The sequence below is a fragment of the Cupriavidus consociatus genome, assembly GCF_017814975.1.
GTDB classification, from domain to species: domain Bacteria; phylum Pseudomonadota; class Gammaproteobacteria; order Burkholderiales; family Burkholderiaceae; genus Cupriavidus; species Cupriavidus consociatus.
Window position 1 is genome coordinate 1 of the sequence record NZ_JAGIQA010000015.1, and the last position, 57671, is coordinate 57671.

General features: G+C 63.2%; 45 protein-coding genes and 8 pseudogenes (1 of these 53 running past the window's edge). 32 read left to right on the forward strand and 21 right to left on the reverse strand.

Annotated elements, in window-relative coordinates; translation table 11 throughout:
- Together J8I82_RS20490 and J8I82_RS20495 are read right to left on the reverse strand one after the other, a co-directional pair.
- Window positions 1–353, reverse strand: a 353-nt coding sequence (locus tag J8I82_RS20490; protein ID WP_209760601.1) for a zinc ribbon domain-containing protein, incomplete at its 3' end; no start/stop codon positions are given.
- 490 nt (window positions 354–843) lie between these two features.
- Window positions 844–1686, reverse strand: coding sequence for a universal stress protein (locus J8I82_RS20495; RefSeq protein WP_209760603.1), 843 nt, complete (start codon window positions 1684–1686; stop codon window positions 844–846).
- 149 nt (window positions 1687–1835) lie between these two features.
- Between J8I82_RS20495 and J8I82_RS39090 the strand changes: the two genes are divergently transcribed.
- Together J8I82_RS39090 and J8I82_RS20500 are read left to right on the forward strand one after the other, a co-directional pair.
- Window positions 1836–1961, forward strand: coding sequence for a hypothetical protein (locus J8I82_RS39090; RefSeq protein WP_280907693.1), 126 nt, complete (start codon window positions 1836–1838; stop codon window positions 1959–1961).
- A gap of 31 nt (window positions 1962–1992) precedes the next feature.
- Window positions 1993–2994, forward strand: a complete 1002-nt coding sequence (locus J8I82_RS20500) for a zinc-dependent alcohol dehydrogenase family protein (protein ID WP_209760605.1) — start codon at window positions 1993–1995, stop codon at window positions 2992–2994.
- A gap of 57 nt (window positions 2995–3051) precedes the next feature.
- On the opposite strand, the gene J8I82_RS20505 is transcribed toward J8I82_RS20500, so the two are convergent.
- Complete coding sequence (locus J8I82_RS20505) at window positions 3052–3990, reverse strand: LysR family transcriptional regulator (RefSeq protein WP_209760607.1); 939 nt, start codon at window positions 3988–3990, stop codon at window positions 3052–3054.
- A 157-nt stretch (window positions 3991–4147) separates the two neighbouring features.
- Between J8I82_RS20505 and J8I82_RS20510 the strand changes: the two genes are divergently transcribed.
- Window positions 4148–5152, forward strand: coding sequence for a tripartite tricarboxylate transporter substrate binding protein (locus J8I82_RS20510; protein WP_209760610.1), 1005 nt, complete (start codon window positions 4148–4150; stop codon window positions 5150–5152).
- Window positions 5153–5164: 12 nt separating this feature from the next.
- Window positions 5165–6247 carry a maleylacetate reductase gene (locus J8I82_RS20515; RefSeq protein WP_209760612.1) on the forward strand — a complete coding sequence of 361 codons (1083 nt, stop codon included), beginning with the start codon at window positions 5165–5167 and terminating at the stop codon, window positions 6245–6247.
- A 534-nt stretch (window positions 6248–6781) separates the two neighbouring features.
- Here the strand turns inward: J8I82_RS20515 and J8I82_RS20520 are convergent.
- Window positions 6782–7452 (reverse strand): annotated as a pseudogene (locus tag J8I82_RS20520) (AMP-binding enzyme); the annotation flags it as partial.
- On the opposite strand from J8I82_RS20520, the pseudogene J8I82_RS20525 reads away from it, so the two are divergent.
- Window positions 7437–7790 (forward strand): annotated as a pseudogene (locus J8I82_RS20525) (MFS transporter); the annotation flags it as partial. The pseudogenes J8I82_RS20520 and J8I82_RS20525 sit on opposite strands and share 16 nt — an antisense overlap.
- A gap of 18 nt (window positions 7791–7808) precedes the next feature.
- The gene (locus tag J8I82_RS20530) at window positions 7809–8510 is read left to right on the forward strand and encodes an SDR family NAD(P)-dependent oxidoreductase (RefSeq protein WP_245179943.1); all 702 of its coding nucleotides are present in this window, start codon (window positions 7809–7811) and stop codon (window positions 8508–8510) included.
- Here the strand turns inward: J8I82_RS20530 and J8I82_RS38385 are convergent.
- Window positions 8440–9311: pseudogene (locus J8I82_RS38385) on the reverse strand (LysR family transcriptional regulator). The gene J8I82_RS20530 and the pseudogene J8I82_RS38385 overlap by 71 nt on opposite strands.
- Before the next feature lie 125 nt (window positions 9312–9436).
- Here J8I82_RS38385 and argH point away from each other — a divergent pair.
- Both argH and J8I82_RS20545 read left to right on the forward strand, forming a co-directional pair.
- Window positions 9437–10942 (forward strand): argininosuccinate lyase, encoded by a 1506-nt coding sequence (gene argH, locus J8I82_RS20540; RefSeq protein WP_209760614.1) that lies wholly within the window; start codon window positions 9437–9439, stop codon window positions 10940–10942.
- A 62-nt stretch (window positions 10943–11004) separates the two neighbouring features.
- Window positions 11005–11973, forward strand: a pseudogene (locus tag J8I82_RS20545) (Bug family tripartite tricarboxylate transporter substrate binding protein).
- Between the two features lie 265 nt (window positions 11974–12238).
- On the opposite strand, the gene J8I82_RS38395 reads toward J8I82_RS20545, so the two are convergent.
- On the reverse strand, window positions 12239–12529 hold the full coding sequence (locus J8I82_RS38395; protein WP_245179945.1) for a LysR substrate-binding domain-containing protein: 291 nt from the start codon (window positions 12527–12529) through the stop codon (window positions 12239–12241).
- Window positions 12530–12995: 466 nt separating this feature from the next.
- On the opposite strand from J8I82_RS38395, the gene J8I82_RS20555 reads away from it, so the two are divergent.
- Window positions 12996–14846: a site-specific integrase gene (locus J8I82_RS20555; protein ID WP_209760617.1), complete on the forward strand. Its 1851-nt coding sequence runs from the start codon at window positions 12996–12998 to the stop codon at window positions 14844–14846.
- A 2332-nt stretch (window positions 14847–17178) separates the two neighbouring features.
- Here the strand turns inward: J8I82_RS20555 and J8I82_RS20560 are convergent.
- Window positions 17179–18150 carry a ParB/RepB/Spo0J family partition protein gene (locus J8I82_RS20560; RefSeq protein ID WP_209760619.1) on the reverse strand — a complete coding sequence of 324 codons (972 nt, stop codon included), beginning with the start codon at window positions 18148–18150 and terminating at the stop codon, window positions 17179–17181.
- Window positions 18147–19358 carry a ParA family protein gene (locus tag J8I82_RS20565; protein WP_029049096.1) on the reverse strand — a complete coding sequence of 404 codons (1212 nt, stop codon included), beginning with the start codon at window positions 19356–19358 and terminating at the stop codon, window positions 18147–18149. Before J8I82_RS20565 ends, J8I82_RS20560 begins: the two co-directional genes overlap by 4 nt.
- A gap of 1165 nt (window positions 19359–20523) precedes the next feature.
- Here J8I82_RS20565 and J8I82_RS20570 point away from each other — a divergent pair.
- The 3 genes and pseudogenes from J8I82_RS20570 to J8I82_RS20575 all read left to right on the forward strand — a co-directional run.
- Window positions 20524–21924 (forward strand): replication initiation protein, encoded by a 1401-nt coding sequence (locus J8I82_RS20570; protein ID WP_209760621.1) that lies wholly within the window; start codon window positions 20524–20526, stop codon window positions 21922–21924.
- A gap of 475 nt (window positions 21925–22399) precedes the next feature.
- Window positions 22400–22525: pseudogene (locus J8I82_RS39635) on the forward strand (DUF932 domain-containing protein); the annotation flags it as partial.
- Window positions 22526–22559: 34 nt separating this feature from the next.
- Window positions 22560–23328, forward strand: a pseudogene (locus J8I82_RS20575) (acetyltransferase domain-containing protein); the annotation flags it as partial.
- Window positions 23329–23672: 344 nt separating this feature from the next.
- Here the strand turns inward: J8I82_RS20575 and J8I82_RS20580 are convergent.
- The 7 genes from J8I82_RS20580 to J8I82_RS20610 form a co-directional block, all read right to left on the reverse strand.
- Entirely contained in the window at window positions 23673–24842 is a 1170-nt protein-coding gene (locus J8I82_RS20580) for an iron-containing alcohol dehydrogenase (protein WP_245179946.1), read from the reverse strand.
- A gap of 23 nt (window positions 24843–24865) precedes the next feature.
- The gene (locus tag J8I82_RS20585; protein ID WP_209760623.1) at window positions 24866–26497 is read right to left on the reverse strand and encodes an acetate--CoA ligase; all 1632 of its coding nucleotides are present in this window, start codon (window positions 26495–26497) and stop codon (window positions 24866–24868) included.
- 62 nt (window positions 26498–26559) lie between these two features.
- Window positions 26560–27738 (reverse strand): CaiB/BaiF CoA transferase family protein, encoded by a 1179-nt coding sequence (locus tag J8I82_RS20590; RefSeq protein WP_209760625.1) that lies wholly within the window; start codon window positions 27736–27738, stop codon window positions 26560–26562.
- A 19-nt stretch (window positions 27739–27757) separates the two neighbouring features.
- The gene (locus J8I82_RS20595) at window positions 27758–28531 is read right to left on the reverse strand and encodes an SDR family NAD(P)-dependent oxidoreductase (RefSeq protein WP_209760627.1); all 774 of its coding nucleotides are present in this window, start codon (window positions 28529–28531) and stop codon (window positions 27758–27760) included.
- On the reverse strand, window positions 28531–29703 hold the full coding sequence (locus J8I82_RS20600; protein ID WP_209760630.1) for an acyl-CoA dehydrogenase family protein: 1173 nt from the start codon (window positions 29701–29703) through the stop codon (window positions 28531–28533). The genes J8I82_RS20595 and J8I82_RS20600 overlap by 1 nt, the downstream gene beginning before the upstream one ends.
- Window positions 29704–29740: 37 nt before the next feature.
- Entirely contained in the window at window positions 29741–30850 is a 1110-nt protein-coding gene (locus J8I82_RS20605) for a phosphotransferase family protein (protein ID WP_209760632.1), read from the reverse strand.
- Window positions 30851–30853: 3 nt separating this feature from the next.
- The gene (locus tag J8I82_RS20610; protein WP_209760634.1) at window positions 30854–32089 is read right to left on the reverse strand and encodes an ABC transporter substrate-binding protein; all 1236 of its coding nucleotides are present in this window, start codon (window positions 32087–32089) and stop codon (window positions 30854–30856) included.
- A 199-nt stretch (window positions 32090–32288) separates the two neighbouring features.
- Between J8I82_RS20610 and J8I82_RS20615 the strand changes: the two genes are divergently transcribed.
- Window positions 32289–33047: a FadR/GntR family transcriptional regulator gene (locus J8I82_RS20615; protein ID WP_209760636.1), complete on the forward strand. Its 759-nt coding sequence runs from the start codon at window positions 32289–32291 to the stop codon at window positions 33045–33047.
- A gap of 12 nt (window positions 33048–33059) precedes the next feature.
- Here the strand turns inward: J8I82_RS20615 and J8I82_RS20620 are convergent, their stop codons facing one another.
- Window positions 33060–33965, reverse strand: a complete 906-nt coding sequence (locus tag J8I82_RS20620; protein WP_209760638.1) for a LysR family transcriptional regulator — start codon at window positions 33963–33965, stop codon at window positions 33060–33062.
- A 179-nt stretch (window positions 33966–34144) separates the two neighbouring features.
- Here J8I82_RS20620 and J8I82_RS20625 point away from each other — a divergent pair, with 179 nt between their 5' ends.
- The 8 genes from J8I82_RS20625 (at window position 34145) to J8I82_RS20660 (ending at window position 42374) form a co-directional block, all read left to right on the forward strand.
- A complete protein-coding gene (locus J8I82_RS20625; protein WP_431831566.1) occupies window positions 34145–34678 on the forward strand; it encodes a 2,4'-dihydroxyacetophenone dioxygenase family protein in 534 nt (177 codons plus the stop codon).
- A gap of 133 nt (window positions 34679–34811) precedes the next feature.
- Window positions 34812–36125, forward strand: a complete 1314-nt coding sequence (locus J8I82_RS20630; protein ID WP_245179947.1) for an MFS transporter — start codon at window positions 34812–34814, stop codon at window positions 36123–36125.
- A gap of 109 nt (window positions 36126–36234) precedes the next feature.
- Window positions 36235–37053: an alpha/beta fold hydrolase gene (locus J8I82_RS20635; RefSeq protein ID WP_209760642.1), complete on the forward strand. Its 819-nt coding sequence runs from the start codon at window positions 36235–36237 to the stop codon at window positions 37051–37053.
- Window positions 37054–37813: 760 nt separating this feature from the next.
- The gene (locus tag J8I82_RS20640; RefSeq protein ID WP_209760644.1) at window positions 37814–38572 is read left to right on the forward strand and encodes an SDR family NAD(P)-dependent oxidoreductase; all 759 of its coding nucleotides are present in this window, start codon (window positions 37814–37816) and stop codon (window positions 38570–38572) included.
- A 70-nt stretch (window positions 38573–38642) separates the two neighbouring features.
- Window positions 38643–39767 carry an aromatic ring-hydroxylating oxygenase subunit alpha gene (locus tag J8I82_RS20645; protein WP_209760646.1) on the forward strand — a complete coding sequence of 375 codons (1125 nt, stop codon included), beginning with the start codon at window positions 38643–38645 and terminating at the stop codon, window positions 39765–39767.
- Window positions 39768–39816: 49 nt separating this feature from the next.
- Window positions 39817–40779 (forward strand): PDR/VanB family oxidoreductase, encoded by a 963-nt coding sequence (locus J8I82_RS20650; RefSeq protein WP_209760648.1) that lies wholly within the window; start codon window positions 39817–39819, stop codon window positions 40777–40779.
- A gap of 38 nt (window positions 40780–40817) precedes the next feature.
- On the forward strand, window positions 40818–41642 hold the full coding sequence (locus J8I82_RS20655; protein WP_209760650.1) for an alpha/beta fold hydrolase: 825 nt from the start codon (window positions 40818–40820) through the stop codon (window positions 41640–41642).
- 186 nt (window positions 41643–41828) lie between these two features.
- Window positions 41829–42374, forward strand: coding sequence for a MarR family winged helix-turn-helix transcriptional regulator (locus J8I82_RS20660; protein WP_209760935.1), 546 nt, complete (start codon window positions 41829–41831; stop codon window positions 42372–42374).
- Between the two features lie 141 nt (window positions 42375–42515).
- Here the strand turns inward: J8I82_RS20660 and J8I82_RS20665 are convergent, their stop codons facing one another.
- Window positions 42516–43205, reverse strand: coding sequence for a DUF2848 domain-containing protein (locus J8I82_RS20665; RefSeq protein WP_209760652.1), 690 nt, complete (start codon window positions 43203–43205; stop codon window positions 42516–42518).
- Window positions 43206–43286: 81 nt separating this feature from the next.
- Window positions 43287–43667, reverse strand: a complete 381-nt coding sequence (locus J8I82_RS20670) for a cupin domain-containing protein (protein WP_209760654.1) — start codon at window positions 43665–43667, stop codon at window positions 43287–43289.
- Window positions 43668–44130: 463 nt separating this feature from the next.
- Here J8I82_RS20670 and J8I82_RS20675 point away from each other — a divergent pair, with 463 nt between their 5' ends.
- The 4 genes from J8I82_RS20675 to J8I82_RS20690 all read left to right on the forward strand — a co-directional run bounded on the left by J8I82_RS20675 (window position 44131) and on the right by J8I82_RS20690 (window position 49365).
- Window positions 44131–44664 carry a flavin reductase family protein gene (locus J8I82_RS20675; RefSeq protein ID WP_209760656.1) on the forward strand — a complete coding sequence of 178 codons (534 nt, stop codon included), beginning with the start codon at window positions 44131–44133 and terminating at the stop codon, window positions 44662–44664.
- A 37-nt stretch (window positions 44665–44701) separates the two neighbouring features.
- Entirely contained in the window at window positions 44702–46186 is a 1485-nt protein-coding gene (locus tag J8I82_RS20680) for a 4-hydroxyphenylacetate 3-hydroxylase family protein (protein WP_209760657.1), read from the forward strand.
- A gap of 25 nt (window positions 46187–46211) precedes the next feature.
- Window positions 46212–47555: an amidase gene (locus J8I82_RS20685; RefSeq protein ID WP_209760659.1), complete on the forward strand. Its 1344-nt coding sequence runs from the start codon at window positions 46212–46214 to the stop codon at window positions 47553–47555.
- A 433-nt stretch (window positions 47556–47988) separates the two neighbouring features.
- Window positions 47989–49365, forward strand: a complete 1377-nt coding sequence (locus tag J8I82_RS20690; RefSeq protein WP_209760661.1) for an MFS transporter — start codon at window positions 47989–47991, stop codon at window positions 49363–49365.
- Window positions 49366–49402: 37 nt separating this feature from the next.
- Here J8I82_RS20690 and J8I82_RS20695 read toward each other — a convergent pair whose 3' ends face one another.
- A complete protein-coding gene (locus J8I82_RS20695; RefSeq protein WP_209760663.1) occupies window positions 49403–49948 on the reverse strand; it encodes a MarR family winged helix-turn-helix transcriptional regulator in 546 nt (181 codons plus the stop codon).
- Between the two features lie 399 nt (window positions 49949–50347).
- Between J8I82_RS20695 and J8I82_RS20700 the strand changes: the two are divergent.
- A pseudogene (locus J8I82_RS20700) lies at window positions 50348–50530 on the forward strand (IS110 family transposase); the annotation flags it as partial.
- A gap of 34 nt (window positions 50531–50564) precedes the next feature.
- On the opposite strand, the gene J8I82_RS20705 reads toward J8I82_RS20700, so the two are convergent.
- A complete protein-coding gene (locus tag J8I82_RS20705) occupies window positions 50565–51287 on the reverse strand; it encodes a LysR substrate-binding domain-containing protein (RefSeq protein ID WP_431831569.1) in 723 nt (240 codons plus the stop codon).
- A gap of 39 nt (window positions 51288–51326) precedes the next feature.
- Window positions 51327–51500, reverse strand: a pseudogene (locus J8I82_RS39640) (LysR family transcriptional regulator); the annotation flags it as partial.
- Between the two features lie 137 nt (window positions 51501–51637).
- Between J8I82_RS39640 and J8I82_RS20710 the strand changes: the two are divergent.
- The 6 genes in view from J8I82_RS20710 to J8I82_RS20735 are tightly spaced (at most 58 nt apart) and all read left to right on the forward strand, a layout consistent with a single transcriptional unit that may run on beyond the window.
- Window positions 51638–52681, forward strand: a complete 1044-nt coding sequence (locus tag J8I82_RS20710) for a transporter substrate-binding domain-containing protein (protein ID WP_209760668.1) — start codon at window positions 51638–51640, stop codon at window positions 52679–52681.
- Between the two features lie 29 nt (window positions 52682–52710).
- Window positions 52711–53895: an ABC transporter permease subunit gene (locus J8I82_RS20715; RefSeq protein WP_209760671.1), complete on the forward strand. Its 1185-nt coding sequence runs from the start codon at window positions 52711–52713 to the stop codon at window positions 53893–53895.
- A 34-nt stretch (window positions 53896–53929) separates the two neighbouring features.
- Window positions 53930–55048 carry an amino acid ABC transporter permease gene (locus tag J8I82_RS39375; RefSeq protein WP_209760673.1) on the forward strand — a complete coding sequence of 373 codons (1119 nt, stop codon included), beginning with the start codon at window positions 53930–53932 and terminating at the stop codon, window positions 55046–55048.
- 1 nt (window position 55049) lies between these two features.
- Complete coding sequence (locus J8I82_RS20725) at window positions 55050–55808, forward strand: amino acid ABC transporter ATP-binding protein (RefSeq protein ID WP_245179950.1); 759 nt, start codon at window positions 55050–55052, stop codon at window positions 55806–55808.
- Between the two features lie 58 nt (window positions 55809–55866).
- Complete coding sequence (glyA, locus tag J8I82_RS20730; RefSeq protein ID WP_209760676.1) at window positions 55867–57183, forward strand: serine hydroxymethyltransferase; 1317 nt, start codon at window positions 55867–55869, stop codon at window positions 57181–57183.
- Between the two features lie 12 nt (window positions 57184–57195).
- A protein-coding gene (locus tag J8I82_RS20735; protein WP_209760678.1) for an L-serine ammonia-lyase crosses the window boundary here: on the forward strand, window positions 57196–57671 show its 5' portion. 907 nt of this gene lie beyond the right edge of the window; only the first 476 of its 1383 coding nucleotides appear in the window; the start codon lies at window positions 57196–57198; the stop codon falls past the right edge of the window.

The following is a 57671-nucleotide window of genomic DNA, read 5'->3' on the forward strand; positions in this document are numbered from 1 at the left end:
TCCTGGATCAACGCGGTGGAGCCGGCCATGTCGGCGAACAGCGCCGTGATGGTCTTGCGCTCGCCGGCCGCGTCCGCGCCCTTGGCTTCCATCGCGGCGCGCTCCGCCCGGATGCGCTCGGCCAGATGGGGCGGTGTGTAGAGAACCGGGGCCGGGACGGGCGGCGCCGGCGGCGGAATCTGCCGAGGCGCTGCCACCGTATCGGTCAACACCGCACCGCATGCACCGCAAAACCTGGCGGTAGCGCCAGACTCGTGGCCGCATTGCGGACAAAGCTGCGCAAGCCTTTGCCCACACGCCTCGCAGAACCTGGCGCCCGCAGGGTTCTCAAACTGGCAGTGGGTGCAGCGCATCTCTCCCTCGGACTGTCTGTTGGTCCCTACGCACTCATTCAAGGTCCAATCGATACCGGTGGCAAGGCCGTCACGGCCCCGGGGTTGCCGCCCACGTCGCATCAGCAACCGGGGGCAACGCGCGGCGACGGGGCCGTCACGCCGTCGCCCTCGGCATAGCGTAGCGAGACACCAGGCGCGCAGAAATGGGTACGCCGTCGCGATGCGACAAGGAAGTGCCGTTTTCAAGTCGTTAAAGTGAACAATCCGCGACCAGGCTGCTGCGCGCTGGTTACGTCACGCGGAGGAAATGGTGGGACGACGCGCACCTGCAAGCCAAAACGCCACCGCTCCACGCTGCGCCGTCATCATTCCCACTCAGACTTCGCGTGCCTCTACGGCGCTTTGACGGCTAAGCCGTAGTGCTGAGAAGCCGTTAGAGGCTAGCTCTGGAAACGGCTCGGTTATGTGGGCGACCCAGCGCTTCTGGCCGTGGGGGGGACGGCACGCTTCAGTGCGACATAAATATCGGAAGCGCTGACTGGCGCAGCAACGCACGCGTAGTTCCACCCAGCATTAGCTCCCTCAGCCGGGAACGGCCATAGCCACCGGCGATCAACAGGTCGGCCTGCATCCTGCCCGCAAGTTGCAACAAAACGTGGTCGGGGTCGCCCTCCCCGACAAGAAGATTGGCGTGAATGCCATGGCTGGCGAGCCACGCTGTCAACCGGTGCGCGCTTTCACGGTAGGCCTCACCCTCAATGGCAGCGCCATACTTGTCCGTGCTGACAATCAAAACGGACACAGCGCCGGCAAGTGCAAGCCATGGCAGTGCGTCAGCTACCGCCCGCGCGGCTTCCCGGCCGCCGTTCCATGCGATCGCGACTCGGCCACCGAAGTGCGGGCCGGATACGCCCGGGACCAGCAAAATGGGCCGCCCCGCATTGAGCATCGCATACTCGGCCACCCCCGCCAGCAAGGCCGGCACATCCGCATCCCCCGATGGCGGGCCGGGTAGGATGATGTCGGCGAAACGTCCCTCCTCGGCCAGGGCCCAGCCCGACTCACCGTCGACAACGACATGCCGGGTCGGTATGGCCGGCGACACCTGCCCGGTCAGCGTGTCGAGTGCTTCCTTGTGACGGACAACCAGGTTATGCAAATGACTCGCGGCAAGCGCGGCGTACTTCCCGGCTTCGTCGCCTGCACCGCGAAACGGTTCGAGGTGTGTTCCGGTTGCAGTTAGCCCGACCACTTTGCCGTCGAACTTTTCGGCAATCCGTGCCGCCGTTTCAATGCGTGCCGACCGGGCAGCATCTTCACTGAGGTCGACGAGAATGGTCTTGAAGTCCATGACGTGATTTTGGGGAATTGGCTGGCCGATACTGCCAGTCTAGGCGGCGGAACCACTCGGCAGTTGATCTGGATCACCCAGTACCTACACTTGGAACATCTTGACTCCGCCGGCACACAAAGGTGTGCAGGAGTACCTGGAATGCTGACATGACCGTTTTTGGAACCCATGGCCGGCGCGGTGTCACGCGAGTGCCGATGGGCAGCATGTCAGGAGGCGCCCTCGCGCAGACTACCAAGCTGGCGCTGTTGGGCCGCAGCGAGATCGAAAGCTGACCCCCGCTCGAGTCCCGACAAGGAGCGTGTCATGCCGCAGACCATGCGAGCATTGGTCTTCGAGGGCGCGGGGCGGCCTCTGCGCTTACTCCACGTACCGGTACCCGAACCGGGGCCGGGCAAGGTGCGCATTGCAGTTGCCGCTTGCGGCGTGTGCCGCACCGACCTCCATATCGTCGATGGCGATCTGCGCTACCCCAAGCCGGCCCTCATTCCGGGGCATGAGGTCGTTGGTACGGTCGAATCGTGCGGAAGCGGTGTCACTGCGATCAAGCAGGGCGACCGAGTTGGCGTACCATGGCTTGGCCATACTTGCGGCCAGTGCAGCTTCTGCCTCCGACAGCACGAGAATCTGTGCGACGCGCCGCAGTTTACCGGCTATACCCGCGATGGCGGCTATGCAGAGTACCTGGTCGCCGACAGTCGCTACTGCTTCAGCATTCCCGATGGCTATGGCAATGAGCATGCTGCACCACTGCTCTGTGCCGGCCTGATTGGCTACCGCACGCTACGTATGGCGGGCGACGCGCGCCGCATCGGCATCTATGGATTCGGCGCGGCGGCCCACCTGGTGACGCAGATCGCCGCGTCGCAGGGGCGGGAGATCTATGCTTTCACGCGCGCAGGAGACACGGGAGCCCAGGAACTGGCCCGCCGCACAGGTGCATGCTGGGCCGGTAGCAGCGACGCTGACGCACCGGAACTGCTGGATGCGGCGCTGATCTTCGCCCCCGTCGGTGCGCTGGTGCCGCGTGCGCTGGGAGCGGTAGGAAAGGGCGGTATCGTAGTGTGCGGCGGCATCCATATGAGCGACATCCCCGTCATGCCTTACTCGCTTCTATGGGAAGAGCGGCGCCTATGCTCCGTGGCCAACCTCACGCGTGCTGACGGCGACGCCCTCATGGAGATTGCAGCCCGCACGCCGCTGCAGATCCATACCACCGCCTACCCCATCGAACAGGCCAATGTGGCACTGGCGGACATGCGCGAGGGCAGACTGACCGGCGCCGCCGTCCTGATGATCCATGCCTGAGGTGGCCGAATTCCTTCAAGGTTTGGGATATCGCGCAAGCCGGCCCCCGGCCGCGTCTTACGCCAGCACGGCTTCCCCTGCCATCGCCTGTTGCCAGGTCGGCGGGCTGCCCATGCTGGATGTCAGGTGGGTGCAGAAGGCCTTCACTTTCGCGCTGGCATGCTGGGTGGCGCGCAGCAGGTAGATGCCGCCAGGCGCCTGCGGCAGCAGGCCGTCAAGCGTCAGCTCCACCAGCCTGCCCGCGCCGATATCCGGCCCGACCGACCAGTCGGGCATCAGCGCAATGCCGAGGCCCTGCAGCACCGACAGCCGCCGCGCATCGCAGTCGTCACACTCGAGCGCAAACGTCGCCTCGGCGGCGTGCGCAGGCGTCAGCAGCTCACGCCAGCCGCGCATGCTGGTGCTGTGGCCACGGTCGATCAGGCGATGCCTGCCGATCTCGTCGGCATGCGCCGGACGCCCATGCACGGCCAGATAGCCGGGCGTCGCGCAGATGATGTAGCGCTGGCTGGCGATGCAGCGGGCAACCAGCGAGCTGTCGGCCTGCTGGCCAACGCGGATCACGACATCGAACCGTTCGACCACGGGATCGACGATGCGCTCGGTCAGCGCCAGCTCCACCGTCAGCCGCGGATACTGGGCGTACAGCGCGCCCAGGTGCGGCACCACGTGCCGCCGGCCGAACGCGGGCAGGCATGCGACCCGGATCAGCCCGCTGACGCCCTGCTCCAGCGCCGTCACGGCATCGCGCGTATCGCTCAGTTCATGCAGGATGCGCGTGGCGCGCGCGAACAGCAGTTCGCCGGCATCGGTACGGACCAGCGCCCGGGTCGAGCGCGTGAACAGTGGCACCCCCAGCTCGCGCTCCAGCGTATCGATTTGCCGCGCCACCGAAGACGCGACCAGGCCGCGCTGGCGGGCTACCGCCGAAAAGCTGCCTGACTGGGCGACTTCGACGAAGATGGACAGGTTTTCCGCGAATCGGCTGAACTCCATTTTTGCAATCTCCGCAAAGGCGTTGCGCAGGCAAACCGGCTTCCCGCACGATGCGGGCCAGTCTAACATCCAGTGACCGATTCCGGTGCGCTGGCTTTTAGCAAATAAAGCAAAAGTGGAGCATGCCGGGCCCCATCACTGAGAGGAGCAGACCCCGATGGAGACTACCGCAGCAAAGACGATCCGGCGCTTCGCGCTGCCACGCCTGGCGGCAGCGGCGCTGGTCACGGTGACGGCCGTGTCGATGTCCCCCGCCATTGCCCGCGCCGAAACCTGGCCGGCCAAGCCGGTCACGCTGATCGTGCCCTATGCCGCCGGCGGCACCGTAGACAAGGTGGCGCGGCAGATCCAGGAGGGCCTGCGCAAGCGCCTGGCGCAGCCGGTGATGATCGACAACCGCGCCGGCGCGGGCGGCACCATCGGCACCGCACAGATCGCGCGCAGCGCGGCGGATGGCTACACCATCGGCATGGTGTTCGATGGCTTCGCCACCGAGTCGCATATCTACCCGAAACTGCCGTACGCCTCGCAAAAGGACCTGACCGGCGTCTCGTACATGGTCCGCTCGCCGATGGTGCTGGTCGTTCCCGCCAGCTCGCCGTACAAGACGCTGCAGGACTACGTCGCGGCCGCGAAGAAGCCGGATGCCGTGTCGTACGCGTCGGTCGGCGCCGGCAGTTCCAACCAGCTGGTGGCCGAACTGTTCCATGAGGCCGCGGGGACCAGCGGCACGCATACCCCGTACAAAGGCGGCGGCCCGGCCATCAACGACCTGCTGGGCGGCCATGTCGATTCGATGATCGCCAGCCTGCCGCTGGTGATGCCCTACGTGCAGGCCGGCAAGCTGCGCGCGCTGGCCGTGACAGCCGGCCAGCGCGACGCGCGCCTGCCGGGCGTGCCGGCAGTGGCGGAGTCCTACAAGGGCTTCGAGGCCTATTCGTGGGTGGCGATGATCGCGCCGGCGCGCACGCCGCCCAACGTCATTGCCAAGCTCGCCACCGAGGTCAATGCCACGCTGCGCGATCCGGCCATCGGCAAGGTACTGAGCGACGGCGGCTTCGATGTCATCGCCGGCGACAGTGCCCAGGCCAACAAGCTGATACGGGAAGAATCCGTCCGCTGGGGCCGGCTGATCAAGTCGCGTCATATCGTCATTGAATAGGTGCCTGGCATCATGCGACCCTTTATCTACCAGACCCACCCGCAGCGTATCGTGTTCCGTGCCGGCGCGCTCGCAACGCTCGGCGCCGAAGCCGACACCCTGCACGCACGCAAGCTGCTGGTGCTCTGCACCCCTCAGCAACGCGACCTGGCCGAGCGCGCCGCCGAGGTGCTGGGCGCGCGTTGCGCCGGCATCTTCGACGGCGCGGTCATGCACGTGCCGGTGGAGCAGGCGCGGCTGGCGCGGGCCCGCGCGTCGGAACTCGGCGCCGATGCCGTGGTGGCGATCGGCGGCGGCTCGACCATCGGGCTTGGCAAGGCCATCGCCCTCGAATCGGACTTGCCCATCGTTGCCGTCCCGACAACCTACGCCGGCTCGGAGATGACGCCGATCTATGGCCTGACGGAAGGCGGCCTGAAGCGTACCGGGCGCGATGCACGCGTGCTGCCGCGCACGGTGGTCTACGACCCCGACCTGACCCTCGGCCTGCCGGTGGCGATGAGCGTAACCAGCGGCATCAATGCCATTGCCCACGCCGCCGAAGGACTGTACGCGGGCGATCGGACGCCCGTCAGCGACTGGATGTGCCGGGAAGGCATCGCGGCGTTGGGGCGTGCGCTTCCAGTGATCGCGACAGCCGGGGGCGAGCGGGACAGCGCCGAACTGCGCGCGGCCAGGGGCGATGCGCTGTATGGCGCCTGGCTCTGCGGCGCCGTGCTGGGCAGCGCCACTGTTGGCCTGCATCACAAGCTGTGCCACACGCTTGGCGGCAGCTACAACCTGCCCCATGCCGAGACGCACACGATCGTGCTGCCGCACGCGCTGGCCTACAACGCGCCCGCGGCACCCCAGGCGATGGCGGCGATTGCCGCCGCGTTAGGCCGCCCTCACGCCAGCGGCCCGCAAGCAGTGTTCGACCTGGCTGCTTCTCTGGGTGCTGCCGTGGCGCTGCGCGATATTGGCATGCGCGAGGAGGATCTCGATCGCGCCTGCGAACTGGCGCTGCAGGCGCAGTATCCGAACCCGCGGCCGCTGGCCCACAGAGAAGTCCGGCAGCTATTGGATGACGCATTCCACGGGCAGCGGCCTGGCTGAGGGCGCCCTCGCGCGCCCTGGTCCAGCACCACCCCGACCTGGAATTCCAACCTACCGCACGGAGGGAGAGGAAGGCAACATCATGCCTTGCGGCGACCATGTCTCCTTGTTTTCCGGGACTATGGCATGACGCATCGCTCGGTCGACGCTCACGAAACAAAGGGAGCCACCGACTCCCTCTTCTCCCTAATTCGTTATTCTGGTTTCTGCAGGCGGCAGGTTACGTCTTCTTCGCGCACGTGGATCAATCTATCGTGTCCTGCCCCTCCAGCCCCTCCAATGCTGCGCATAGCTCGCTGGGGTTTTCGGAGGCGCTTGCGCCGCTGGGTTTTCCTGGGGCACTTCGTTACCCCACCACAACCAGTCAAAATTGCGACGCAGCCTGCCGTACCGCCTGGTAGATCCTGGGCTTCGCAAACAAAAGTGCTTTCATTGGTTGTCTCCTTTATTTATCAACCTATGACCCTTTTTGGCCGTCTACGGCGCGGACGATTTGCGCGTTGTCCGGTTCACAAGTGGAAGCACGCTCTCGGCTCACTCAAGCTCAGTGATAGCTTCGCGGCTTTTCGCAAGCTCCCTCAAACGGTACTTCTGGATCTTTCCAGTACCAGTCTTCGGCAACGGCCCATATATAACCCTGACCGGGCCTTGTAATGGGCCAGGCGATCGCGGCAGAATGCAATGATTTCATTTTCGGTTGGTGCCTCGACGCCGGGCTTCAGTTCGATGAAGGCACAGGGTGACTCCCCCCACTTCGGATGAGGCTGGGCTACCACGGCGGCAATCAATACCGCGGGGTGTTGGTGCAAGGCATCTTCAACCTCCACCGACGAGATGTTTTCCCCTCCCGATATGATCACGTCCTTGGATCGGTCCGTGATTTGAATATATCCATCGGGATGCATGACCGCGACGTCACCAGTGTGAAACCAGCCGCCACTAAATGCGGCTACGGTCGCCGGAGGGTTCTTCAGGTAGCCCTTCATCACGATATTGCCGCGTAGCAGTAGTTCGCCTTGCGTCTTGCCATCGCAAGGCACCGGTTCCATGGTGTCCGGATCGGCAACGCAGAGGCCTTCCAGCGCGGCGGCTCGATTGCCCTGGCGCGACATCAGCCGGGCCTTTTCTTCGCTTGGCTTGTCATCCCAGGCCGGATCTCGATACGAGCTGACCGGCGTTCCCGAGGCTTCTCTTTGCCCTCGTATTTGTCGTGGGCGCGTCGACCCTCGGTACACAGTTGCTGGCCTATGCATACGCGGGCGAGTTCTACCCCGGTTCCATTCGCTCGACGGGCGTCGGATTCGCCTCAGGGATCGGGCGACTGGGTGCCATCATAGCCCCGGTCTTCATCGGTGCTCTGGTGGGAATGAAGCTGCCATTGGAACAGAACTTCCTGGCCATCGGCGTCGCCGGTCTTGTCGGTACGCTCGCCGTCGTCCTGATTGACCATCGCAAGAGCGCCGCAGCACTGAACCAGCCAGACGAAATGGCCTCGCAAGCGCCGCTGGGGTCCGTACCCGCCGATCAACCGACCAACCACTGAAATCTAAGCTCGACCATCATGAAAATCTCCGGCAATGTATTTATCGTGACCGGTGGCGGATCCGGACTCGGCGCGGCCACAGGCAAGGCACTGGCACAGCAAGGCGCGACGGTCGTCATCGTCGATCTCGACGTCACAAAGGGGCAAGCCGTCGCTACGGAAACCGGTGGCGTCTTCTGGAAGACCGACGTTTCCGACGAGGCCAGCGTCAAGGAGATGTATGCCTTTGCCTCGGGACTGGGGAAACTGCGCGGGGCGGTGAATTGCGCCGGCATTGCACCCGCTGAGAAAGTCATCGGAAAGAGCGGTATCCACGCTCTGTCTTCGTTCATGCGAACGATGCAGATCAATGTGGGCGGCACCTTCAATCTGCTTCGCCTTGCGGCGGACATCATGGCAAGCCAGGAGCCGGTGGAGACCGGCGAGCGCGGTGTCATCATTAACACAGCATCAATCGCAGCCTTCGACGGCCAGATTGGACAAGCCGCCTATGCAGCCTCGAAAGGTGCGATCGTGTCGATGACGCTTCCGCTAGCCCGCGAGCTCGCATGGGAGCTTCCCTCAGGCAGGTGCTGTTTGGCCATTTCCGCTATGAAGTCACTATTTCCGCCAGTGCCGCACTCCTCCGGCCTCGCGCGCGGCCATCGGCTCACGACGCCACGCGCCGCAGGCACGCCAAAAACCACTGCGCCAGCGCCGGCACCGGTCGCTGCAGATTGAAAAGAATGTGGCTCTGGAACACGACTACCGGCTCGAACGGGATCGCCTTCACGCCGGCAGGTTTCAAGCTGCGCACCACCAGCGGGTTGACCACGCTTACGCCCAATCCCATGCCGACCATGGTGCAGATGGTAGCGGCGTAGGGTGTCTCCAGCGTCAGCACGCGGCGATCGTCCGCCGCGAATGCCGCGTCGACGGTAGTGCGGGTGCCGTCGCCGTGGGTCAGCGAGATAAAGGGCTCGCCGACGAGGTCGCTGGCATGGACACGCCGTTTGCGCGCCAGCCGGTGCGTGGCTGGCACGATGCACACACCGTCCTCGCGCCGCAGCAATTCGCTGCGTATGCCAGTAACTTCCGCCAGGTATGACACCAGGCCGATGTCGCAGAAGCGCGCAGCGGTCCATTTGGCCACGGTCGGCGAATCGTTGGTATGCACGGCGATCGGCACGTCCGGATAGCGCTCGCGGAACGCGAGGATTGCCTGGGGCATCACGCTCATGGCGATCGATGGCACGGTGCCGATGCGCAAGGTCCCCACGCCTGACTCACGGATGGAGCGTGCGGAGGCGCGCAGGCTGTCGAGCCCCACGAAGGAGCGCTCGACGTCAAGGAACAGTGCTTCGGCCTCGTCCGTCGGCACGAGCCGGTGGCCGACGCGCTCGAACGGAAGCCGGCCTCCCGTTCGAGCAGGCTGACCAGGCGGCTGATATTTGGCTGGGAGGTATGCAACTGCGCCGCCGCTTCCGTCATGGAGCGCGTCAGCATGACGGCGCGAAAGGCTTCGATCTGCTTGTAGTTCATGGCGTGAAAAGCGCTGGGGGCACGCCGAGCATATCAAATCCGTATAGATTTCCAAAAATTCCTGATTTGACGTTATATGACACGGATTTCCATACTGACTCCAACATTTCCGGAGATCGAACAGCATGGAATCCAAAGTCAGCCGCCGCCTGACCCAACCCACCGCCGCCGAAGTCTGCGAGCACATCTACCTGCCGCGCCTGATGCGCGAATTCGGCAGCGGCTTTCCCTATCTCACCGACATCAATCAGGCCCACCTGCTGATGCTGCACGGAAGCGGGCTGATCCCCGCCGACGTGGCTGCGTTGCTGGCGCGGGCATTGCTGCGCATTGAGGCCGAAGGCGCGCAGGCCGTGCCGCTGGACCCGGCCCGCGAGGACGCTTACTTCAACTACGAGGCCCACCTGATGCAGATTGCCGGTGCAGACGCCGGCGGACGCCTGCACGTCGCGCGCAGCCGCAACGACATCCTGGCCACGCATGACCGCCTGCGCGCGCGCGACCTGGCGCTCGACCTGCTGGAAGCGATACTGGCCGTGCGCGCTGTCGCGCTGGACAGGGCCGAGGCCTACGCCGAAGTGGTAATGCCCGGATATACGCACTTGCAGGCCGCGCAGCCAATCACCTATGGCTATTACTTGGCCGGAGTGGCCGAAGCACTCGGTCGCGATATCACGCGCATGCAACATGCGCTGGCAGCGCTCGACGCATGCCCGCTGGGCGCCGGCGCGCTGGCGGGCACGGCGTTTGCCATCGACCGGGAAGCGACCGCACGCTGGCTGGGATTCACCACCTTTGTGCCCAATTCGCTCGATGCGGTGGCGTCGCGCGACTTTGCCTGGGAGATGCTCTCGGCGATCACGATCGGCGCGGTAAGCTGGGGCCGCGTCGCGCAGGATCTCTATATCTGGGCGACGCCGGAGTTCGGCCTGATCGATTTCCCGGACAGCGTGGCGGGCACGTCCAGCATCATGCCGCAGAAAAAGAACCCGGTCGTGCTCGAATACCTGAAAGGCAAAGGCGGCCATATGCTGGGCCTGCTGACGGGCGCGCTGACCGCGCTCAAGGGCAGCCACTTTACCCATTCCGGCGATGGCAACCGCGAGAGTATGCGCGGCTTCTGGGAAGCCGGCGATGAATGCCTGCGCTGCCTGTCGCTGCTGCGCCTGGTGATCGACAGCGCGACGCCGCAACAGACCGGCATGCTGTCGCGCGCCAGTCGCGACTTCTCCACGGCCACGGACCTCGCCGATGCGCTGGTGCGGGACGCCGCGATGTCATTCCGGCAGGCGCACCACGTCGTGGGCGCCGTAGTGCGCGACGCGCTCGATCAACATCTGCCCGCGAGCGAGATCAGCGCCGCCATGGTCGATGCCGCCGCCGTGCGCGTGGCAGGCCGTCCCGCAGGCTTGGACGCGGCCGCAGTCGCGCGATGCCTGGACCCCAGGCAGGGAGTCGCGGCGCGCATTGCTGCCGGTGGTCCTGCGCCGGCACTGGTGCGCGCAAACGTCACCACGCAACGCGCCACGATTACGCAAGCGCAGCAAGCCCGCGATGCCACTCGCCGCCGCCTGGATACGGCCCGCGACGCGCTCAAGCGCTCGCTCGGACACCTCGCATCGCTTCACTGAGCAACGCCGCGCACCGCAGCCGGCATTGCCTATATCCTTTGTCCCACGGAGAACCTGCCCCCATGAAATCCCTCGCCAATGCCCTGGTTGCCACTTGCCTGACAGTCACGACAAGCCTTGCCCTGGCCGGCACCTATCCCGACAAGCCGATCCGCATGGTCGTGCCCTTTCCGCCAGGCGGCACCACCGACCTGCTCGGCCGGGTGCTCGCGACCCGGCTGTCCGAAACACTGGGACAGCAGGTTGTGGTCGACAATCGTCCGGGCGCCGGCGGCACCATCGGCTCCGACGTGGTGGCCAAGGCGCCGGCCGATGGCTACACGCTGTTGTTCGGCACAGTGGGCACACAATCCATCAACGCGTCGCTGTACAAAAAGCTGCCGTTCGATGCGCAGAAGGACTTCACGCCGGTCGCTCTGTTCGCCGGGGTCCCCAACATCCTGGTCGTCAATCCCAACGTACCGGCCAAGACTGTGCAGGACCTGATGACCTACGCCAGGAGCCATCCCGGCGCGCTCAATATGGGTTCGGCCGGCAATGGCACGACCAACCACCTGTCCGGCGAGCTGTTCAAGTCGATGGCAAAGGTGAAGATTGTCCACATGCCATATAAGGGCAGCGACCCGGCCATGGCCGACCTGCTCGCCAACTAGGTGCAGTTGATGTTCGACAATTTGCCCGGTTCACTGCCGCACGTGAAGGCCGGGCGCCTACGCGCCCTCGCCGTGACCAGCGCCACACGCTCGCCCGCACTGCCTGAGGTTCCGACCATGGCCGAGGCCGGCGTGACTGGCTACGAAGCCGATGTATGGTTCGGCGTGGTGGGCCCGCGCGACCTGCCGCCGGAAGTGGCCACACGCCTGTCGCAGGAAATCACGCGCATCGCGCAGGACAAGTCCATGCGCGACAAGCTGGTGCAGGCGGGAGCGTCGCCGCTGACGTCAACGCCGGACCAGTTCTCACTGCTGATCCGCAAGGATATGGAGAAGTGGGCCAAGCTGGTGAAGGAATCGGGGGCAACTATTGACTGAGTTGGGTGAGGGGATCTTCTTGCCCGCCGGCGTGATGCGTTGCGTCGACACCCTGCTCGCCACGCCTTCCCTTTCGGCCAGTGCCTCGCTGATCGAGGGCGCGCCGTCCATCGCGCCGTCGCCTTTGCCCGCCAGGCTGCGGGTCTAGCTCACCACAAAACCGCGACCGTGCTTGGCCAGGGCGTAGTCGCGCGTATGCGCGAAAAACGTCTTGGGCACTATGGACGGTGAACGCTGCGCCGAGAATAGCACCGAGGGACGGTCGTCAGCACCGGGTCGAGCGTGCGGAAGCAGACACCCCGCTTTTGTACTCAATCGCAGTGATCGGGTCGATCAGTGCTACCCATAGCCCCTCCTCCACGAACGCGCAGATGCTCCACGACATTTGCGTCTCCACCTGAACCTTGCATTCGATGCCGTAACAGACAAAGATGGCGTCGATCCGGCGCGAACCCAGCACACACGGCCGGGAGACAAAACACTCCCCCGCGAGGTCCTGCGGCACGATGACTTCCTTTCTGGCCTGCGGGTGCCTCAGTAGCAGCGCGCACACCATCCGTGTCGAGATCAGGCGCGCGCGTGCGCGGGTGGTTCATTGAAAAGATGGCGAAGGCCACGTCGTCAACTCAGGACATCATGTGACTCTTTCCCCGCTGGCTTGGTCGTTGGCTGCCTGACGGCGTGGCGATTACATTTTCCGGCCGCTATCTGAGCTCGGTGAGCTTACCTGATAACTGTTATTATCAGGTTTAATTTTTTCCATACTATATGGGGTTTCGCACACTTCACTTGGTGTTTTGGACTGCTGGGAGGGGTGCCGGGAACGGCGCTAGAGCGGACAGGAAGGAACGTCCAGCCGCGTAGAAAGAGGAATTTCAGCGCCGGACACAAGAAGTCTAGCGGGAAAATGCGCCGACTTCCAGTCTTGCCGGGCCACGTAGCCCTCACCTCCCGCTGGCCTGGCATGCATGGACAAATGTTATCAGGTAAGAAGCGACCACCCAAAAGCTCAAACCTTTGTTATGGCTCAACACAACCACGTCGCTGCCGATACCCCGCGTTACACCCGGGCCGACTTCACGGCCCTACGCTTTCGGCTCAATCGCATCCCGACCGCGGACATCCTGGTGCGCGTCTATGACGAAGACGCTTTGCTCGCCGTCGGCATCGAGACCTCGGCGCAGCTGGAAGCCAGACTCGACGCCATGCGCGACCATCTGGTCGAGCGAGTCTGCCTTAGCAATCCGTATCTTTCGGCGAGCCTGGCAGACGCCCGCCGTTTCAATCGCTGGCCTAAGACCGCCATTGACTATTTGGTGCGTGCCGCCGACCAGGATTTCTCCCAGCCGAAGCCTGATGATCCGGTGTCGGCATGGCTGCGTCCCATCGTATTCCAGGCATTGCGGCACGAGAACATCCTGACTGTCGCCCAGCTACATGCCTATATCGCACTGCGGGGCAGGCGCTGGTATTTGCCCGTGCCGCGGCTGGGTGCCGGCAAAGCCCGTGCGATCGAGCGCTGGCTGCAGGCCCATGCAGCCACGCTGGGCCCGCTCGTCATCGTCGACGACACGCCCCAGTCGGGATCGGTCGACCTGGGCGCCGATCTCGCGCGCAACCTGGTGCCACTGGAGCGGATACAGCGGATCGTGCCGACGCTCGACGGCAGCCAGGGCCGTAACCGGGCGCCGGGCTTCTGCCTGATTGCCGCGCGTCATGATTTGGAGGCGATCCAGGCCTACCTGTACCGGTTCCGTGACCGGGACAAAACCGCGCGCGCCTACCAGAAGGAGTTGGAGCGCTTCCTGCTCTGGTGCGTGAGCGTGCGCCGCACCGCGTTGTCCAGTGTCGGCGCCGACGATTGCGAGCACTACAAGGATTTCCTGGCGCAGCCAGATCCATCCTGGATGGGCCCCAAGGCGCCACGCACCTCGGCCCGCTGGCGCCCGTTTGCCGGCGCCCTCAAGCCGGAATCCCAGCGCTATGCGGTGCTGGTGCTGCGAGGCTTCTTTGCCTGGCTGGTGGGCGTGCGCTACTTGGGCGGCAACCCCTGGCTGCTGGTTCAGGACCCGTTGACGGCGCACCGGCAAGTGCCGATCGCAGTCGAGAAGGCCTTGCCCAGCCAACTGTGGGAGGCACTCATACGGCCCGAAGGTATCCTCGACCGGCTCTGCGCGAAATGGTCCTCGCCGCCACAGGCAGCGCCGCTGGCCGCGAAAGACGCCGATGCACCAGGTGCCCAATACCGTCTGGCGCGCGCGGCCGTGTTGCTGTTGGGGTGCAGTGGCGCGCGCCGCGAGGAGGCGGCCCGCGCGCTGCGATGCCATCTCCAGCCGGTACCGGAACAGGCCGGCATCCCCGCTGGCCTGTGGGAACTGGCCCTGCTCGGTAAGCGCAACAAGTCGCGCACCGTGTTCCTTCCCGCCCGAGTCATCGACGCCTTGCGCAAGCACTGGGCCGACCGCGGCCACGATTTCGAGAATCCAGATCAACCGTTAGCGCTGCTCTCGCCAGTGGTGGTGCCTTTGACGCGTACGGCCCAGGCAAAGCACCTTAGCCTGGAGGACGGCGCGCCCGTGCTGAATGGCAAGGGATTCTCACCGGATGGGCTCTATCAACTGCTGACGACGACGCTGCTGCGTATCGCCGACGACGCCACGCTTCCCCTGGCCGCGGCAGAGCGTGACCTGCTGCGCCATGCGGCGCCTCATGCGCTGCGGCATACCTTTGCCACCCATGCGGTGGCAAACGAGATGCCTGCGGACGTCCTCCAACGGCTATTGGGGCACGCCTCATTGCAAACGACCTCTCTGTATGTCCGCGCCGAACGGGCGCGCGGTCTCGCCGCGGTGTCGAAGCTCTTCTCCGGTTAGGGCGCCCCCGGCCAAAGCCTTCCGATTAGCGCTGAGGCTTCTGCCGTGTCCACCAATGTCTTGCGTGCGTTCGTTGCTGGCTGCGGCGTCCCGGAATGCAGCGCTGTTTCAGGCTAGCGTGGAGTTGACCCGCGCTACGTCAGGCACGAGGTCAGACCTGCTACGGAGCATCGGCAGGAATTTAGCGGCATGCGCACCGCGCTGGTTAGCCGAGCCGGAGCGCGGCTGTCCCGACTTGGGACAGCCGCCGCCTCCCAAGCCAAACAACGTGGGCACGTCATTGCCACAAGCGAAGGTTAGGCCCTGGAGGCGACCCGCTGGCAGAGATTCCGCGCCGAAGTGTCCCGACTTGGGACAGCGCAGCCCGAGACAGCGGCGGCGCACCGCGTATCGGGAAGCCCTTGTGTCGGTGTCCCAAGTCGGGACAGTCCCGGCTGCACCAGGACATCGGTCTGCCGGCGCGGCGGTGGATGGTGCGAAGCTCGCTCGTGGGACAGCGAGGGCCCGCGCTTTGGACAGGGAGTTGGACGTGGCTAAGCCGACCCAGGTCCCATGTTGGGGCAGCTGCTCCCGCGCGCCTAGGCGTGTCACCTTGCGGCGCGTCACACGTGGATCAGAGTGAGGGAATTTGCGGCAGGTGCACCGCGCTGGTTAGCCGAGCCGGGGCGCAGCTGTCCCAACTCGGGACAGCGCCGCCTCGCTAATCTAACAACGCCGGCACATCCCCCGGAGGCGACCCCCTGGCAGAGATTCCGCGCCGAAAGCGTCCCGACTTGGGACGGCGCAGTCCGGGACAGCGTCGGCACACCGCATATCGGGAAGGCCTTGTGCCAGTGTCCCAAGTCGGGACAGTCTCGGCTGTTCGCCTCGACCGTGGGACAGGCAGCTAAGCCGACCCAGATCCCAAGTTGGGGCAGGTGCTTCCGCGCGCCGCGGCGTGCATTGTGACCTGTCACTCGTTGCGCAGAAGGTGGCATCGATTGCCGGATCGCGAGACATCGCACGTCAGCCCCTTCTCGGCACAAGGCCGTCTGGTTCCTATGGCCTCGGCTGCCGCAAACGGGGACTGCCCAACCTTCGGAATCGCTCCGCGGGTACAGGATGGAACAACCACCGTCGAATTCTCTTCCCCAACAAGTGTCCCAAGTCGGGACAGGCTGGTTGCGGCACGCGGCAGGCCGCCGCTCGCGACGGTGCAGGCGCGACGCTGGCCTTCAACGCGCCCGGTCGTTGGCCTCGTTTAGGGCAAGGCTCGCCCGAAGTATTGGTGGTTGTAGTCCCAGTGATAGCAGCTGATCGGCCGACAGGCCGTCGCACGATTCAGCAGCACAGACATGGTCTCCTACCGGCGCGTTTCTCAGGGAGCGGAGTCCATTCGGACCGGTGCAGGCATGCCCGCGCGTTTCAGTTCAACCGCCACCCTGCGACGGCTGGAGGGACCGCAACGTGGATTGGCTCGCCGAGACTCGAACCTGATGTCCCGAGTTGGGACAGTCCCTTCAATGCCACGTTGGTGAACCGACAACCTTCGATCGGTGTATTTCGCGCCGGGTGACGCGGGGCTGGGGCACGACATGGGTTAGCCGCCGCATTGCACGAGTCTCGGCGTTCGTCGCCGGCGCTTCGCGCTATTAAAGGACACCGAGGCGCTCCGCAATATAGCTTGCGGCAGCGCGGCTGATACGATGGCAGTGTCCCAAGTCGGGACAGTTTCCCCACTTTCGCTCGCAGCACACTCGGTCCGCCTGGCGACAGGTTGCCCGGTTGGGCTGGACCGCTTGCGTCTCACCGCTTGCGCGATTGGCGGCGTTTCAGCATGCCGCTGGCCCGAGCTCCATCAGCGTCCGGCAGTGGGCCATTCGGATGCAGGCGTGCGTCCGTCGTTGCCGCGACGAGCGATCGAATGCCACAGCCATACTGTGGGCAGGTGTCCCAACTCGGGACAGTCTCGCGCTCTGGCGTTCCGGCCACTGTGCGGTGGTCAAGGCCACCACCCATGGTGCCACCGCTCGCCTGCGCAGGGTCTCGCCGAGGCGGCGCTTCGGAAGCGCCGACTGTCCCAACTCGGGACAGATGCCCGGAGCGCTCGCACCCAGCTCCCTCGCACCTTCTGAAACGTCCGTACTGCAAAGCGCCCGACTGATCTGCAAGTTTCCCAGGGGCATGTGGTCAGTGTCCCAACCCGGGACAGCAGCCCAATCCCCAAGGGCCTAATCACTGCTGGGGAAACGAAGCCTGCCTGATACGGCGGCACCAGATGCTAGCGGGCTCGCCGTTAGCGGCCAAACAAAAAGCCCGCCATGTGGCGGGCCTTTTGTCGAGTCGCCTCAGATTACTTCGGCTGGTGGTGGAACGTCTCGCTGATCAGCTGGCGGATCTGGGTCTCCAGCGCCTCGCTCAGTGCACCGAACTTGATCTTAACCGTGAAGCCATTGGCATCCTTGGTAATCGAGCCGGCGTGCTCCTTGCCGGCAAAGAACTTGTCGATGCTTCGCTCGCTCGCGGAATTGGGGGCTTCAACCCGACGGGTTGCCAGCGCTTTGATTGCCCCAGCCACTTTACCCTGGTCCATCTTGCCAGCCGCCACCAGCGGCCAGATTTCCTTCGCCGCTGCATCGCCCGCCTCGCCATACTTGCGGATGGTCATCACGATCGCTTCGGCGGCCGTCCCGCCGAGCAGGGTAGGCTGAAGGTCCAGATCCCGGATCACATAGTCGGGGAGTTGCGCGAAGCTCAGGAATCGGTAGAGACCACTCCTGGACAGCCCAAGGGCCTCGGCCAGTCGTGAACGGGATGGGAACTCCTTCTCGGTCTGACGAATGGAAAGCGCAATTTCATAGTCGGAGAGATCATCACGGCTGACGTTCTCTACGAGGGCCAGCACCGCCATATCGGCGTCAGACGGATCGGCGACCACCGCTTTGATGGTATCGGCACCCAGCATCTTGTGGGCGCGCCACCTGCGCTCACCTGCCACGATCTGATAGCCCGCTTCGGCGCGGCGCACCACGATGGGTTGCATCAACCCCACCTCACGGATGGATTCAGCAAGGTCCGAGAGTTTGGAATCGTTGAAGACGCGCCGAGGCTGCCAAGGGTTCGGCATGATGTCAGCGACAGCCAGTTGCGATGTAACCCCTGCGGCCTCGAGCTCCTTCACACGCAGCTGTGCCACGGCCAGGGCCCCAGCCAGGCCAGGTGCCGTCTGCGTACGGTCGTTACGCTTGATCTCGTCCTGCTGAATTGCCGATGTCTTCCGGATACCAGCCGTCTTCGCCAACAGCTGTTCTCGCATATTGCTCATTGCGCGCTCCTCCATTTTTCTGCGTAGATTTCATCCAACCATCGGCAATAGTCCACAATCGGCTGGCGCACCCGCTGCAGCGATTTTGCTGCGCTATGGGTACTACTCACGTCGAATACGGTTGAGAACGCCAAGGCCCCCGTGCTCATCACAGAACTGGCGGGCACCTCGATTGAATGCAGCCAGCTTTCATAGGCGCTTTGCGCCCACGCCCGAACAATTGGTGCGGAGGACGTACGCCCATAATCGACCCGCGACAGCAGCAACGACACAAAGTCGTACTTCTTGTCCGCTTCGTATTTGATGAAGCTCTTGGAGACATCCGAGAACAGACGCCAGAACGACAGGGAGCTGATGAAGTCCAGGTTCTCCGGGACCATCGGCATAACCATCGCGTCCGCCGCCAACAGGGCATTCAGGTTCATATAGGAAAGCGACGGCGACGTGTCCATGAGGATGTAGTCATAGTGCTTCCGTAACGGCTCCAGGCCCTCCCTGAGGACGGTCCAGAAGCGGAAGCCCGGCTTGACCTTCTGCATGGCAGGCAAATGGAACTCCGCGCCGATCAATTCCGTGTGCGCGGGAATCAGATCCAGGCCGTCCCAGTAGGTCGATTGCACCTGGCCCAGCAAGCCGCCCTCGATCTGCTGATCGTAGATATACGGCAAGACGGAATCTTCCGGCGAGACGTCTTTCTCGGCGTACAGCCCACATAGCTCGGACAGCGACGCCTGTGGATCCAGGTCCACCACCAGCACTTTCCTGCCGCGCAGCGTCAGTCCCTGGGCGAGGCACATCGTTGTCGTAGTCTTGGCCGACCCGCCCTTTAGCTGCGCCGTGATGATGATTTTCCCCTCGGGCTCGCGCGTACCGGTGACTAGCGGTGTCTGATAAATATCCGAGACTTTCTGCACCCACGTGCGAGCCTCCTCCAAGGTGAAGGTCCGGGTACGTCCGGTCCCCGCCGCCGTGCCGGGCGGCAATTCGCCATCGCCCTTGGTGGCAAGGTATTGCACCTGGGAATGCGAGATGTTGCACATCTCGGCGATCTCCCCGGTCTTGAATACCGGCGCCGTCTTTCTGGGGCGCGGCGCTAGAATCGTTTCGCGAAGTTCATCCGTAAAAATGGTGACCTTTTCCGCGAACTGGGATATCTGCTCAAGCGGGACAGTTCGGTCGACTGCAGGAAGTTGGCTCGTTTTCACCATTCTGAGGTTTTTCCACAAAATTCTGGAAAGCTCAGAATACAGGAAACGCTTGAGTAATGCCTCATAAACTGTTGTTTTTGAAGCCAACTTTTCTAAAAAAGCGTTCGTTTTGCTCAAAATTTAGCCAAATCAAGGGCGCCTAGCCCTGCACAACCAGATGCGGCAGGTTTCCCATGGGCAGTCTCTGCGCATGCCGGCCCGGAAACCGAGCACAAATGACCTCACCATGCCGGACCCAAGCCAGCGCCAGGGTCGCGGATTACCTGGATGCTGAAAGCCTACTTCTCGGATTCTGCACAATTGACCTCACCTTCCACGCGACTCTGGGGAGTTTCGGGGCGTCGGAGTCCGCCAACATCCGCCTGGTACCCGATGGCTCAGGCGCTGATTTAGCGCGGAAACGGTAAAGGTGAGGTTCATTGTGCGCGGTGTGTGCGGGCAGTCTTTCGCACCGCACAATGAACCTCACCTTGCGCGGAAACCTTCAGAAGCGACTTGCACAACCAACCTCACCTTTGGTGCAGCACAAAAAACCTCACCATGGGATGGGCTACACCCATGAAATCGCCAGCAGCGGCCGCGTTGCCGAAGCATTGGGCAAGTGGTCTGCCCAATCCGCAGTATGGACGGGTGGGCGAACCGGGACGCCTGCTGTGTTTGCTGTGTTCGCCGAGCGTCAGCATCGTGCGCGAGCGAGTGAGTGTGCTTTGTGCCGGTTTGTTCGGTTTTTTTTGAAGTAAACCCACCGACAAACAAACGGAAGAAGCCAAATCCATTGCAGATCAGACACTTAATGTCGGCAAAGTGAGGTGCAATGTGCCAAAGGTGAGGTGTGTTGTGCCGCAACCGTGCGGTTTGTTGTGCGACCAAGGTGAGGCCCATTGTTCCTCAAGGTGAGAGTTCTTGTGCCGAGCCAACAAAGGTGAGGTACGTTGTGCGGGCCCTGTGGATATCCCCGCCGGGCATCGGCTGGACGCCACGGCAGCCGCTGTTCGCCTTGCGCAACGGTGAGGTCCATTGTGCGTAGGGTGAGGTTCGTTGTGCGGGCACAAAAGGCGCAAGGTCAGAACCCTCCTACCGGGTCTCTATGGTGAGGTTCATTGTGTTGAGAACCTCACCATCACGTGCTAGAGTCACCCCAGCCTAAAAGAGGGGAACCAAAAGTATGGCGGCCGAGAACCCGGTGGAGATCAGAGCGAGGACCACGCCTCGGCAAATGGCGCTCGCATTGTTCGAAGACATGTTCGACCTCGGCATGTCCGTCAACGAGGCGAACCGCGAAATCGGCTATCAGCGCAATAACTTCTTCACGGAAATCGTGAACATGGGACTGGCGGCGCGGCGGTTCCTCGATGCCGCCTACTTCATCGTCGCCCAAGAGCCGGAAGTCCCCGATCAGTATGACGTTGAGCTGAATTACTTTAAATGGCTCATGCGGTACGACAGCCGCAACCTAAAGCATCTGCGCACGATCGCCGACGAAGCCCAGAACGCGAAAATCCGCGTTACCAACACGCCCTCGGACCGTGAGCCGGCGGAGGATGACATCTGGGTACAAGTTCAGTTGATCGGCATGGTGGCGATGCACCGTGGGCGTATCCGTTTCGATGTGCACCACAGCCTCATCCCACATATTCGGGACCCGCGCAAGTCGCACTGGCTGAGCCTGCGTATCTCGACCGCGTTTACTCGTAGCCTGGCGCGCGCCATCTACGACAAGGTATTACCCAGCGTGCCGGCAGGGCGCACAGACTGGATCAAGCTTGACGAGATGCGGACCTGGCCCGGCAAGATGGGCGCAAACGCCAGCATCTTCAAATACTTCAAGCGCGACTGGCTCGAGCCGGCAGTCCGCGAAATTAATGAGATCTCGGACATCGAACTGTCCTACGAAACCAGGACGGAATCTACCTCGTCGAAGAAGGTGGACCGGATCCGCTTCCAGCTGCAGCGCAAGGACACGGCGGACGCAGTGATGGCGAGCCTGTCTGACGCGAGCCAAATCTACAAGATCCTGAAAGACGAGTTCAACCTGTCGACACGCCAGTTCACCGAGATCTCTGAGAACCGGGAAACATGGAATGATGACCGTATTCTGCAAGCCATCGAGTACACGCGGTTCAAGCTTAATCGGGGCCAGGTGAAGAAGAGTCCGTCCGGCTATCTGATGAAGGCGTTGCGCGATAACTGGCGCATGTCCGAAGCTGAACGGACCATGGTTCAGGTTCAGACCAAGCTACTGACAGAGGAAACGGAGCAGGAAGCCCTCAAGGCAGCCGTAAAGACATCTGTGGAGCGTAGCGTTGCTTCGCGAGAGGACGAAACGCGCGCGCGCATGAATGATGAATCTCGCCAAGGGCGCGAGCATTTCACGGCATCTGATGCCAAAGCTCGCCGCGAGCATGTTCGGGCCTGGCTTGCGTCGAGGGAAGGCAAGCTCGTGCTGCGGCGGATGAAGCTGGAGGCGCCGTCCATCACCGAGGAAATCATTCTGACAACGCCTGATCTGTCCTGGTACCTGGGACAGTTTGTGTTTGGCCGAATCAAGGCCCAGGTCGCGCAATGACCTGGGTCGCATAGTTCGCGTATTCACGCCGGCACGTTCAAGGGCCGTTGGCCACGCTTCTGTACGTCCTTCTCTCGCTGCGGCCTAAAAGCGGAAGTAATCGTCATCCATAACGAACCGCTCAAGCGGCGCCTTCGCGGAACACCGCTTGCCGTGCCGATATGGGCTTCTGTCCCGCATCAACCTGCGAATATCCTCAATGGTCGCGTGTGCCACTACCGACGACCGCGGTCACGCTTGAACCCGGTTGGGCTATGGCAGGAGCCAGGCTGCTACTCTGTCCATCTCGACAAGCCAGGCACGCGCGTTGTCGTGCCCCAACGAACTTCGGCGACCGTCGTCGTCAGTAGCGGGCTCATCGACGACCATGGGCACGTTTGGAAGATCCGAGCAAATCTGCCTGCCTGGATATCGGTATCCTATCTTGGCCGCTGACAGAGATCGATCCGCATCCCGCTTCGCTTCAAAATTCCCAATGCTGCGTTCGGAATATCCCTTGTCCGATGACCAAATCAGCAGCGTGGCGCCATCCATTTTCGCGGACACGCCGCACGAAAGCCGCTCGCAGCGGTACAGCTACATCCCCACCGCGACAGTGCTGCAGAAATGCAATACCTCACTATTGATAGGCGAGAATCGTTAGCATTGTGATTTTGCGTTGGAGACCCAATGTCATGCCCCGCCGGGCGCTGATTGTGCTGGGCCTTATGCTCGTGGCGGGGCACAACCTGCTTGATAGCTGCACTTCCCCGCGGGCCATGCGCTGCACGTGCCCTGGGCCATCCTGCACGACCGGGGCTGGATCGAGGTGGCCGATGCGCTGCGTCTGCGCACCTCGTATCTGCTGCTTCCCTGGATCGGGTGATCGCGCTGGGCTACGCGGCGGGGCCATGGTTCGTGGCCGGGGCCGATGCGACGCACCAGCGGCGGCCGCTTAGCTGGGGGCTGGCGCTGCTCGCAGGTTTCTTGCTGCTACGTGCCCTCAACTTCTATGGCGACAAGCCATGGGTGGCGGGCGATACGGCGCTCGCCACTGTCATGAGCTTTGTCAACGTCATCAAGTACCCGCCATCGCTGCTTTTCGTCGCGCTCACGATGGGCGTGGGGCTGCTCGTGCTGGGCGCTTTCGAACGCTGGCCGCATGCGCGCTGGCTCGCCCCGCTGGCCGTTTTTGGCGCGGCGCCGATGTTCTTTTACGTGCTGCATCACTACGTGATCAGGTTCCTGTACCTCGATGCCGAGGTCCGGTGGGGATTGAACCATGGCAAGTACTTTGGCTTTGACACGGTCTGGATGGTATGGGCCTGCGCCATCGCGCTCGCGTTCGCGTTGTACCCGGCCGTGAAGGCCTTTGCCGGCTTGAAGGCGCGCCGCCGCGACATCGCTTGGCTCAAGTACCTGTGACGGCGGTAATCAGAGGTTGGCAGCACACCATGCGTCCGGCGATATGCGCACCCCCACATCGATTCGGTCCTTTCTCTTTCGGCGGCTGGCCAGGCTGCGTGACCGCAGCATGGGCGGCCACGTGAGAGGCAAGGTGATTGTGGATATGGCCGTTCAGACGAGGCCTACGTGCCAAAGCGAACGGCCGGCGAAAGGGTGAAAGACTCGCGCATGTCGCGCGCACCCAGCTTGACGAGAATCTGGCCGGCGCAACAGTAAGGCTACTGGAGGCATTGACGGCGCCAATGGACGCGCAAATTCTGGGACCGACGAGCCGGGTGCGTAGCGCGGGGGGCGGTGCCGCCTCACCACGCCGACTGCAGGATATCGACCACCTGCTGTGCGCGGTCGATGCGGCGCGGGTTGGCGCGCACCCATTGGTTTTCCAGCGCAAGTTCCGCCAGGGTCCCGAACTGCGCTTGCCCGATGTCGAGTTCCCGCAGCCGCGTGGGCAGGCCGAGGTCATGGATCAGTGCCGACACCAGTCCCGCCGCATCGGCACCGTCATGTCCCAGCGCGCGTGCCACGGCCCGCTGCGCCGGCGCCGTCACGCCGAGGTTGTAGCGCATCACCGCCGGCAGCAGCAAGCAGGAAGTAATGCCGTGCGGGACGCCGAGCGCGCCGCCCAGCACGTGCCCGATGCCATGGCTGGCGCCGTAGCGCACGCGGTTGACGCCGCTGGCGCATAGCCAGACGCCAAGCTGGCAATCCAGGCGCGCCGCATGGTTTGTGGGATCGTCCCGGTGCCGGCGCAAGGCAGCGGCCAGTAGCGTCAGTCCGTGCAGGCAGGTGGCGTCCGTCATCGGCTGCGCATCGACCGAGCAGACCGATTCCACCGCATGGTCGATCGCACGGATGCCGGTGGACAGCCAGAGTTGCGACGGCGTATGCACGGTGATCGCCGGGTCCAGGATCACGCTGACTGGCCCGATGCCATTTGCGGTGACGTGATGCTTGCTGCCGCTGGCCGGATCGGTGCAGCCGGCCAGGTCGCTGAATTCCGCCGCCGACAGCGTGGTCGGCACCGCGATCTGCCGGCACGGCGGCGCAGTTATCTGTGGCACCTGCGGCTGCCCGGCGGCATCGATCCGCACGCGAATGGCATCCATGGCGACGGCCGTGCGCACGTCCTGTGCCAAGCAAGCCAGCGCGACCTTCACGGTATCGATGGCGGTGCCGCCGCCGATGGTGACGACCAGGTCAGGGCGCACCTCGCGCATTGCACCGGCCAAGGCTATCACGGCGTCGCGCGGTACGTGTTCGACGCAAGCATCGAACAGGCCGACCAGCTTGTCGCGCACGCCGGCGATGGCGCCGCTCACCGCGCTGGTGGTGCGGTTCAGGGTGCGGCTGCTGACCACGAACACGCGCGTGGCGCCTCGCTGGCTGGCCTCCTCGGCCAGCACTTGCGCGGCGGGACGGCCGAAATGCACGCGTTCAAGCGGCAGGTAACGATAGGTTCCTACTGGCATCATGACTCCTGGATTGCGGGGATTTTTTATGCGCGTTGGCTGGGCGCCCCGTGCGCGGCGTACTCGCGCTCGCGCAGCAGGCGCCGCATCAGCTTGCCACTGGCGGTCTTGGGCAAGGCGTCGACGAAGGCGATCGCGCGCGGATATTTGTAGGGTGCGGTGATCTGCTTGACATGGTCCTGCAGCGCGCGCGCCAGCGCCTCGTCTGGCGTGAAGCCCGGCCGCAGCGTGACGAAGGCCTTGACGATCTCGCCGCGCTCCGCGTCCGGGCTGCCCACCACCGCGCATTCCAGCACCGCCGGATGCTCGATCAGCGCGTTCTCCACCTCCATCGGGCCGATGCGATAGCCGGCCGAGCTGATAATGTCGTCGCTGCGGCCGTCGTAGTACAGGAAGCCGTCGGTATCGGCATGCGCCAGGTCGCCGGTCAGGAAATATTCCGTGCCCTCGTGCTGCGCGCGGGTCGTCGCGGTCAGGGCGGGGTCGTTCCAGTAGCCGAGCATCACCTGCGGATGCGGCAGCCGCAGTGCAAGCTGGCCACTGGCGCCGGGGGGCAGCGGGCGCCCCTGTTCATCCAGGACCGCCAGCACCGAGCCAGGCAGCGGCAGCCCCATCGAGCCGGCACGCGTGGGCATATCCGGCGGATTCACCACCGTCATCAGCGTTTCGGTCTGGCCGTAGCCTTCGCGCAGTTCCACGCCAGTGGCTTCGCGCCAGCGGCGCACCACTTCCGGATTGACCGCCTCGCCCGCGGAAGCGGCCAAACGCAACCGGCTCAGGTCATGGTCGGCGAAGCGCGCGTTGACCAGGTGGCGGAATTCCGTCGCGGCGCCGCAGAACACGGTGACGCCGTGGCGCGCGATCAGCGCCAGCCGCTCGGCCGGATCGAACGGGCCGTTGTAGAAGAGCACGGCGGTGCCCACCGACCACGGCCCGAACAGGATGCTGGTGCCGGCCTTGCTCCAGCCCGTATCGGCGGTGCACCACATCAGGTCGTCCGCGCGCAGGCCCTGCCAGTGGGTGGCGGACACGCGCCAGCTGTAGAGCGCGCGTGTTGCGTGCAGCACGCCCTTGGGATTGCCGGTGGAGCCGGAGGTGTAGTAGAGGATCGCCGGTTCATCCGGCGCCAGGTCGGCGCAGGTGAACTCGTCGCTGCAGCCGGCCAGCGCGGCGTCGAAGTCGATCCAGTCGGGGGCGCCGCCCACGGCAATGCGGGTGCCAATGCCATGGATGCCGTCGAACTTGCCAAAGCTGCCGCGATGCGCGATCACGGCGGTCGCGCCGGCATGGTCGATGCGGTAGCCGATGTCCTTTGCCGTCAGCATCTCGATACAGGGGATCGGCACCGCGCCCAGCTTGAGGCAAGCGACCATCGCGATCTGCCAGTGCGCAATGCGGGGCAGCATGACGATCACGCGATCGCCGCGGCGCACGCCCGCGCCGGCCAGCAGGTTGGCGCAGCGGTTTGTCAGCCTGCGCATGTCGCCGAAGGTGTAGCGGCGCTCGGCGCCGGTGTGGTCGCACCACAGCAAGGCTAGCTTGTCGGGCTGCTGCCGCGCATGTGCGTCCACCACGTCGCGGCCAAAATTGAAGCTTGCCGGCAGGCACCAGCGGAAGCGCTCGTAGGTGTCGGCGTAAGCCGTCATCGGGTCGGGCATGTCTTGTCTCCTGCGGCGCTGCGATGGCGCCGCCTGCATTGGCATCAGGTATAGGTTCGGCGCTAGATCACGGCACGTTCGCGCAAGTGCGCGATCTCGTCAGCGGAATAGCCGAGCCCGGCAAGCACCGATTCGTTATGCTCGCCCAGCCGCGGCGGCGGCAGCCGGATGCTGCCGGGCGACACGGAGAATTTGATCGGAAAGCCGAGCTGGGGGATGCGTCCTTCGACCGGGTGGTCCAGGTGCTGAAGCATGCCGCGGTGGCGCAGTTGCGGATCATCGAAGGCCTCCGCCATGGCGTTGACGGGGCTGGCCGGGATGTCCGCCTGCGCCAGGCGCTCGACCCACGTATCGCGTGGCTCGGCCCCAAATATCGAGGTCAGGACGGCCTTCTGCAGCAAGGCATCTTCTCCGGCCGGCCATTGCATCGGCTTGAAGTCCGGCCGGACGATCAGGTCGCAGAAGCGGTTCCAGAAGTGCGGCTCGATGATGCCGAGCGAAAGGTGACGGCCGTCGGCGCAGCGATAGACGTTGTAGCAGGGCGCCTGGCCGATGAAGGGCCGCTCGCCGCCGCGTGGCTCGACGCCGCCGAACAGGTAGTCCGCCGCGTGGTAGCACAGCCAGCTCACCAGGCCGTCGGTCATGGCGATGTCGACGAACTGGCCGCGGCCGCTGGCACCGCGCGCCGCCAGCGCGGTCAGGATGCCGACCGCCGCCATCAGCGAGCCGCCGCCGACGTCGGCGATCGACAGCCCCGGCACGATCGGCCCCGTCTCGGGGGTGCCGAACAGTTGCAGCGCGCCGGTCAGCGCCATGTAGTTGAGGTCGTGCCCCGCTGCCTGCGCGCGTGGACCGTCCTGGCCGTAGCCGGAAATCGCGCAATACACCAGGCCCGGATTGGCTGTGGCCAGCACATCGTAGTGCAGGCCCAGGCGCCCCATCACGCCGGGGCGGAAGCCTTCCACCACCACGTCGGCATCGCGCGCGAGCCGCAGGAATACCTCCTTGCCCTCGGGGGCTTTCAGGTCAAGCGTCAGGCTGCGCTTGTTGCGGTTGAGCAGCAGGAACGATCCCGATTCCTGCTTGTGGATCGGGGCGAACTGCCGGTTGTAGTCGCCTTGCCCGGGTTGCTCGATCTTGAGCACGTCGGCACCGTAGTCGGCGAGCAGCTGTGTGCAGAACGCCCCGGGCAGCAGGCGGGTCAGGTCGAGGATCTTCAGTCCTTCCAGCGCGGAGGTCATGTCGGTCTCGCAGGGGTTGTCAGGTGGCGGTCCAGCCGCCGTCGACCAGCAGGCTGTGGCCGGTGACGTACGCGGCGGCCGGCGACGCGAGGAACACCGCGGCGCCCGGCACGTCGGCCAGGTTGCCGAAGCGGCCCAGCGGGATCCGCGACAGCAACTTCGCGCCGATATGCGGATGGGCGACCACGCTGGCGGTCAGGTCGGTCTGCACGAAGCCGTAGGCGATGGCGTTGACGCGGATGCCGTGCTCGGCCCAGTCGTGGGCCAGCGCCTTGGTCAGTTGCTCCACGCCCCCCTTGGAAGCCACATAGGGTACCTGCCGCTTCAGGCCGATATGCCCGGCGATGGAGCTGATGTTGACGATTGTGCCCTGCCGGCGCGGCAACATGGCGGCGCCCAGCTCCCTGCAGCAGCGATAGACGCCGCTCAGGTTGACGTCGAGAATCCGGTGCCATTCCGCCGCGGTGGTGTGCTCCATCGAAGCATAGTGCGGATCGATGCCGGCGTTGTTGACAAGGATGTCGATCTGCCCGAAGCGGTCGAGCACCGTGTCGCGCAGGCGCCGGATCTCGTCGTCGCTGGCCACGTCGGCGGTCACCGCCAGCGCCTTTCCACCGCGACCGGCGATGGCGTCAGTCACGTCGGCCAGCGTCCCGCCGGTGCGTCCGCAGACCGCCACGGCGGCGCCATGTGCCGCCAGGGCTTCCGCGATCGCGCGGCCGATGCCGCGGCCGCCGCCGGTCACCACGGCCACCTTGCCGCGCAGGTCGAACAGCGTTGCATGGTTGGTCATCACGCCGCCTCCGTACGCAGCACGCGCCGCGCAATGGCCCAGCGATGGACTTCGGAAGGGCCGTCATAGATGCGGAACGCGCGCGCCTCGCGGAAGATCTGCTCGACCACCGTGTCGCGCGTCACGCCGAGCCCGCCCAGTACCTGCATGCAGCGGTCCGCCACGCGGAAGATCGCCTCGGCGCAGAACACCTTGGCCATGCTGGACTCGTGCCGCGCGTGCAGCCCCTGGTCGAGCAGCCATGCCGTATGCCAGATCGACAAGCGGCACAGGTGCATGTCGATCTCGTTGTCGGCGAGCATGAAGCCGACGCCTTCATGCTCGCCGATCGGCTTGCCGAATGCGTGCCGTTCGAGCGCATGCGCGGTCGCGATGTCATGCGCGCGGCGCGCGGCGCCGAGCCAGCGCATGCAGTGCGTGAGTCGCGCGGGCGCCAGCCGCACCTGCGCATAGCGCAGGCCCTGGCCGACTTCGCCGAGCACCTGGTCGGGGCCGACGCGGCAGCCTTCGAAGAACACCTCGGCATGCCCGCCGGCAAAGCTCTGGTCGATGCTGTCGATGATGCGGCCGATGCGGATGCCCGGAACGCGCAGGTCGGTCAGGAACATGGTTGGCCCGCCGCCCTCGCCAGGCACGCGCGCCATCACGATGGCGAAGCCGGCACCATCGGCGCCGGTGATCAGCCATTTGTGGCCGTGGATCACGTAGCCGTCACCGTCGCGCTCCGCCGTGGTCTGCAGCAGCGCGGGATCGGAGCCGGCGCCGGGATGCGGCTCCGTCATGCAGAAGCAGGAGCGGATCTCCGCCGCCGCCAGCGGGCGCAGCCAGCGCGTCTTCTGCGCGGGCGTGGCCACGGCTTCCAGCAGGTGCATATTGCCTTCGTCGGGTGCGGCGCAATGCAGCGCAAGTGGCCCGAGCAGCGAATAGCCGGCTTCCTCGAACACGACCGCGCGGCCGAGATGCGACAGCCCCAGGCCGCCCCATTGCTCGCCGACGTGAGGCGCCAGCAGCCCCGCCTCCCGCGCGCGCGCGTTGAGTGCCACGCGCAGCGCCTCGGTGGGGCCGTGCGCGCCGCGGCCGGGATCTGCCTCGAAGGGCAGGATCTCGTCTCGGATAAACGTCGCGGTGCGCTGGCGCAGCGCCTGCAGCGGCGCGGGTAAGGTGAAATCCATCTGGCTTGTCTCCATATTGCGGATGTGCGTGTCCGCCTTAGCTCGCGCGTCCGCGCGCGATGTCGTGCGTGAAATCCAGGATCGACCGGCCGATGTGACCGAAGCGGCCATAGCGGGGCTCGGTGGTGGCGCCTGAGAGAAAGCGCGCATGCAGCTGCAGGAACACCACGCCCAGCTTGAACATCGCCAGCACGCGATGGAATGGCAGGTCCGACAGGTCGCAGCCGGTGCTGCGGCGATAGGCTTCGACGACCTGCGCGCGCGACGGGAATCCCGGCGCGGTGGTTGGCATCTGGCGCAGTTCACGCACGGTGTCGGGATCGCCCGGCTCGGTCCAGTAGCTGAGCAGCGTGGCGAGATCGAACAGCGGATGGCCACGCGTGGCCATGTCCCAGTCCAGCACGGCGCGCGGGCGCAGGGTTTCGGGATCGAGCACGACGTTGTCGAGCTTGAAGTCGCAGTGCAGCAGCGTCGGCTTTGCGTCCTGGGGGCAATGCGCGCACAGCCACTGCGACAGCTCGCGCACGGCGACGCGGGGCGCCGCGCCATCGAGCGCTTCGGCGCGGCGCGTCCAGCCTTCGATCGCGCGGGACAGGAAGCCCTCGGGTTTGCCAAGGTGATCCAGGCCGACCTCGGCGGGGTCGGTGCCGTGCAGCTGCACCAGCAGGTCGACCAGCGTGCGGGCAAGCCGCGGCCCGGCGGCGCGGCTGTCCAGCCACGGCGGCAGGTCGGCGCCGATCGTCAGGCCCGGCCGGTACTCCATTACCAGGAAGTGCGCGCCCAGCACATCGGGATCGACGCAGTACAACAGGCTGCGCGGCGCCTGCGGGAAGCGCAACCACAGCCGGCTGCTGAGCACGCGGTGCTCGCGCGCCATGTCGTTGGCGCCGGGCGGCAGCGGACCGGGCGGCGGGCGCCGTAGCACGCAGGGCTGCCCGTCCAGGCGGATCAGGTAGTTGAGGTTCGCCAGACCGCCGGCAAACTGCCTGGGCATCTCGGACAGGTCGAGCTCATGGCCGAGCCCGGCGAGATAGCGGCGCAGACGGGTCCAGTCGAGCGGCACGGTCTGGGCGCGCGGCCGGAAGCCGGGGAGTTCCGCGTCGGCTTGGGTGTGCAAGCGCGGCGCCGCCGGGAGGATCGATGCCACGGCTTACTCCTTGCGCGCGCCGGCGCAGGTCGATTTGGCGAGCGGCAGGAAGGCTTGGTCGCCGGGGATGACCTGCCGCACATGGTAGTAGTCCCACGGGTACTTCGACTCGGCGGGCGCCTTCACTTGCAGCAGGTACATGTCGTGCACCATGCGTCCGTCTTCGCGCAGCTTGCCGTTGCGCGCAAACATGTCGGCGACGGGCAGCTCGCGCATCTTCCTCACCACAGTCATCGAATCGTCGCTGCCGGCGGCCTGCACCGACTTCAGGTAGTGCAAAACGGCGGAGTAGACTCCGGCCTGCGCCATCGTCGGCATGCGCTTCTGCACCGCATGGAAGCGCCTTGACCAGGCGCGCGTCTGCTCATCGAGGTCCCAGTAGAAGCCTTCCGTCAGGAACATGCCCTGCGCCTTGTCCAGCCCAAGACTGTGCACGTCGGTAATGAACATCAGCGTCGCCGCCATGGTTTGCTTGCGCGTGATGCCGAAGTCCGCTGCCTGCTTGATGGTATTGGTGGTGTCGTTGCCGGCATTGGCCAGCGCGATCACCTTGGCCTTGGAGGCCTGCGCCGCCAGCAGGTAGGACGAGAAGTCCGAGCCGGGGAACGGATGCGTCGAGCGGCCGACGATCTTGCCGCCGCCGGCGGTAACCACCTCCGAAGCGTCTTTCTCCAGCGCGCGTCCGCCGGCGTAGTCGGCCGTGATGAAATACCAGCTGTCGCCGCCGCGCTTGAGCACGGCGCGCGCGGTGCCGGTTGCCAGCGCATAGGTGTCGTAGGTCCAGTGCAGTGCAGTGGGCGTGCAGTCCTCGTTGGTGATGCGCGTCGAGGCACCGCTGGAGACGATCACGAGCCGCTGCTTTTCCTTGGCCAGCTTGACCGCGGCCAGCGATGCCGAGGACGCGGGCAGATCGACGATCATGTCGACCTTGTCCTCGTCGAACCACGCGCGCGCCTTGGTCGATGCGACGTCGGGCTTGTTCTGGTGGTCGGACGAAACCAGGCGGATCGCGAACGATGGTTTGGCGCTGCCCTTGAAATCTTCTACCGCCATCTTCGCCGCCAGCACTGAGCCTGAACCGGACAGGTCGGAATAGATACCCGACAGGTCGGTGAGGACCCCGATGCGTACTTCGTTCTCGGAAATGGCGGGCGCGCTGGCGGGCCCTTGCGCCAACGCGGGCGGCAGGGCGAGCGCCAGCGCCCACGCCATCGCCGTGGTGAGTGGTTTGCGTTGCATTTGTCTCCTCTCCTGGGCCGCGAAAACGGCCGGTGGGTGTGGACCGGCCTTTGTCGGTTTGTCTGACAATCAGAATAGCAGCCACTTTTTGCTTGTCAAGCGGCCTGGTGAGGTTTGACAGGAAGGAAGTGATTGAATAGTCTGATGGTCAGACAAAGGACTTGCCGGTGCACGCGCCGGCCCAGACAAGGAAACCGCGTTGGAAGCCGCATTCGAAAAAATCCGCACCGTCCCGGCCTACCGGGTGCTGGCCGAGGCCATGATCGAGCGCATTCTCGATGGCCGACTGCGCGAAGGCGATCCGCTGCCGACCGAGGCGAAGCTGTGCGAGATGTTCGGCGTCAACCGCTCCACCGTGCGCGAAGGCATCCGCGTGCTGGAGGAGGCCAACCTGGTGCGCCGCGAGCATGCCAAGAAAATGGTCGTGACGCGGCCCTCGGAGGCGGAGGTCGGCAAGCAGCTGGAGCGCGCGCTGGTGCTGCACGAGATCGTCTTCGACGAGCTATGGCAGGCGATGTCGGTGCTGGAACCCCCGATGGCGCGGCTGGCCGCGGCGCGTGCCACGCCCGAGGCGCTGGAGCGGCTTGACGACAACCTGCGCAAGACCGAGCTGGCACTGAAGGCAGGCGCGAGCCTGGTGGAACTGGACATCGAGTTCCACGGCATCGTCGCCGGCATGAGCGGCAACCGCGCGCTGGTGCTGGCGCGCGAACCGCTCAGCCGGCTGTTCTATCCGGCGTTCGCCGCCGTGATGACGCGCGTGCCGGTGGCTGGCAAGCGGCTGCTGGACGCACACATGGCCATCGTCGCCGCGATCCGCGGCGGCGATGAGGATGCGGCCGAAGCGTGGATGGAGAAGCACGTGCAGGACTTTCGGCGCGGCTACCAGGCTGCCAAGCTCGATCTGCAATCGCCCGTGGCCTCGCCGCACAAGGCGGCGGCTGCGCGCGGCGAGTGATGCCGCAAGGCGCTACCGCGCCCAGGGCTGCGCCGCCATCCGCTCGGTCAAGGCATCGCAGAAGACCTTGACGCGCGGGCTGAGGTGCTTGCGGTTGGGGTAGACCAGGTACAGCGGCTCCTTGGACGGATCCTGGTAAGACTCAAGCACCGGCACCAGGCGGCCGGCATGCAGATCCTCGCCGATATGGAACTCGGCTAGCCGCACGATGCCAAAGCCGCCGAGCGCAAGGTCGCGCGCGATCTCGCCCTGCGTGGTGTCGACCACGCTGGCCGGCCGCACACCGTAGGTCGTGCCGTCCATGGCACGGAACGGCCACACATTCCATTCGCTGACAAAGCTGAAGCCGACGCAGGTGTGCTGCTGCAGATCGTCGGGCGTCCGCGGTGTGCCGTGGCGCGCCAGGTAGGCGGGCGCGGCGCAGACGATCCACCGGCTCGACGCGATCTTGCGCGCCACGCGCGATGAACTGGGCAGTGCGCCGCTATGGATGGCGATATCGACGCCCTTGTCGAACGCGTCTTCATACTGCGGCGCAATGTGGAACTCTACCGACAGTCCCGGGTGCGCCTGCAGGAACTGCGGCAGCCACGGCACGATCTGGTGCCGCGCGAACGTCAGCATGGTGTGGATGCGGATCCTGCCGTGCAGCGCTTCGCCAAGCGCTTCGCCGTGCGCTTCGGCATCGGCCATCGCCTCCACCACCATCTCGGCGCTGGGCAAATAGCGCTGTCCCTCCTCTGTCAGCGCCACCGTGCGCCCCTGGCGCACGAACAGGCGAACGCCGAGCCGCGTCTCCAGCCGCGCCACCAGCTTGCTGACCGCCGACGGCGTGAGGTCGAGATTGCGCGCGGCCGCGGAAAAACTGCGGCTGCGTGCCGATTGCAGGAATGCGACGAGCTCTGAGTATCTGTCCACGGTCCCCTGCCTGCACCCCTTTCATAAGCCGGCATTGTCGATGCATCGCGGCAGCGCGACCTGTGCCGGCGTGTCACAGCGGCTATTCCGCCGCGGTGCTGGTTCGCGGCGCCATGGCGAAACACAATGCGCTCAACCCTGCCTGGACAGGGTCCGGTACTCACACAAAGGAGCTCGCTGTGCAAGTGTATTCGCGCAAATTCCACAATCCCCGTGGCGTGCAGGCCGCGGTGAATCCGCTGCCGCCTGACGCGCGCCCGGACATCTTTTTCGGCAACCTGACAGACGTCGACGACATTCGCTGGATCCCGCAGGCCGACGGCGTCTCGTTCCTGCCGCTGTGCCTGGGCGTGACGCAGGGATATTACGTCAATCTGCTGCGCGTCCGTAAGTCTGGTGTGCTGTCCTGCCACAAGCACTTCGGCGCGGTGCACGCCGTTGTCCTCAAGGGCCGCTGGTTCTATCTCGAGCATGAAGAGATGTACACCGAAGGCTCCTTCATCATGGAGCCGCCCGGCGAGACGCATACGCTGGTGGTGCCCGACGACGTGCCGGAAATGGTCACCTGGTTCCACGCCATGGCGGGCTACATCTACGTCGAGGACGGCAACATCATCGGCCACGAGGATGTCTTCACCAAGCTCGACGCCGCGCGGCGGCACTACGAGGAAAACAGCCTGGACCAGCGCGACCTCGACAAGCTGATCCGCTGAGGCGCGAGCCCGGATCGCCGCCCTGGCAATACGACGGCATCCCTGCGGCATCACGGCAGCACCGCGCGGCGGCCGCCGCGCGCGACAACACAGAGGACCTTGCCGACACCGAGCAAGGACCCGCGGAGACAATATGGAAATGCAGACCAGCCAGGCCCAGGACCTGGCACAAGCCCCTCGCGCCCCCGCGCGCCGCACAGCCGTGCGGACCATCTTCGCCGGCAGCATCGGCAACACGGTCGAATGGTTCGACTGGTCGGTCTACACGGTTTTCGCCGTTTATTTCAGCAAGCAGTTCTTTCCGGGACAGGACAGCACTGCCGCATTGATGTCCACCTTTGCCGTGTTCGCAATAGGGTTCTTCATGCGCCCGCTGGGCGGCTGGCTGATCGGTGCGTTCTCCGACCGCTACGGACGACGCAGCGCGCTGACGCTGTGCATCATGATGATGGCGGGCTCGTCCTTCGTGATCGCGATCCTGCCGACGTATGCGCAGATCGGCATCTGGGCACCGGTGCTGATGACGGTCGCGCGCATGGTTCAGGGCCTGTCGGTCGGCGGTGAATACGGCGCAGCCACAACCTACCTGACCGAATCGGCGCCTGCGGCGAGGCGCGGCTTCTATGGCAGCTTCCTGTACTTCAGCATTGCCGCCGGGCTGTTGCTGGCGTCCGGGATGGCGTGGCTGATGACGCGATACATGACACCGGAGGCCTTGCATGAATACGGCTGGCGCATCCCGTTCTTCCTCGGCGGCTGCGGCTCGCTGTTCGGCTTCTGGCTACGCCACGGGGTCGACGAGACGCAGGCGTTCACCCGGCTGAAGGCGGCGGGCGAAATCCGCCGGCGCTCGCTGGGCTGGGTCTGGCGGCACCACCGCGGCGCGATGCTGCGGCTCATGGGCAGCACCGTGTTGCCCGCGTTCAGCTTCTACCTCTTCGTCAGCTATATGCCGGTCTACGCCATGCGCAAGGGCGGCGTCCCGCCTGAGCTCGCGTTCCAGGCGAGCGCGATCGCCATCGCGCTGTTCATGCTCGCGCTGCCGCTGTGTGGTGCGCTGTCGGACAGGCTGGGACGGCGGCCGCAGCTCGTCGCCTTTGCGCTGGCCAATTTGCTGTTCCTGTATCCGGTGGTGTCGCTGCTAGATGCGGATTTCCGGACGCTGCTTTTGATCGAGTGTTTCGGGATGCTGACATATGCGCTGTATGCGTCGATCGCGCCGTCGATCATGGCCGAGTGGTTCGATACGCAGGTCCGCGGCGTGGGCATCGGGGCCGCCTACAACCTGGTAGTCGCGCTGATCGGCGGCACCACGCCGTACCTGCTGACGTGGCTGTCGTCGCGCGGACAGGAGGGGTGGTTCTTCCTCTATGTCGGCTGCGGCGCCTTCGTCACACTGGTGACCTTCTGCAAGATGCCGGAAACGCGCGGCATGCCGCTGCGGTAATTGCGAAAAAATCGTGGACAGGCATCCGCCCATGCGGGCTGCTGTTGCATCCGGGTGAGCCGGAGCAAAATCTTTTTCTTCCTTAACCTCAGGAATGCGAGGCAACGACATGCAAAGACTGACCATCGACGTGGACGGCGTCGCCACCAGCTATCTAAGCGCCGGAGACCCGGCGGATCCCGTGGTGCTGATGATCCACGGCACTTTCTGGAGCCGCGTATGGCAGCCGGTGCTGGACGAGGTGGCCGCAGCCGGACTGTTTTGTGTAGCCGTGGACCTGCCTGGGCTCGGGCACTCTGATGGCGAACTGACGGTCGAGACCGCATCGGTCCCGGCTCTGGCGGGATGGGTGGAACGGTTTGCGCACGCGCTTGGAATTGCCGGCCCGGTGGGATTGGCGGCGCACGACATCGGCGGCGGTATCGCGCAGCACCTGGTGGTGCATGGCCACATTGGCGTCAGCCGCCTCGCGCTGCTCAATGCCGTGATGTATGACTCGTGGCCGGTGCCTGCCGTGGCGCGCTACCGCGACCCCGCCGTAGCCGCCGCCACCACGCATGAGGAACTGGTTGCGGCGCGGCGCACCGCCATCACGCGCTGCCTGGACCGCGCGGCAACGCCCGAGCGGGTGGAGGAATACCTGGCGCCATGGCTGCAGGCGCGCGTCGCGCGGAACTGGATTGCGCTCGCCGCTGCGGCGGACAACCGCTATACGAAGGCATTGGTGCCGGCGTTGCGCGAGTCGCCGATTCCCAAGCTGCTGGTCTGGGGCGAGGACGACCCGTTCCAGCAGATCGAGCACGCCGAACGCTTCGCGCGGGAGATGCCGCACGCGCGGCTGGTGCGGATTCCGCATGCGTGCCATTTCCCGGCGGAGAATGATCCTGTCGCGGTGGCGAAGGCCTTGCGGGAATTTTTCCGGCCCTGACGTGGCCGCGCGGCGGGGCGGCGCTGCAAGTCACGCTGCGCGGCGAGCCAGGCGGCTTCTTCATCGCTGAACAACTCCGACTGAATAGCGTGCAGACGCCGCCGGCTTCGAAGGAAGCTTCCGCATGGCTGTGCTGGAAGCCATTCACCAGTGGACGGGTGGGAGCGCTGGGCCAGTCGTCTATGGCCGCTCGTGGACGTGGCGCATCGAGTATCAGGCGATGCGACGCGCGCTGCGGTGGAACCGGAAAGGCCAGTTATCGCTATTTTTCATAAGTGATTCAATGCGCATACAAGAGACTTCCCATACAGCGGAAGCGTAAACCCCAATAGCTGCCTGTCTTCGTTGAAAATATTGTTTGTCTACAAATAGTAGACAACACGCTCGAGCCGCAAACTGACGCTAGGTGGTAGCGCGTTCACATAGAGCGCGTGAGATGCCCAAAGCGTGAGAAGCCCAAAGGTATTTCCGTACTTCGCGGCTCGTCGACCAGAGGGCGGTTTCACTTGAGCGGTCTCCGCAAGCCAATGTCCGGCCACGATCCGAGACATCCATCCCGATGGAAACGAGCATGCTGCTGCGCGCTTGCCCGAGCACGTCTGCACCGTAAGCCACCCCCGTTAGGGTTTGTCCCATGGACACATCTAACATCAATAGCTATATTTTTACGTAAGTTAGCAAGCTATCTTTGTTATGTAATTGACGATGCGGAGTGGCAGGCCCGCAGCAGTCAACGAAACTCATCTGGAGGAGACAAAACGTGAACACTGCGAATCTTTTGAGTGGCCGTACTGTGATCGTCACGGGCGCAGCGACTGGTATTGGCCAGGCGTTTGCGTTGGGCCTTGCTACCCAAGGCGCCAACGTTGTTGTAGCTGATATGGGCCCGGCCGATGAGACGATGCAGGCGCTCAAAGACGTCGGCGGTGACGCGCTCTACGTCAAGACAGACGTCAGCGACGAGCAGTCGGTGCAAGGCATGGCCAAAGCGACGCTTGAGAAGTTCGGCTCGATCGATGGCCTGGTCAACAACGCCGCCTATTTCCGCGAGGTCAAGCTCACCAGCTTCGAGGAGATTGATCCGGTCCAGTGGGATCGCATCTTTGCTGTCAACGTGAAAGGCGTCTGGCAATGCTGCAAGGCCGTTCTCCCCGCCATGCGCGAGCAGCGCCGCGGCGCGATCGTGAACATCGCTTCGGTGGTTGCCCTCGCGGGCCAGCCGGGCTATCTGCAGTATGTGTCCAGCAAGGGCGCAGTGCTGGCGATGACGAAGGGGCTGGCGAAGGAGGTCGGGCAGCATGGCGTGCGGGTGAACTGCATCGCACCGGGCTTTGTGCTGACCGATGCGACGAAGAACCGTCCCACGGAATGGCAGCAGTCATTCCTCAAGGCGCGTGCGCTGTCACGCGAGCAACGTCCGGATGACCTGGTCGGCACGGCCATCTATCTGGTCTCGGATCTTTCCGGATTCGTCTCGGGACAGACCATAGTCGTCGACGGCGGACACATCATGCACTGAAGGCGGGGCGCGCCGGGGCCCTGAGGGCCTGGCGTTCTGCATCGACTGACTGTTGACCTGGAGCTTTGAGATGAACGCAGTGATTACGCACGTGAAAGGCCCCGCCGCGATGAAGCAAGGTGCCGACCGATTCCCCCGCAATGCATGGTATGTCGGCCTGTGGGCGCATGAACTGCCGGCGGGCAAGCTCGTGCCACAGACCATTCTGTGCGAGCCTGTTGTCTTCTTCCGCAAGGAGGATGGCTCGCCTGCCGCGATCGTGGACCGCTGCTCGCACCGTTTCGCGCCGCTGTCGATGGGCAAGCTGCTTCCCGGCGACCGGGTCCAGTGTCCCTATCATGGACTCGAATTCGGTGCGACCGGTGCCTGTGTCAAGAATCCGCACGGCAACTGCACCGTTCCGAACGCGGCCCATCTGCGATCGTTCCCCGTCGTGGAGAAGCACGGCTTTGTCTGGATCTGGATGGGCGATCGCGTTGCCGACCCGGAATTGATTCCGGACTATAGCTGCCTTGATACAAGTCCCGCTGCGCACGTCACGACGCCAGGGTACCTGAAGATTGCAGCGCACTACGAGCTGATCGTCGATAACCTGCTTGACCTGTCCCATACCACGTACGTGCACGAAGGCATCCTGGGCACGGCGGGGACGGTCGTCGCCGATATCGGCGTCGAACAGCGAGGCGATGTGGTGGTCGTGAGCCGTCCGTCCAAGGATGCGGAAACGCCTGGCATGCTCAAGATGCTGAGCGGGCTTGAGCGAGGCGACCAGTGGAGCACGATTTCCTGGTATGCGCCGTCGAACCTGATCCTGGAGTATGGCGTCAGCAAGGTTGGTGAGCCCAAGGAGAACGGGACCGGCTATTTTGCGCTGCATCTGCTCACGCCGGAGAACGAGCGGTCCACCCACTATCGCTACAGCGCGGTGCGCTGGAACGTGATGACCCAGGGCGAGGAAACGAACGAGGAGATTCGCGAGAAGATCGGCAAGCTCCGGACCTTCGCATTCGCGGAACAGGACGCGCCCATTATCGAAGCCCAGCAACGCCGCATGGACGAATCGCCCACGCCGATCACGCCGACCCTGCTAGCAATCGACGCAGGACCGATGCGCTATCGCCGTGTGCTCGACCGCCTGCTGCAGCAGGAACGTGTTGCCAATGAGGTGGACGGTGAGGCGAGAAAGGCTTCGTGAAGATAAGCGGTCCGATTTTGGGTAAGGAAAGAGCAAGCGAGGAGATACGATGACTACCAACAGCCTAGAGGTGTCCGTCATCGCAAGGGAGCGCGCCGCGAGCGATATCGTTCGCATCACGCTGGCGTCGCCGGACGGTGAGCAGTTGCCGGAGTTTGTCGCGGGCTCGCATATCGACGTTCACGTCGATGCGGACCTTGTCCGGCAATACTCGCTCATCAACCACCCTGGTGAACGGGGCCACTATGTGATCGGGGTGTTGCTGGACGGAAAGTCTCGCGGCGGGTCCAAGGCGATCCACTCGGACTTCAACGTGGGGCGTTCCGTCCGTATCGGCTCTCCCCGGTGCAACTTCCCGCTGCTGGCTTCGGCGAAGCATTCCGTTCTCTTCGCCGGCGGGATCGGGATTACGCCCATTCTGTCGATGGCCCGCGAGCTCTCCGCCCGAGGCCAGGCATATACGCTCCACTACTGTTGCAGAAGCCGGGACAAGGCGGCGTTCCTCGAAGAGATCGCGGCCCTGGGTCTTGGCGAAAAATTCAGGCTGCATCTGGACGATGGCACCCCGGACCAGCGGTTCGTGCTTGCGGATTGCCTGCCGGAGATGGAGCCGGACACCCACATGTACATATGTGGGCCGGAAGGTTTCATCAATCATGTGGTGGGTGGGGCGGAGGCGGCAGGCTGGCCGGCCTCTCAGGTACACGTCGAGCGTTTTAGCGCCAACGTGGATGTGACCGGCGATTCCTTTGTCGTCGTTGCGGCGCGCAGCCAGGCGGAAGTGGTGGTCTCGAAGGAGGAAACCATTGTCCAGGCCCTGGCACGCGTTGGCATTGCGGTCCCGGTGTCGTGCGAGCAGGGGGTATGCGGCACCTGCCTGACGCGGGTGATCGAAGGCAAGCCCGACCATCGTGACATGTTCCAGACCGACGAAGAAAAGGAAGCGGATAGTCAGTGCATCACGCCGTGCTGCTCGCGATCGATGAGCGGCAGGCTGGTTCTGGATCTTTGAAACGCCGTTGATAGGCCATGACTTTAATGACCTCTGATATGACGAAGACTGCTGGGACCGCGTGGAGCGTGTCGGAAGTGCTCCGGGGGCGCTCGGAGCGAAGGACTGTGGTTGCCGGCGGTTTGGCCTGGTCAGTGCTGGAGGCCGGGCAGGGGCGTGAAACGCTGGTTCTCCTGCCCGGTACCTTGGGCACTGTCGAGGTCTTCTACAAGCAATTGCTGAAGTTCTCGGAGACATGCCGCGTTGTCGTGCTGGGCTATCCCGGGGCCTCGAATCCGGAGGCGATGGCTGCTAGCTTTCGTGAGCTGCTGAAGGAACTGGACATCGACAAGGCCCACTTCGTCGGCTCGTCGCTGGGTGGATACTGGCTGCAGGTCTTCCTCCGGGGCGACACCGCGCGGGTCAAAAGCCTTGTCCTAGGGAATACGTTCCTGGACCCTGCCCGCCTGCGTTTCATCCGAATGTTCAGCACTGCCTTCCTTGCCGAGAACGATCCGGATGCCGTCAAGGATGCCTGGCTTGGATTTGTGCAGGCGCTGCCGAATCCGGAGTTGAAAGACTTCATGCTCGAGGCGGCGGGTGCGCGGCAATCCGCAGCGGAGCTTGACGGCCGATCTCGCACCATCGCTGTCGCAAATCCCGTCGCGCCGCTCGATCTCCCCTCGGACCGGATCACCCTGATCTGGTGCGAGGACGACAAGGTCATCCACGCCGAGACGTGGAAGGAACTGGTGAGCGCCTATCCTGATGCACGCAGAGTCGAGCTTTCCACCGGTGGCCACTACCCCCATCTCTTGGTGGCGGATGACTACAACGATGAAATTCAGTATCGCGTGAACTGCCGGTACGGCCAGGCGGGCTGAATCGGGCCGAAGTTTGGTTGAGGTTCCTGCCAGGCGGGCAGCGCCGAAGGCTGCCTGGGCAGCGACGAACTCGGGCGGATCGATGATCCTTTCTGCCGCGCTGGCACCCGCCCAGCGCGGCATTTTTTACGGCCCCTTTGCGAGGATGCTCACCTTTCTTGCGGAAGAGAGAGATTCGGACCGATGATGAAGACGAAGCACACAGACTTGACCCTTACCGTCACGCATCCCGAGTGCCTGGTGAATGGTTCGGACCGGGAGTTTCGCACCCTGGTGAACGGCCTGTTACCGTTTGCCGCACGGCTGCTGTCGGTTCGGGATGGGTTCGGAAGCCTCATTGATCTGACCGGCGCACAGTATTCGATCATCCGCTCCATTGCGACGCTCCATGCGCTATCGGGGGAGGTCACTGTGAACCAGGTTGCGGAGTATCTCCACCTGAGTGGAGCGTTCATTACCATCGAAACCGGGAAGCTGAAGAAGCTCGGAATCATCGACAAGAAGTCTCATGCCGAGGACAGACGAAAGATGTGCCTGAGCGTGACGGCAGAGGGAGACCGGCTTCTGGATGAACTCCTGCCGGTTCAGCAGCGGATCAACGATGTGCTCTTCGAAGGTGTCTCGCTAACCGAATTCAGATTGCTGTGTTCGGTCATTGATCGGCTCGTTGTCAATGGTGACCGCGCGGCGCTCGATCTCGGTCACCTGCAGGTCCGCCGCTGCCACGGTTGAGATTGGCGGCCGCGAGGGCGCGGAGGACTGAATTGGGAAACTGACCTCGATTGAATGAGCGGCTCACGCCGCTCAGTTCGAGGTCAGTACAGGCCGCGGGAGCCCGGCGGCCTGAGCGGCAGGCAGGGCGAGGGGAGTGTCCTAGCCTGCAATGGGCAGCGTCGAAACGGCGTAAGTGTGGCGCAGCGTGCGTTGAAGAACCGGATCCTCCAGTTCGATTTCGAATTGCTCGGCGGGGCGGATGCCGCCAATTGCCGGCAGCGTGCCACACAACATCGCGCTGCCATCGCCGAACTTTCCGCCATGGTTGGCGAAGCGTTCCAGCAGGTCGGCGGGGGAGCGCATGGCGGTGACAGGCCCTTCCTGGTACAGCACCCGCTCCCCACCGATGGTGGCGTACGAGCGCAGCACCAACTTGTCCCAATGTCCCCGGACCTCCTCGAGCCGCCACAGCGTGGAGGCGCATGGCTTCTCGCACATCTGCTTGGAAAGCGTGATGCCATAGGTTTCCGCTTCGCGATCCGTATGGTCTGACGCAATCCCTACCAGGATATCGCTGCCATCACCGACGAGGAGGAATTCCGCCTCGCCACTGCTGGCTTCGCCGCTCACCTGGATGTCGGAAGCGGGCCCGAGTCGTTCCGCCGCGACGCGATAGAACACCGGTGTGTACGGCGGGCGCTTTACGCCGAGTTCCTCAAGTTCCTTGATATGCGCTTCCATGGCTGCCACGTCGCGGCCGGTCCAGCCTGCCACGATGAGCTGGCCGATGACCAGCGCGCGCTGCTGCTTGCCCTGGCTGCTTTCGATGTCAAAAGTGAGGGTTTTCATGCTCAGTTCTTGTCGTGCGAGTGTGGATGACATTGGCCGTCTGGCAGGAACGTCTTCCAGCAGGCCTTTCGGTTGGACCGATCAAGCCGGATCGTAGTAATGGATTTCCAGCAGCATGCAGCCCCCGTGGGACTTGAACGGGCCATGGAAGGCGCCCGGCGGTCGGCATGCGTAGGTGTTAGGCGAGAACGCCTCGCCGCCTTCACCGTTTGCGTCGTTGCCGACGGTGAGGTCGCCACTGAGCAGGAAGACTTCTTCCCAGTATTCATGCACGAAGGGGGACTTGGTGAACACGCCCGGGTCGAAGCGCAGGAGCCGCGTGCGGCTGCCCGCGCGAACGCCTTCGTCCAGCGATCCGGACAGGATCTTCTGCTGAATCCCCGCGGGGTAGCCTTCCGGGACCTCCCAGCCGGAGGACAGGTCCAGTGTGTGGAATTCGTCGTGCAGTTTGTTGATAGCCATGGTGTCTCCGTGATCAAGGCAAGGGAACGTACAGAAAATTAACCAGGTGCAAAGTAAGCTTTAAACAAAGCTTTGCAAGTTAGCTTTTATTGAACGTCAGACACTGATGGCATGCAAGTTGGTGGAAACCCTAGCGATTGGTCCGACGTGAGTGCGCTGGCGCAGGTGGCTGGACGCCGGCGGGAGCGAGATGCGCAGGCGCTCGGTGGGAAGTAGGGGTGGCCCTACACGTGCGCCCTCGGTACTGCCGGCATGTTCGAGGGAACATGTGCCCCGGTCTGATAGGCGCGACCGCCCGCCAATCCTTATGCAGCAGAAGATCCCGGCTGGCGAGCGTTGTATTGCGCTGCTTCCGAGGGTTTCCACTACCTTGCATGGTTCCACACTTTCACGTTGAATAGTAGCTAATAAACAAAGCTATTAAACGAAGAGAAGATGCGGCGTAACCAATGCGGGAGGCAAGATGGCTGAATCAAGGAACAACCAAGGTAACGCGCAAGTGGATGTAGATGCACAGCGCAAGTTCCGCAACACCCTCGGCATGTTCGCAACCGGCGTGGCAGTCATCACGGCCCGGCGGGACGAGGGCGCGCCGGTTGGTATCACGGTGGCATCGTTCAACGCGGTTTCGTTGGATCCGCCGTTGATCCTGTTTTCGGTCGATCGCAGATGTCTGAGTCTGGGCGACCTGAGCGCCGCGCCGCGATATGCGGTCAATGTCCTCGCCGAAGCTCAGCAGGACGTTTCGAACCGGTTTGCCAGGGCGTGCTCCGGAAAGTGGGACGGCATCGAACTCGCAGCTCGTCAGCAGGAGCACGTCCTGTTGCCGGATGCCCTTGCCACTTTCGAATGCGAACCCTATGCGCAACACGACGGCGGAGACCACGTGATCTTCATCGGACGCGTCGTGAATCACCAGGCCCGGCACGATGGCCGGCCACTGATCTTCTTCGGCGGAAAGTACCGGGTTCTTGAAGATATCCGCACCCACGCCTAAACGCAGAACGCACAGACATACAGGACAGGAGAACGACATGATCAAGACGGGCAACCAGCATATCGCCATGCTGCGCGATGGTCGCGAGGTGTACATCGATGGCAAGCGAGTCAGCGATGTCACCACGCATCCGGCATTCCGCAATTCCATTCGCAGCTATGCCAACCTCTACGATTTCCAGGCGCGTCCCGGGCAGGTCGACAAGATGACCTTCCGGCCGGAGGGCACAGACAAGCGGGTGAGCCGCATCTGGCAGTTGCCCACCAGCTACAACGAGCTCGTCGAGCGTCGTCACATGCTGGAAGCGTGGACCGAGCTCCACTACGGGTTCATGGGACGCTCCCCGGATCACGTCGCGTCCTGCATCTCGGGCATGGTCATGGGCATCGACGTGTTCGAGCAGGCGGATCCCGCACGCGCTGGTGCCCTGCGGGATTACTACAGGTACGCCCGTGACAATGACCTGTTCCTGACCTATGTGATCGTCAACCCGCAGGCGAACCAGTCAAAGGCTGCCCACGAGCAGGAGGACAAGTATCTGGCCGTGGGGATTGTCGACCAGGACGCGGAAGGCATCACGGTGCGTGGTGCAAAGATGCTGGCTACCAGCGGCATCATGGCCAACGAGGTGTTCTGCAGTTGCATCCAGCCGCTGCGCGAGGGCGACGAGATGTACGCGCTCTCGTTCGCCATCCCGATGAACACCAAGGGGCTGAAGGTGCTGTCGCGCAAGTCGTACGAGGCCAATGCGACGTCGGTTTTCGACAATCCCATGGCCAGCCGCTTTGACGAGAACGATGCCGTGCTCTACTTCGACGACGTCAAGGTCCCCTGGGAGCGCATTTTTGTCGCGGGTGACGTGGCCATGTGCGCCAGACAGTTCCATGCAACGCCTGCTCACGTGTACCAGAACTACCAGTGCCAGGTACGGCTGATGGTGAAGCTGCGTTTCCTTGTGGGCCTGGCTCACAAGATTACCGAGATCAATGGCACCAGCGGCTTTCCTCAAGTGAAGGAAATGCTCGGCCAGCTTGCCGCGGAAGCGGGGATGGTCGAGGCGTGGGTGTACGGCATGGAAGCGAAGGGACAGGTGACCCAGGCCGGCTACTTCGTACCGGACCGCGGCATGCTCTATGGCTCTCAAGTCGTGACCCAGCAGCTTTACGCCAAGGTGCTCAACACACTGCGCGAACTCGCCGGAGGCGGGATGATCATGCTCCCTTCGAGCATCGAGGACTTCAACAACCCGGCCCTCGCCGAGATCATCGCCAAGACGCAGAAGTCCCCGGTTTGCAGTCCGGAAGAGCGCGTCAAGTTCTTCAAGCTTGCCTGGGACGCGGTTGGCTCCGAATTCGCGTCGCGGCACAACCAGTACGAAATGTTCTATGCAGGCGCCACCTTCGTGACCAAGGGACATGCGTACCGCACGTACGACTGGAAGAAGGCATCGGGTCTCGTGGATAACCTGCTGGGCAGCTACTCGCTGCAAGACGAGTTGTCCACACAGGCCCGGGCTGCCTAGCCGCTCACGCTTCGGAGAATCGACCATGGCGACAACCATCTCCTTCGCGCAGCGCCAACTGGCTGACGGCAGCGCCAATGCCTTGTCATTGCTGACATCATGCGTGGAGCGCATCTTCGATCCAGGCGGCGAAGGCAGCAGGGTCTTCCCGCACGGCGTGAGTATGGCGGCGCACAAGCAGGCGCAGTCCAGTGACATGCTGCGTGAGCAGGGCGTTACCGGCCCCTTGTCCGGGATCCCGATCTCGGTCAAGGACCTGTTCGACGTCCAGGGCGACATTACGCGGGCTGGCGCGCGTGTCATGCCGGAACAACCTGCCGTTCAGGACGCGCCTGCCATTGCGCGGCTGAGGGCAGCGGGCGCAGTGCTTGTTGGCCGTACCAACATGACCGAGTTTGCCTACTCTGGTGTCGGCATCAATCCGCACTATGGCACGCCCCGCAATCCGTATGACCGGCAAGCCGGGCGCATTCCCGGGGGCTCGTCCTCCGGTGCGGCCGTCTCGGTAACGGATGGCATGGCACTGGCCGCGATCGGGTCTGACACAGGCGGCTCATGCCGGATCCCCGCCGCGCTTTGCGGGATCGTCGGCTTCAAGCCGACGGCGAGCCGCGTGCCTCTGGACGGCATCGTGCCGCTGTCAAGCTCCTATGACTCCGTCGGATGTCTGGCCAACACCGTGGCTTGCTGTGCCGCCGTCGACGCAGTGCTGACCGGCGAGGCTCCGCCACGCGGTGCAGCGCAGCTTGCCGGGCTGCGTCTGGCAGTACCGGCGGGAATCGTCCTGGACGGGATGTCCGCTGAAGTTGCGGAGGTCTTCAGCCGAACGCTGCGCCGGCTGTCCGCATCGGGCGCGCTGCTCAGAGACGTGACCTTCGACAGTTGGAACGGTTTGACGGACCTCGGTGCAAATGGAGGCCTGGTTGCCGCGGAAGCCATGGCCTGGCATGCGGAGCTGATTGACAGTCAGGCCGACCGCTACGACCCTCGCGTGCTGTCGCGTATCCGCTTAGCGGAAGGGCAGGGTGCTTCCGACTACGTGCGCATGCTGCGCAGACGGGCGCAGCTTTGCCATCGTGCGGACGGCGAGCTTGCGGAGTTCGATGCGGTCGTGTTGCCCACGGTTCCCATCGTCGCGCCGGGCATCCATGAGTTGGAGCACGACGAGGCGTTCTTCAGTACCAACCGGCTTCTGTTGCGCAACCCGGCCATCGCGAACATGCTCGACCTTTGCGCGCTGTCTGTCCCATGCCATTTCCTGGGCGATGCGCCCGTTGGCCTCATGCTGTTTGGTCGGCGCGGGTCAGACCGCCGGCTACTTGCCATCGGCATGGCGGTGGAAGCCGCGTTGCGTCACGAGCGAGGCTAAGCAGCGGCGCTGCATTCTGCATGTGAGGGCCAAGCAAATTGGGGCGATGCGCCCCCAATTTGCTTGGCGTTCTGGAACGTCTACATGCTGGCTCTCTTCCCTCCTGGCCGCGCCGCGGTGACAACACCGCGTCTCAGACTTCGTCGCAAGATCTTCGCGCTTCTCAGGGTTTATCCCCGCTACATCCAAGGCAGCCACGCACTATCCTTTACGGAAAGAAAGCTTTGAAAACTAGATAATAAAAATATCTACAAAGGAACTCGAGTCAGCCCGGCGACGCATGACAAGCGGGCCGCTTGTACAGGGCGCGTGATCTGTGCGGAAGCCGCTGACGCATCCGAAACTTTACTCACGCAGTAACACTGCACCTGCCTCAGGCAGTCCTTTGGCAGGCATTCTATTCAACGTGCGCAATGCATGGAGGAGACAAGACATGCGTCACATTGACGTTCACAAGCTGGCCGACGACGCCCGCTTCAACCGTTTTCACGCGCAGGTTCTGTTCTGGTGCGCGCTCATCATCATCTTCGACGGATATGACCTGGCAGTGGCGGGCATCGCCTTGCCATCGATCATGAAAGACCTGGGTGTCGATGCGACGAAAGCCGGCTTCATGGTGAGCTCCGCCTTGTTCGGGATGATGGTGGGCGCCATCTTCCTCGGCACCATTGCCGACAGAATCAGCCGTCCTCGAGCCATGGCGATCTGCATTGCCTTGTTCAGTGTCTTCACGGCCGCGGCCGGATGCACGAGGGATCCGGTCCTCTTCAGTATCGCCAGGTTCCTGGCGGGCCTGGGAATCGGTGGCGTCATGCCAAACGTGGTGGCCCAGATGACCGAGTACTCACCGAAACGTATCCGGAGCACAATGGTCACATTGATGTTCAGCGGCTATGCAGTGGGAGGGGTCCTGGCTGCGATTCTTGGCAAGAGCTTCATTGCATCGTACGGCTGGCAGTCGGTCTTCATCGCGGCGGGGCTTCCGGTGCTTCTGATTCCGCTGGTTCTCAAATCGCTGCCCGAATCCATGCCGTTCCTGATCAAGCAGGGGCGCTTCGATGAATTGCGTGAGACGGTTGCGAAGATCGAGCCAAGCTATCGTCCGCAGGCGGGTGATCATTTCGCGCTGCCGTCGCAGGACAAGGCCGATGGGACGCCGATCCGTCACCTGTTCCAGGATGGGCGTGGCTTCAGCACGGCCATGTTCTGGACGGCGTTTTTCATGTGCATGTTCATGGTGTATGCGCTCAGTTCCTGGCTCGCCAAACTGATGGCCAGTGCGGGGTATAGCCTGGGCTCTGCGTTGACTTTCGTGCTCGTTCTCAACTTCGGGGCAATTTTCGGAGCCATTGGTGGCGGCTGGCTGGCCGATAGATTCAACATCAAGTACGTACTGATGGTCTTCTTTGCGCTTGCAGGCGTGTCGATATCGCTGCTCGGGTACAAGCATCCTATTGAAGTCGTCTACTTTCTCGTTGCTGTGGCCGGGGCTACCACTATCGGCACACAGATTCTGGCGTATGCCTATGTCGGCCAGTACTATCCGATGGCAGTACGCTCGACCGGCATTGGCTGGGCTTCCGGAGTCGGACGCAGTGGCGCAATTCTGGCGCCTATTGCGATTGGTGCGCTGGTCGCAATGCAACTCCCGTTGCAGTTGAACTTCCTTGCCATCGCAATTCCGGCAATCGTCGCAACGATCAGTATCGGGCTCGTCGACCAGCGCGGTATCAAGGCTGCGGGCGTGAAGGGGGCCGCGCACGTGCAGTCAGACCATAGTCTTGAGCCTGCAGCGCCTGTCAATCGCTAGGGAAGAGATATCGCGCGAAGGGTTCTGAGAAAGCCCGTCAGCCTTTCTGCTTGCGGGCTTTCAAGTGCTCCAGATCGAGCGCAGCGCGGTCACCATTCGCAACGAGCCGGTCGACAACCGAGCACAACATCTTGAACTCCGATTTTGTGATGCTGTCGAATAACACGTCATTGATCTGCTGCTGAACGGGGAGCAGTTCACCAAGCAGCTTCGTTCCCCGGGCAGTGATCGTAAGCCGCATCTTGCGCTTGTCGTCGGGATGCGGCTTTTTCTCGATCAGGCCCAACTCCTTGAGCTTGTTCGTCTCGATGGTAATGAATGGCCCGCTCAGATGAAGATGGTCACCCAGTTGGTTGACCGAAACTTCGCCCTTCTGGGAAAGGTGAGAAATCGAGCGGAGCAGGGAATACTGGACGCCAGTCAGGCCGATCAGGCTGCCGAAGCCATCGCGAACCGAGAGCAGGCGCGCGGCGAATGGCAGCAAGCCGTTTACGAGATGCCGAAATTCGCTGTCAGAACCCTCTACGAGGCACGCCGGATTCGTAATAGTCAGCATCTTGGCTGTAGCAGAAGTAGTGGCCATGAGTGGAATTCTCACTTAGCTTTCATTGCAAGCTTTTGCGCAAATTCTATCAAACTCACGGCATCAGGGAGTCCACGCTACAAATCGTGCTGGCGCGAGTGATCCAAGAGGCAGCTTTGTCGACGACGCGTAGCCTTGGTTACTGTCGGTGTGTCTCGGGTTCGGCAGCCAATCCGCAGCGGCGCCAAAAGCAATATTTTTGCTGAGGCGCGAGGGATTCAGGGTGCCGAAGTCAATAGTTGTGCATCGGGCGCGCCCGGACCCGAAAGGATGAAGCGCGCTTGCGGTTGGTGACTTGCGATTGGATCGGCATAAGATGCCATCTGGTATCGGCAACGAGGTCGGCTCATCCTTGGTGCCCTGAGTTCGTTCAATAGTTGGACCCGCAGCCCTGCGCACATCCTCGAGGGCAACTTCGAATTGGTGCTGGCCAACGCCCAGCACATCCGCAACGTGCCTGGGCGCAAGACCGACGTCAACGACGCGATGTGGATTGCCGATCTGCTCGCCCATGGCTTGATCCGGTCGAGCTTTGGGCCGCCAGTGGCCATCCAGGAGTTGCGCGATCTCACGCGCCCCCGTAATCTGCCGCAGCGCAGCAATCGCGGGCGCTTTACTAGCTCGTGGCTGAACTGCTCGTCGTGCTGCCATGGGGGCTAAGTAGGGCCGCCGAGCGCAGCAACTCTTCCACGAAGACTTTCACGGCTGGATGATCCTTTTCCCCACTTCGATAGGCTACTGAGATTTTCCGGCGCGCCTCCGGGCGAAGCTTGATCGCTCGTATCCCTTCGAGCTTTCGCGTCAGCCGAAGACCTGGTGCGACGGAGACGGAGCAGCCAGAGGCCACCATCGCCGCGACCATCTCGAAGCCCTTGCAGGCAGCGTTGAGCCGAGGCTCGAATCCCGTGCGCCGGCAGAGGTTGGTGATGAAATCGCCATATGCACTCGACGTGGAATCGAGAGCCCAGAATTCTCTTTTGAGGTCGGAGACCGACAACGAATGCTTTCTGGCGAGCTCATGACGGCCAGGCACCAAAGCATAGAGCACGTCTTCCGTCAGGGGGATACGTCCAATACCCGACTGCTTGCCATCCAGGATGGTCGAAAGGTCATCGATGATGGCAACGTCCACGCGCCAGGAGCGCAGGGCAGCCAGGCCATCGGTTGGCTCCATTTCATCGAGGATGATCTGCAAGCGGGGAAAAACCCTCCGCAGTGCTGTGACCGTCTGAGGCAACACCACCGAGGCGATTGACGGAAAGGCCGCCACCCGGAGTTCGCCCGCAATCTCGCGGCGTAGCTGGGCCATCTCTGACTTGGCCTCGTCCAGCACCACCATGACGCGCTCCGCATACCCGACAAGCGCCTCACCCGCTGGAGTTAGCCGAACACCGCGGCCTCTTCGTTCGGTGAGTGCCACACCCGCTTCGACTTCCAACTGCGCGATTTGCTGCGATACAGCGGACGGAGTGAGGTACAACGCCTCCGCAGCCGCGGCCATTGTCCCGCACCGTGACAGCTCTCTCAGTACCTTCAGACGCGAAAGGTCCATACGTAAACCCCTAGGGAGATACCCTGAGAAATTGAACAGTTAAGCTAACGTATCCAGTTAGAAAACATCAGTAGACCTAACTATACCAATCTCCTTAAATTGGCCCTGCTTCTCCCCCACTTGAACAGGAGCCGGACATGAAACTCGCAGTACAAGGCATTCGCGGCCTGCTTGCTGCCGCGCTCGTCGCTGTTGTCACCACGCCGGCGCATGCTGGCACGTCGCTTCTGGACACGGTGAAGCAGCGAGGCGTACTGAACTGCGGTACCGACAACTCCACGCCGGGTTTCGGATACCTCAACACGAAGACGGGCCAGCTCGAAGGCATTGACGTCGACCTATGCCGTGCGGTGGCTGCAGCAGTTCTCGGCGACGCAAAGAAGGTCAAGTTCATTGTCGTCACCGACAAGAGCCGGTTCAATGCAGTGCAGACCAACCAGGTCGACGTCGTGTTCGCTCACACGACCGTGAAGCCGGGCCGCGAGTCTGCCATCACCGTCGACTTCCTGCCAATCTACTTCTACGACGGTAATGGCGTGATGGTGAAGGGCGACAAGATTAAGAGCGTCAAGGAACTCAACGGCGCCACCATCTGTACGACGCAAGGTTCCGCGACCGAGCAAACGCTTGCCGGCTATATCAAGGCAGAGGGCTGGAACCCGTCGACGAAGGTCCTGACGTACGAAAACCTGGAAAAGCTGTTCGCAGCGATGGAATCCGGTCGTTGCAATGGTATGGCCACGGACCGCTCAGCCCTTGCGTCATGGAAGGCTAACGCTCCCAAGCCCCAGGACTACACGATTCTTCCCGAGTCTCTGGACAAGTCACCCTTTGCGGGCTTCATCGTCGCAAACGATTCGCGCTGGAGGAATGCATTGCGCTGGATCATGTTCGCCACCTTCCAGGCCGAGGAAAGCAAGATTGACTCGAAGACGATTGGTCAGGCGCAGAAGTCCAAGGACCCGTTTGTGCAGAAGTTCCTCGGTGTGAACGGAAGCTTCGGCCCTGACTTTGGCCTGCCGGCTGATTTCGTGTCGAAGGTTGTCGGCCAGGTTGGCAATTTCGGCGAGATCTACAACCGGAACCTGGGGCCCACGACGCCGTACGCGATCGGCCGTCGTGGAACGCCGAACGCCCTCTGGTCGGAAGGCGGCGCCATCTATTCGCCGCCCTGGATCTAAGCAGCAGGCGTGGACTGGAGGAGACAAAGATGGACAAGCCCTTGACGCTCCCGCTAACCGAAGCTCACTTGATTCCTAACAAGGTCAGGGTTCGCCGCAAGCTCCTGCATGGGTTGAAGCAAGCGACCATCGTACTTGCCGTAATCGCGCTGGTGATTTGGTTTGGCCTTAGCGTACGAGCAGGACTGGCGCGCAACGGCATCGCGTTTGACATGGGGTTCCTTAACCAGGTTGCCGGCTTCGATATCAGCGAAGGCCTGGTTTTTAGCAGTGAAGGGCTGCGGTCCTTCCAGTCCAGCGACAGCAATGCCAGTGCGCTTCTGGCTGGCTTCTTCAATACGTTGAAAGTCGCAACGCTGGCGATTCTACTGAGCACCGTACTGGGCGTCTTCCTCGGTATGGGACGTTTGGCTCACAACTGGCTCGTTCGCCAGTTGTCCTTCGGCATCGTTGAACTCCTCCGGAACACGCCGATGCTCATCCAACTCGTGTTTTGGTACTTCGCGGTCGTGCTGAGGATGCCGGGACTTGACGACGCTGTGCGCTGGTATGGCGGCGTCATCTTTAGTCGGCAAGGCCTGTTCTTGCCAGGGCTGACGCTGACGCAAAGCGCATCCCCCGCGGCAGTGTGGTTGCTGGTTGCATGTGTTGGATTGCTGGCAGCAGCATTCGCTAGCAAGCGATATCGGGATCTTCTCTGCGGTGGAAGTTTGCTATCACTGGTCGTGTCCATTGCTATGGGATTCCCCCTGACGACGACTACGCCGGAGGTTAAAGGCTTCATCGTCGAGGGCGGCATCTCGACTTCACCAGAGTTCGTGGCGCTGCTTCTTGGCCTGACTGTCTATACGGCGGCCTTCATTGCGGAGATTGTCCGTGGAGCGATTCTCGCTCTAGCACGCGGTCAGTGGGAGGCGGCGGCAGCGCTCGGTATGAGCCGTGGACGTACTTATCGCGATGTAGTGGTGCCTCAAGTGTTCCGCGTAGTGCTGCCTGCATTTGGAAATCAGTACATCAGCTTGGCCAAGACAACTTCGCTGGGCATCGCGATTGGCTACCCAGACCTGTTCAATGTCTATGGGACCGTCGCCAACCAGTCAGGTCGCAGTCTGGAGGGGGTGATTGTCGTGATGGCGGCGTATCTGGTCATCAGTTGGAGCATCAGTGGTGCAGTGAATCTGCTTAACCGTCGGCTTGTTGCGATGGGGGTGTGAAATGACAAATCATGGGGCTATTCGGTGGTGTCGCGTGAATCTCTTCGCGACGCCCCTGGACATTGCGCTTTCGTGTGTGTTCCTGCCGGTAACGCTATTTTCGGTCTGGCAACTGGGCACATGGGCCTTGCTGCAAGCAAAATGGAGCATCATCGCCGACAACCTGCGCGTTCTCATGGTGGGCACCTTCCCCGTGGAATCCATGGGGCGCGCCTGGTATGTCGCAGGGGTGCTTTCAGTTGCGACCGGCGCCACCGTGGGCTTGGTAGCCAAGCCGCGCGGCCTGGGTGCTTGCGCTTTGGTCCTGGCAGTGGTGGCAGTCATTGCGGCCGTCGCCGGGCACATCCGCATGGCAGGCTTCTCGGGTTGCCTAACGCTCGGATTGCTGCCTTGGGCCGCGGTGTCAAAATTCCTCGTCGTGCATCGCCTGGTGCAGAAGGCCATTGGCGCCATCTGGGTGTTGGGACTGGTCTCCGTGGGTGTGGCGCTTGCACCTGCCGGCATGGAGCATTGGGGTGGCCTGCTCATGAGCGTACTGGTTACGCTTCTTGCGTCGGTGCTTAGCATCCCTCTGGGCGTGCTACTGGCCTTCGGACGCAGAAGTCATTACGCCAGCGCACGGGTAATTTGCACTGGCTACATCGAGCTCATGCGCTCGCTTCCACTGATCCTGATTGTCTACTGGATTTGGGTCGTTACTCCGCTGCTCGCACCGGGCAACCCCGTTCCTGACCTGATTCGTGGACTGGTGGCGTTCACGCTGTTCTTCGCGGCCTACGTTGCGGAATACGTGAGAAGCGGCCTGCAAGGCGTGCCGCGGGGCCAAACGGAAGCCGCTGCATCGCTCGGGCTTAGCGCAACGCAGACAAGCCGTGACGTTATTCTGCCGCAGGCGCTCCGCGTCGTAACGCCAGCCCTTGTGGGCAACGTGCTCGACGTGTTCAACACCGTACCACTGCTCTTCATCATCGGACTGACCGACTTTCTGCGGGCGGGACAGATGGTGCTGATCGACCCACAGTCCAATGGTCGCAGCTACGAGATCTACTTGTTCATGTTCTCGATTTACCTGGCCGTCTCGTCTCTCATTACGTACGGCGCACGACGACTCGAATCGAATATGGCCGCGGGCCACCGCCAGACAGGAGCTTGAAATGAACCCAATCGTCCAGATGCGGAACGTCGACAAATTCTTCGGCAGCGCACACATCCTGCGTGAGCTGAACCTCGATGTCGACAAAGGTGAGGTGCTGGTAATCATCGGTGCCAGTGGCTCGGGCAAGTCAACGCTCATTCGATGTGTGAACGGTCTGGAAGTGTTTCAGCAGGGCCAGATCATCGTCCAGGGGTGCGAGTTGCCGTGCGAGGCTGACCGGGAGCTTGGCGAAGAGAAGCGACTTGCAGGCGTGCGCAAGCGTGTAGGCATGGTCTTCCAGCAATTCAATCTGTTCCCGCACAAGACAGTCTTGGAGAACATCTGCCTTGCGCCGATGCGAGTTCGTCAGAAGACCCAGGCTGAGGCAGAAGTCATTGCCAGACGCCTTCTGGATCGTGTTGGGCTGGCTGCTCATGCTTTGAAGTACCCCGGCCAGCTATCCGGTGGGCAGCAACAACGGGTTGCCATTGCAAGGGCCCTGGCGATGGAACCTGAGGTCATGTTGTTCGACGAGCCCACGTCCGCTCTCGACCCGGAAATGGTCGGAGAAGTGCTCGACGTGATGCGAGAACTCGCTGCCGAGGGCATGACCATGATGATTGTCACGCACGAGATGGGCTTTGCTCGTGAAGTCGCGAACCGCGTGGTTTTCATTGACCGCGGCAAGGTCCTTGAGGAGGGTTCACCATCGCAAATCTTTGATTCACCTCGCGAGGAGCGGACCCGCTCATTCCTTGGCCGAGTCTTGAAGCACTGAACCGAATCGAGTATCTCAATCCGACACACATCGCCAACTTTGCTGAGAGGAACAGAACATGCTGGACACACGCCCCTGGGTGCCGGACGGTCCCGAAGAATACATGCAGGCTCTGGCAAGGCGCTTCGCCGGCCAGACTCCGGACCAAAACGAACGCGACCTGCTCGCCTTTGTCGAGGAGAATCGCGTCATTCACGAACGGGATTGCTTCAATCTGAACCCCGCCACCAATGCCATCAATCCGAAGGCCGAAGCAATGCTGGCATCTGGCGTTGGGTCGAGGCCGTCGCTCGGCTACCCCGGTGACAAGTACGAGATGGGTCTGGAAGGTGTCGAAAAAATCGAGATCCTGGCGGCCGAACTCGTAGCAGAAGTCTTTGGTGCCCAGTACGCCGAGCTTCGCGTCGCGTCGGGTGCGCTGGCGAACCTGTATGCCTACATGATTGCGGCCAAGCCGGGCGATACGGTCTTTGTTCCCAGCGCGACCATCGGCGGACATTTCAGCCACCATGCGAACGGCGCCGCGGGCATGTATGGCGTCAACTCGTACCTCATGCCATTTGATGCGGAGAAGTACACCGTCGACGTCGACCGCCTGCGGGACGACGCTCGCAGGCTCAAGCCCAAGATGATTACCTTGGGCAACAGCCTCAACCTCTTCCCCCATCCCATCAGGGAGGTGCGGGAAATCGCAGACGAAGTCGGCGCGCTGGTCCTGTTTGACGCTGCGCACCTTTGTGGGCTGATTGCCGGCCGTGCCTGGCAGCAGCCGCTGGAAGAAGGTGCGCATCTCATGACCCTGAGCACGTATAAGAGCCTTGCCGGCCCGGCCGGCGGACTTATCGTGACCAACGACATGGAGGTTGCCAAGCGACTGGACACGGTAGCCTACCCGGGCATGACTGCGAACTTCGATTCGGCCCGGTCGGCATCCATCGCGATGACGATGCTGGATTGGCAGGTCTACGGCCGCGAGTACGCCGCCGAGATGGTGCGTACCAGCAAAGCCTTTGCCGAAGCGCTGGTCATGGAGGGTCTCCCGGTGTTTGCGCGCGACCGCGGTATCACGACATCGCACCAGTTTGCAATTGAGGCGCACGACTTCGGCGGAGGCCAGGCAATGGCAAAGCTTATGCGCCGCGCGAACATCCTCGCATGCGGTATTGGCTTGCCGCTTCCGGAGATCGCAGGAGACGTGAATGGTCTGCGCATGGGGACGCCTGAGCTTGTACGTTGGGGAATGCGTGGCGAGCATATGCCACCACTCGCGAGGTTCATCGCCGACGTGCTGTTGGGTCGCCAGGCGCCGGAAGAAGTCGCACCGGCCGTCACCGACTACCGTCGTCAGTTCAACAAGCTGCATTTCCTGCGCTAAGCGGAGAACGTCGTGGCGGTAAGCGTCTTTGACCTGTTCAAAGTGGGCATTGGTCCCTCCAGCTCTCACACGGTTGGACCAATGCGCGCCGCGCTCATGTTCGTGCGCGCGCTGGAGGGAAATGAGCGCCTGGATCGTGTGACCAACGTGCGTGCGGAGCTATACGGTTCTCTTGGGGCGACCGGCAAGGGGCACGGAAGCGATACGGCCGTGCTTCTGGGCCTCTCCGGCTACGAGCCCGACTCCGTTGACGTGGAAGGCATCCCCGGAGTTCTTGCGGCAATACGCGAGAAAGGGGCGATAGTCTTGAATGGCGTGTGCTGTGTGGAGTTCGAGGAGCGTCGTGACCTACTTTTGTATCGCAGAGCATTACCGCTACATGCGAATGGCATGAGGTTCATCGCATCGGATGCCAGCGGTGAGGAACTTCGCAGTTCCACCTTCTATTCAGTCGGTGGCGGCTTTGTTGTCGGCGAATCCGTCCTGCA

Excerpts from the sequence above, each read along its gene's own strand:
- argH (WP_209760614.1), top strand. The coding sequence starts at position 9,437 with ATGGAATCCAAAGTCAGCCGCCGCCTGACCCAACCCACCGCCGCCGAA.
- J8I82_RS20725 (WP_245179950.1), top strand. The coding sequence starts at position 55,050 with ATGAACCCAATCGTCCAGATGCGGAACGTCGACAAATTCTTCGGCAGC.
- J8I82_RS20680 (WP_209760657.1), top strand. The coding sequence starts at position 44,702 with ATGATCAAGACGGGCAACCAGCATATCGCCATGCTGCGCGATGGTCGC.
- glyA (WP_209760676.1), top strand. The coding sequence starts at position 55,867 with ATGCTGGACACACGCCCCTGGGTGCCGGACGGTCCCGAAGAATACATG.
- J8I82_RS20595 (WP_209760627.1), bottom strand. The coding sequence starts at position 28,531 with ATGACCAACCATGCAACGCTGTTCGACCTGCGCGGCAAGGTGGCCGTG.
- J8I82_RS20580 (WP_245179946.1), bottom strand. The coding sequence starts at position 24,842 with ATGATGCCAGTAGGAACCTATCGTTACCTGCCGCTTGAACGCGTGCAT.
- J8I82_RS20675 (WP_209760656.1), top strand. The coding sequence starts at position 44,131 with ATGGCTGAATCAAGGAACAACCAAGGTAACGCGCAAGTGGATGTAGAT.
- J8I82_RS20635 (WP_209760642.1), top strand. The coding sequence starts at position 36,235 with ATGCAAAGACTGACCATCGACGTGGACGGCGTCGCCACCAGCTATCTA.
- J8I82_RS20530 (WP_245179943.1), top strand. The coding sequence starts at position 7,809 with ATGAAAATCTCCGGCAATGTATTTATCGTGACCGGTGGCGGATCCGGA.
- J8I82_RS20655 (WP_209760650.1), top strand. The coding sequence starts at position 40,818 with ATGACGAAGACTGCTGGGACCGCGTGGAGCGTGTCGGAAGTGCTCCGG.
- J8I82_RS20585 (WP_209760623.1), bottom strand. The coding sequence starts at position 26,497 with ATGCCCGACCCGATGACGGCTTACGCCGACACCTACGAGCGCTTCCGC.
- J8I82_RS20690 (WP_209760661.1), top strand. The coding sequence starts at position 47,989 with ATGCGTCACATTGACGTTCACAAGCTGGCCGACGACGCCCGCTTCAAC.
- J8I82_RS20670 (WP_209760654.1), bottom strand. The coding sequence starts at position 43,667 with ATGGCTATCAACAAACTGCACGACGAATTCCACACACTGGACCTGTCC.
- J8I82_RS20660 (WP_209760935.1), top strand. The coding sequence starts at position 41,829 with ATGAAGACGAAGCACACAGACTTGACCCTTACCGTCACGCATCCCGAG.
- J8I82_RS20645 (WP_209760646.1), top strand. The coding sequence starts at position 38,643 with ATGAACGCAGTGATTACGCACGTGAAAGGCCCCGCCGCGATGAAGCAA.
- J8I82_RS20555 (WP_209760617.1), top strand. The coding sequence starts at position 12,996 with ATGGCTCAACACAACCACGTCGCTGCCGATACCCCGCGTTACACCCGG.
- J8I82_RS20560 (WP_209760619.1), bottom strand. The coding sequence starts at position 18,150 with ATGAGCAATATGCGAGAACAGCTGTTGGCGAAGACGGCTGGTATCCGG.
- J8I82_RS39090 (WP_280907693.1), top strand. The coding sequence starts at position 1,836 with ATGACCGTTTTTGGAACCCATGGCCGGCGCGGTGTCACGCGAGTGCCG.
- J8I82_RS20510 (WP_209760610.1), top strand. The coding sequence starts at position 4,148 with ATGGAGACTACCGCAGCAAAGACGATCCGGCGCTTCGCGCTGCCACGC.
- J8I82_RS20500 (WP_209760605.1), top strand. The coding sequence starts at position 1,993 with ATGCCGCAGACCATGCGAGCATTGGTCTTCGAGGGCGCGGGGCGGCCT.
- J8I82_RS20505 (WP_209760607.1), bottom strand. The coding sequence starts at position 3,990 with ATGGAGTTCAGCCGATTCGCGGAAAACCTGTCCATCTTCGTCGAAGTC.
- J8I82_RS20705 (WP_431831569.1), bottom strand. The coding sequence starts at position 51,287 with ATGGTGGTGCTGGACGAGGCCAAGTCAGAGATGGCCCAGCTACGCCGC.
- J8I82_RS20695 (WP_209760663.1), bottom strand. The coding sequence starts at position 49,948 with ATGGCCACTACTTCTGCTACAGCCAAGATGCTGACTATTACGAATCCG.
- J8I82_RS20495 (WP_209760603.1), bottom strand. The coding sequence starts at position 1,686 with ATGGACTTCAAGACCATTCTCGTCGACCTCAGTGAAGATGCTGCCCGG.
- J8I82_RS20610 (WP_209760634.1), bottom strand. The coding sequence starts at position 32,089 with ATGCAACGCAAACCACTCACCACGGCGATGGCGTGGGCGCTGGCGCTC.
- J8I82_RS20710 (WP_209760668.1), top strand. The coding sequence starts at position 51,638 with ATGAAACTCGCAGTACAAGGCATTCGCGGCCTGCTTGCTGCCGCGCTC.
- J8I82_RS20515 (WP_209760612.1), top strand. The coding sequence starts at position 5,165 with ATGCGACCCTTTATCTACCAGACCCACCCGCAGCGTATCGTGTTCCGT.
- J8I82_RS20650 (WP_209760648.1), top strand. The coding sequence starts at position 39,817 with ATGACTACCAACAGCCTAGAGGTGTCCGTCATCGCAAGGGAGCGCGCC.
- J8I82_RS20685 (WP_209760659.1), top strand. The coding sequence starts at position 46,212 with ATGGCGACAACCATCTCCTTCGCGCAGCGCCAACTGGCTGACGGCAGC.
- J8I82_RS20570 (WP_209760621.1), top strand. The coding sequence starts at position 20,524 with ATGGCGGCCGAGAACCCGGTGGAGATCAGAGCGAGGACCACGCCTCGG.
- J8I82_RS20590 (WP_209760625.1), bottom strand. The coding sequence starts at position 27,738 with ATGACCTCCGCGCTGGAAGGACTGAAGATCCTCGACCTGACCCGCCTG.
- J8I82_RS20565 (WP_029049096.1), bottom strand. The coding sequence starts at position 19,358 with ATGGTGAAAACGAGCCAACTTCCTGCAGTCGACCGAACTGTCCCGCTT.
- J8I82_RS38395 (WP_245179945.1), bottom strand. The coding sequence starts at position 12,529 with ATGGTGTGCGCGCTGCTACTGAGGCACCCGCAGGCCAGAAAGGAAGTC.
- J8I82_RS20665 (WP_209760652.1), bottom strand. The coding sequence starts at position 43,205 with ATGAAAACCCTCACTTTTGACATCGAAAGCAGCCAGGGCAAGCAGCAG.
- J8I82_RS20715 (WP_209760671.1), top strand. The coding sequence starts at position 52,711 with ATGGACAAGCCCTTGACGCTCCCGCTAACCGAAGCTCACTTGATTCCT.
- J8I82_RS20630 (WP_245179947.1), top strand. The coding sequence starts at position 34,812 with ATGGAAATGCAGACCAGCCAGGCCCAGGACCTGGCACAAGCCCCTCGC.
- J8I82_RS20600 (WP_209760630.1), bottom strand. The coding sequence starts at position 29,703 with ATGGATTTCACCTTACCCGCGCCGCTGCAGGCGCTGCGCCAGCGCACC.